The organism is Tenacibaculum crassostreae (assembly GCF_964512405.1).
Classification (GTDB): Bacteria; Bacteroidota; Bacteroidia; order Flavobacteriales; family Flavobacteriaceae; genus Polaribacter; species Polaribacter crassostreae.
Map to the genome: position 1 here is coordinate 461,372 of NZ_CAZELE010000005.1, position 57,671 is coordinate 519,042.

General features: G+C 31.5%; 57 protein-coding genes (2 of these 57 running past the window's edge). 23 read left to right on the top strand and 34 right to left on the bottom strand.

Features of this window, described 5'->3' with window-relative positions; genetic code table 11:
- Positions 1–1,186, top strand: partial view of a membrane protein insertase YidC gene (gene yidC / locus ACKTST_RS07515; RefSeq protein WP_408047133.1) — the 3' portion only. 680 nt of this gene lie to the left of the window's left edge; the window shows 1,186 of its 1,866 coding nt (coding positions 681–1,866); the start codon falls outside the window, past its left edge; the stop codon is at positions 1,184–1,186.
- Between the two features lie 125 nt (positions 1,187–1,311).
- Positions 1,312–3,777, top strand: coding sequence for a TonB-dependent receptor domain-containing protein (locus tag ACKTST_RS07520; protein ID WP_408047134.1), 2,466 nt, complete (start codon positions 1,312–1,314; stop codon positions 3,775–3,777).
- A gap of 8 nt (positions 3,778–3,785) precedes the next feature.
- Here the strand turns inward: ACKTST_RS07520 and ACKTST_RS07525 are convergent, their stop codons facing one another.
- A complete protein-coding gene (locus ACKTST_RS07525; RefSeq protein ID WP_408047135.1) occupies positions 3,786–5,459 on the bottom strand; it encodes a T9SS type A sorting domain-containing protein in 1,674 nt (557 codons plus the stop codon).
- Between the two features lie 124 nt (positions 5,460–5,583).
- Positions 5,584–5,760: a hypothetical protein gene (locus tag ACKTST_RS07530; protein WP_028891109.1), complete on the bottom strand. Its 177-nt coding sequence runs from the start codon at positions 5,758–5,760 to the stop codon at positions 5,584–5,586.
- 145 nt (positions 5,761–5,905) lie between these two features.
- Here ACKTST_RS07530 and fumC point away from each other — a divergent pair, with 145 nt between their 5' ends.
- Both fumC and ACKTST_RS07540 read left to right on the top strand, forming a co-directional pair.
- A complete protein-coding gene (gene fumC, locus ACKTST_RS07535) occupies positions 5,906–7,306 on the top strand; it encodes a class II fumarate hydratase (RefSeq protein ID WP_408047136.1) in 1,401 nt (466 codons plus the stop codon).
- Positions 7,307–7,390: 84 nt separating this feature from the next.
- On the top strand, positions 7,391–7,864 hold the full coding sequence (locus tag ACKTST_RS07540; protein WP_408047231.1) for a nucleoside deaminase: 474 nt from the start codon (positions 7,391–7,393) through the stop codon (positions 7,862–7,864).
- A 228-nt stretch (positions 7,865–8,092) separates the two neighbouring features.
- Here ACKTST_RS07540 and ACKTST_RS07545 read toward each other — a convergent pair whose 3' ends face one another.
- Entirely contained in the window at positions 8,093–8,521 is a 429-nt protein-coding gene (locus tag ACKTST_RS07545; protein WP_408047137.1) for a DUF3995 domain-containing protein, read from the bottom strand.
- A 49-nt stretch (positions 8,522–8,570) separates the two neighbouring features.
- On the opposite strand from ACKTST_RS07545, the gene hutI reads away from it, so the two are divergent.
- Together hutI and ACKTST_RS07555 are read left to right on the top strand one after the other, a co-directional pair.
- On the top strand, positions 8,571–9,803 hold the full coding sequence (gene hutI / locus ACKTST_RS07550) for an imidazolonepropionase (protein ID WP_408047138.1): 1,233 nt from the start codon (positions 8,571–8,573) through the stop codon (positions 9,801–9,803).
- Between the two features lies 1 nt (position 9,804).
- A complete protein-coding gene (locus ACKTST_RS07555) occupies positions 9,805–10,803 on the top strand; it encodes a formimidoylglutamase (protein WP_408047139.1) in 999 nt (332 codons plus the stop codon).
- Positions 10,804–10,910: 107 nt separating this feature from the next.
- Here the strand turns inward: ACKTST_RS07555 and ACKTST_RS07560 are convergent, their stop codons facing one another.
- From ACKTST_RS07560 to ACKTST_RS07575, 4 genes are all read right to left on the bottom strand, one after another.
- Entirely contained in the window at positions 10,911–11,849 is a 939-nt protein-coding gene (locus ACKTST_RS07560; protein ID WP_408047140.1) for an NAD(P)H-dependent flavin oxidoreductase, read from the bottom strand.
- Positions 11,849–12,646 carry an energy transducer TonB gene (locus ACKTST_RS07565; RefSeq protein WP_408047141.1) on the bottom strand — a complete coding sequence of 266 codons (798 nt, stop codon included), beginning with the start codon at positions 12,644–12,646 and terminating at the stop codon, positions 11,849–11,851. Before ACKTST_RS07565 ends, ACKTST_RS07560 begins: the two co-directional genes overlap by 1 nt.
- Before the next feature lie 26 nt (positions 12,647–12,672).
- Positions 12,673–13,860: a tRNA 2-thiouridine(34) synthase MnmA gene (gene mnmA / locus ACKTST_RS07570; RefSeq protein WP_408047142.1), complete on the bottom strand. Its 1,188-nt coding sequence runs from the start codon at positions 13,858–13,860 to the stop codon at positions 12,673–12,675.
- A 62-nt stretch (positions 13,861–13,922) separates the two neighbouring features.
- Entirely contained in the window at positions 13,923–14,591 is a 669-nt protein-coding gene (locus ACKTST_RS07575) for a toxin-antitoxin system YwqK family antitoxin (protein WP_408047143.1), read from the bottom strand.
- A gap of 84 nt (positions 14,592–14,675) precedes the next feature.
- Between ACKTST_RS07575 and ACKTST_RS07580 the strand changes: the two genes are divergently transcribed.
- Positions 14,676–15,260 (top strand): adenylosuccinate lyase, encoded by a 585-nt coding sequence (locus tag ACKTST_RS07580; protein ID WP_408047144.1) that lies wholly within the window; start codon positions 14,676–14,678, stop codon positions 15,258–15,260.
- A 33-nt stretch (positions 15,261–15,293) separates the two neighbouring features.
- Positions 15,294–16,160, top strand: coding sequence for a hypothetical protein (locus ACKTST_RS07585; protein WP_408047145.1), 867 nt, complete (start codon positions 15,294–15,296; stop codon positions 16,158–16,160).
- A 22-nt stretch (positions 16,161–16,182) separates the two neighbouring features.
- Here ACKTST_RS07585 and ACKTST_RS07590 read toward each other — a convergent pair whose 3' ends face one another.
- On the bottom strand, positions 16,183–17,013 hold the full coding sequence (locus ACKTST_RS07590; protein ID WP_408047146.1) for a sterol desaturase family protein: 831 nt from the start codon (positions 17,011–17,013) through the stop codon (positions 16,183–16,185).
- A gap of 180 nt (positions 17,014–17,193) precedes the next feature.
- Between ACKTST_RS07590 and ACKTST_RS07595 the strand changes: the two genes are divergently transcribed.
- Entirely contained in the window at positions 17,194–17,895 is a 702-nt protein-coding gene (locus ACKTST_RS07595; protein WP_408047147.1) for a DUF3667 domain-containing protein, read from the top strand.
- Between the two features lie 3 nt (positions 17,896–17,898).
- Here ACKTST_RS07595 and ACKTST_RS07600 read toward each other — a convergent pair whose 3' ends face one another.
- The gene (locus tag ACKTST_RS07600) at positions 17,899–18,393 is read right to left on the bottom strand and encodes a YkgJ family cysteine cluster protein (RefSeq protein WP_408047148.1); all 495 of its coding nucleotides are present in this window, start codon (positions 18,391–18,393) and stop codon (positions 17,899–17,901) included.
- Between the two features lie 122 nt (positions 18,394–18,515).
- Here ACKTST_RS07600 and argS point away from each other — a divergent pair, with 122 nt between their 5' ends.
- Together argS and lpdA are read left to right on the top strand one after the other, a co-directional pair.
- Complete coding sequence (argS, locus tag ACKTST_RS07605; protein ID WP_408047149.1) at positions 18,516–20,288, top strand: arginine--tRNA ligase; 1,773 nt, start codon at positions 18,516–18,518, stop codon at positions 20,286–20,288.
- 121 nt (positions 20,289–20,409) lie between these two features.
- On the top strand, positions 20,410–21,798 hold the full coding sequence (gene lpdA, locus ACKTST_RS07610) for a dihydrolipoyl dehydrogenase (RefSeq protein ID WP_408047150.1): 1,389 nt from the start codon (positions 20,410–20,412) through the stop codon (positions 21,796–21,798).
- Positions 21,799–21,895: 97 nt separating this feature from the next.
- Here lpdA and ACKTST_RS07615 read toward each other — a convergent pair whose 3' ends face one another.
- Together ACKTST_RS07615 and ACKTST_RS07620 are read right to left on the bottom strand one after the other, a co-directional pair.
- Positions 21,896–22,750, bottom strand: a complete 855-nt coding sequence (locus tag ACKTST_RS07615) for a DUF5694 domain-containing protein (protein ID WP_408047151.1) — start codon at positions 22,748–22,750, stop codon at positions 21,896–21,898.
- Between the two features lie 17 nt (positions 22,751–22,767).
- Positions 22,768–23,637: a DUF5694 domain-containing protein gene (locus tag ACKTST_RS07620; RefSeq protein ID WP_408047152.1), complete on the bottom strand. Its 870-nt coding sequence runs from the start codon at positions 23,635–23,637 to the stop codon at positions 22,768–22,770.
- Between the two features lie 208 nt (positions 23,638–23,845).
- Here ACKTST_RS07620 and ACKTST_RS07625 point away from each other — a divergent pair, with 208 nt between their 5' ends.
- On the top strand, positions 23,846–24,889 hold the full coding sequence (locus ACKTST_RS07625; protein WP_408047153.1) for a sensor histidine kinase: 1,044 nt from the start codon (positions 23,846–23,848) through the stop codon (positions 24,887–24,889).
- A gap of 2 nt (positions 24,890–24,891) precedes the next feature.
- Positions 24,892–25,602 carry a LytR/AlgR family response regulator transcription factor gene (locus tag ACKTST_RS07630; RefSeq protein WP_408047154.1) on the top strand — a complete coding sequence of 237 codons (711 nt, stop codon included), beginning with the start codon at positions 24,892–24,894 and terminating at the stop codon, positions 25,600–25,602.
- 248 nt (positions 25,603–25,850) lie between these two features.
- Here the strand turns inward: ACKTST_RS07630 and ettA are convergent, their stop codons facing one another.
- The 11 genes from ettA to ACKTST_RS07685 all read right to left on the bottom strand — a co-directional run bounded on the left by ettA (position 25,851) and on the right by ACKTST_RS07685 (position 33,817).
- Entirely contained in the window at positions 25,851–27,542 is a 1,692-nt protein-coding gene (gene ettA / locus ACKTST_RS07635; RefSeq protein ID WP_408047155.1) for an energy-dependent translational throttle protein EttA, read from the bottom strand.
- Between the two features lie 16 nt (positions 27,543–27,558).
- Positions 27,559–27,735: a CAL67264 family membrane protein gene (locus ACKTST_RS07640; RefSeq protein ID WP_231128403.1), complete on the bottom strand. Its 177-nt coding sequence runs from the start codon at positions 27,733–27,735 to the stop codon at positions 27,559–27,561.
- Between the two features lie 141 nt (positions 27,736–27,876).
- Positions 27,877–29,904: an oxidoreductase gene (locus ACKTST_RS07645; protein ID WP_408047156.1), complete on the bottom strand. Its 2,028-nt coding sequence runs from the start codon at positions 29,902–29,904 to the stop codon at positions 27,877–27,879.
- Between the two features lie 107 nt (positions 29,905–30,011).
- Positions 30,012–30,881: a pirin family protein gene (locus ACKTST_RS07650; protein WP_408047157.1), complete on the bottom strand. Its 870-nt coding sequence runs from the start codon at positions 30,879–30,881 to the stop codon at positions 30,012–30,014.
- An 80-nt stretch (positions 30,882–30,961) separates the two neighbouring features.
- On the bottom strand, positions 30,962–31,399 hold the full coding sequence (locus tag ACKTST_RS07655; protein ID WP_408047158.1) for a MarR family winged helix-turn-helix transcriptional regulator: 438 nt from the start codon (positions 31,397–31,399) through the stop codon (positions 30,962–30,964).
- Positions 31,400–31,446: 47 nt separating this feature from the next.
- Positions 31,447–31,695: a glutaredoxin family protein gene (locus ACKTST_RS07660; protein ID WP_408047159.1), complete on the bottom strand. Its 249-nt coding sequence runs from the start codon at positions 31,693–31,695 to the stop codon at positions 31,447–31,449.
- 73 nt (positions 31,696–31,768) lie between these two features.
- Positions 31,769–32,050 carry a GNAT family N-acetyltransferase gene (locus ACKTST_RS07665; RefSeq protein ID WP_408047160.1) on the bottom strand — a complete coding sequence of 94 codons (282 nt, stop codon included), beginning with the start codon at positions 32,048–32,050 and terminating at the stop codon, positions 31,769–31,771.
- Complete coding sequence (locus ACKTST_RS07670) at positions 32,050–32,478, bottom strand: (4Fe-4S)-binding protein (RefSeq protein WP_408047161.1); 429 nt, start codon at positions 32,476–32,478, stop codon at positions 32,050–32,052. Before ACKTST_RS07670 ends, ACKTST_RS07665 begins: the two co-directional genes overlap by 1 nt.
- Positions 32,479–32,520: 42 nt before the next feature.
- Positions 32,521–33,051 carry an NADPH-dependent FMN reductase gene (locus ACKTST_RS07675; RefSeq protein ID WP_408047162.1) on the bottom strand — a complete coding sequence of 177 codons (531 nt, stop codon included), beginning with the start codon at positions 33,049–33,051 and terminating at the stop codon, positions 32,521–32,523.
- A 9-nt stretch (positions 33,052–33,060) separates the two neighbouring features.
- The gene (locus tag ACKTST_RS07680; RefSeq protein WP_408047163.1) at positions 33,061–33,468 is read right to left on the bottom strand and encodes an OsmC family protein; all 408 of its coding nucleotides are present in this window, start codon (positions 33,466–33,468) and stop codon (positions 33,061–33,063) included.
- Complete coding sequence (locus tag ACKTST_RS07685; RefSeq protein ID WP_408047164.1) at positions 33,461–33,817, bottom strand: DoxX family protein; 357 nt, start codon at positions 33,815–33,817, stop codon at positions 33,461–33,463. The genes ACKTST_RS07680 and ACKTST_RS07685 overlap by 8 nt, the downstream gene beginning before the upstream one ends.
- A 160-nt stretch (positions 33,818–33,977) precedes the next feature.
- On the opposite strand from ACKTST_RS07685, the gene ACKTST_RS07690 reads away from it, so the two are divergent.
- Both ACKTST_RS07690 and ACKTST_RS07695 read left to right on the top strand, forming a co-directional pair.
- Positions 33,978–34,934 (top strand): GNAT family N-acetyltransferase, encoded by a 957-nt coding sequence (locus ACKTST_RS07690; protein ID WP_408047165.1) that lies wholly within the window; start codon positions 33,978–33,980, stop codon positions 34,932–34,934.
- A 6-nt stretch (positions 34,935–34,940) separates the two neighbouring features.
- On the top strand, positions 34,941–35,318 hold the full coding sequence (locus tag ACKTST_RS07695; protein WP_408047166.1) for a cupin domain-containing protein: 378 nt from the start codon (positions 34,941–34,943) through the stop codon (positions 35,316–35,318).
- A gap of 96 nt (positions 35,319–35,414) precedes the next feature.
- Here ACKTST_RS07695 and ACKTST_RS07700 read toward each other — a convergent pair whose 3' ends face one another.
- Both ACKTST_RS07700 and aceB read right to left on the bottom strand, forming a co-directional pair.
- Positions 35,415–37,037 carry an isocitrate lyase gene (locus ACKTST_RS07700; protein WP_408047167.1) on the bottom strand — a complete coding sequence of 541 codons (1,623 nt, stop codon included), beginning with the start codon at positions 37,035–37,037 and terminating at the stop codon, positions 35,415–35,417.
- Between the two features lie 82 nt (positions 37,038–37,119).
- Positions 37,120–38,715 (bottom strand): malate synthase A, encoded by a 1,596-nt coding sequence (gene aceB / locus ACKTST_RS07705; RefSeq protein ID WP_408047168.1) that lies wholly within the window; start codon positions 38,713–38,715, stop codon positions 37,120–37,122.
- A 150-nt stretch (positions 38,716–38,865) separates the two neighbouring features.
- Here aceB and ACKTST_RS07710 point away from each other — a divergent pair, with 150 nt between their 5' ends.
- The 7 genes from ACKTST_RS07710 to ACKTST_RS07740 all read left to right on the top strand — a co-directional run bounded on the left by ACKTST_RS07710 (position 38,866) and on the right by ACKTST_RS07740 (position 47,940).
- Positions 38,866–40,344 carry a helix-turn-helix domain-containing protein gene (locus ACKTST_RS07710; protein WP_408047169.1) on the top strand — a complete coding sequence of 493 codons (1,479 nt, stop codon included), beginning with the start codon at positions 38,866–38,868 and terminating at the stop codon, positions 40,342–40,344.
- A 59-nt stretch (positions 40,345–40,403) separates the two neighbouring features.
- Positions 40,404–42,047 carry an acyl-CoA carboxylase subunit beta gene (locus ACKTST_RS07715; RefSeq protein WP_408047170.1) on the top strand — a complete coding sequence of 548 codons (1,644 nt, stop codon included), beginning with the start codon at positions 40,404–40,406 and terminating at the stop codon, positions 42,045–42,047.
- A gap of 21 nt (positions 42,048–42,068) precedes the next feature.
- Complete coding sequence (locus ACKTST_RS07720; protein ID WP_408047171.1) at positions 42,069–44,066, top strand: DUF3352 domain-containing protein; 1,998 nt, start codon at positions 42,069–42,071, stop codon at positions 44,064–44,066.
- 56 nt (positions 44,067–44,122) lie between these two features.
- Complete coding sequence (locus ACKTST_RS07725) at positions 44,123–44,845, top strand: YebC/PmpR family DNA-binding transcriptional regulator (RefSeq protein ID WP_408047172.1); 723 nt, start codon at positions 44,123–44,125, stop codon at positions 44,843–44,845.
- 97 nt (positions 44,846–44,942) lie between these two features.
- Positions 44,943–45,662, top strand: a complete 720-nt coding sequence (locus ACKTST_RS07730; RefSeq protein WP_408047173.1) for a glycosyltransferase family 2 protein — start codon at positions 44,943–44,945, stop codon at positions 45,660–45,662.
- Positions 45,662–46,303, top strand: a complete 642-nt coding sequence (locus ACKTST_RS07735; RefSeq protein WP_408047174.1) for a lipid-A-disaccharide synthase N-terminal domain-containing protein — start codon at positions 45,662–45,664, stop codon at positions 46,301–46,303. Before ACKTST_RS07730 ends, ACKTST_RS07735 begins: the two co-directional genes overlap by 1 nt.
- A gap of 17 nt (positions 46,304–46,320) precedes the next feature.
- Positions 46,321–47,940, top strand: coding sequence for an ArnT family glycosyltransferase (locus ACKTST_RS07740; protein WP_408047175.1), 1,620 nt, complete (start codon positions 46,321–46,323; stop codon positions 47,938–47,940).
- 17 nt (positions 47,941–47,957) lie between these two features.
- Here the strand turns inward: ACKTST_RS07740 and ACKTST_RS07745 are convergent, their stop codons facing one another.
- The 7 genes from ACKTST_RS07745 to ACKTST_RS07775 all read right to left on the bottom strand — a co-directional run bounded on the left by ACKTST_RS07745 (position 47,958) and on the right by ACKTST_RS07775 (position 54,109).
- A complete protein-coding gene (locus tag ACKTST_RS07745; RefSeq protein WP_408047176.1) occupies positions 47,958–49,028 on the bottom strand; it encodes an AMP-binding protein in 1,071 nt (356 codons plus the stop codon).
- 7 nt (positions 49,029–49,035) lie between these two features.
- Positions 49,036–49,980, bottom strand: a complete 945-nt coding sequence (locus tag ACKTST_RS07750; RefSeq protein WP_408047177.1) for a CPBP family intramembrane glutamic endopeptidase — start codon at positions 49,978–49,980, stop codon at positions 49,036–49,038.
- Positions 49,981–49,983: 3 nt separating this feature from the next.
- Positions 49,984–51,021, bottom strand: coding sequence for an o-succinylbenzoate synthase (locus tag ACKTST_RS07755; RefSeq protein ID WP_408047178.1), 1,038 nt, complete (start codon positions 51,019–51,021; stop codon positions 49,984–49,986).
- A gap of 14 nt (positions 51,022–51,035) precedes the next feature.
- Positions 51,036–51,554: an SRPBCC family protein gene (locus tag ACKTST_RS07760; RefSeq protein WP_408047179.1), complete on the bottom strand. Its 519-nt coding sequence runs from the start codon at positions 51,552–51,554 to the stop codon at positions 51,036–51,038.
- 16 nt (positions 51,555–51,570) lie between these two features.
- A complete protein-coding gene (locus ACKTST_RS07765) occupies positions 51,571–52,248 on the bottom strand; it encodes a metal-dependent hydrolase (protein WP_408047180.1) in 678 nt (225 codons plus the stop codon).
- A gap of 31 nt (positions 52,249–52,279) precedes the next feature.
- Positions 52,280–53,215 carry a 1,4-dihydroxy-2-naphthoate octaprenyltransferase gene (gene menA / locus ACKTST_RS07770; RefSeq protein WP_408047181.1) on the bottom strand — a complete coding sequence of 312 codons (936 nt, stop codon included), beginning with the start codon at positions 53,213–53,215 and terminating at the stop codon, positions 52,280–52,282.
- Between the two features lie 114 nt (positions 53,216–53,329).
- A complete protein-coding gene (locus tag ACKTST_RS07775; RefSeq protein ID WP_408047182.1) occupies positions 53,330–54,109 on the bottom strand; it encodes a (Fe-S)-binding protein in 780 nt (259 codons plus the stop codon).
- On the opposite strand from ACKTST_RS07775, the gene ACKTST_RS07780 reads away from it, so the two are divergent.
- Positions 54,065–54,163, top strand: coding sequence for a hypothetical protein (locus tag ACKTST_RS07780; RefSeq protein WP_408047183.1), 99 nt, complete (start codon positions 54,065–54,067; stop codon positions 54,161–54,163). The two genes, ACKTST_RS07775 and ACKTST_RS07780, sit on opposite strands and share 45 nt — an antisense overlap.
- Positions 54,164–54,194: 31 nt before the next feature.
- Here ACKTST_RS07780 and ACKTST_RS07785 read toward each other — a convergent pair whose 3' ends face one another.
- From ACKTST_RS07785 to ACKTST_RS07795, 3 genes are all read right to left on the bottom strand, one after another.
- Positions 54,195–55,514, bottom strand: a complete 1,320-nt coding sequence (locus ACKTST_RS07785; RefSeq protein ID WP_408047184.1) for a 4Fe-4S dicluster domain-containing protein — start codon at positions 55,512–55,514, stop codon at positions 54,195–54,197.
- A gap of 38 nt (positions 55,515–55,552) precedes the next feature.
- Positions 55,553–56,518 (bottom strand): MlaD family protein, encoded by a 966-nt coding sequence (locus tag ACKTST_RS07790; protein ID WP_408047185.1) that lies wholly within the window; start codon positions 56,516–56,518, stop codon positions 55,553–55,555.
- A 65-nt stretch (positions 56,519–56,583) separates the two neighbouring features.
- Positions 56,584–57,671 carry the 3' portion of an N-acetylmuramoyl-L-alanine amidase family protein gene (locus ACKTST_RS07795; RefSeq protein WP_408047186.1) on the bottom strand. Its footprint extends 139 nt past the window's final position, so the window shows 1,088 of its 1,227 coding nt (coding positions 140–1,227); the start codon falls outside the window, past its right edge — the gene reads right to left on this strand; the stop codon is at positions 56,584–56,586.

Here is a 57,671-nt window from a genome sequence, read left to right on the forward strand (position 1 = left end):
GTATTCTTATTATTATTACAAAGCTGATGATGAAGTAGAATACTTACAAATGAATGATGATGAAGTAGCAAGTGATATCGATTGGGTTGCTTTTAAACAACACTTCTTCTCTTCTATTTTAACTTCAGAAACTCCTTTAAATAACGCTACTTTAAAATCTGTTGATTTTGCTGGGGAAGATGTTGACAGCGTATACACAAAAACCTATGGTGTAAAAGCTCCTTTAGCATTAACCAACGGAGAGTTAAATTATAATATGCAGTGGTTTTACGGACCAACTGATTATAATTTATTAAAATCTTATGAAGGTACTAGTTTAGACGAAATAGCTGACTTAGGTTGGGGAATTTTTGGTTTCTTAAACCGTACTGTGTTCTATCCTGTATTTAATCTTTTAAAAGGATTTATTGGCAACTACGGATTAATTATCATTTTAATGACAATTGTTGTTCGTATTATCATGTCGCCAGTATTATACAAGTCGTATTTATCGAGTGCTAAAATGAAGGTGATTCGTCCAGAAATGGAAGAAATCAATAAAAAGTATCCAGGAAAAGAAAACGCTATGAAGCGCCAACAAGAAATTATGGCGGTGCAACGAAAAGCTGGGGTAAATATGATGTCAGGATGTATTCCTGCATTAATGCAAATGCCTGTATTCTTTGCTTTATTTAAGTTTTTCCCTACCAATATCGATTTTAGACAAAAAGGGTTTTTATGGGCAAATGATTTATCGTCTTATGATACAATCTTCAAATTACCATTTAAGATTCCTTTTTATGGAGACCACGTAAGTTTATTTCCAATTTTAGCATCTATCGCTATTTTCTTTTACATGAAGATGAACCAAAGTCAACAAGCAAATATGCAAGCACCTCCACAAGAAGGTATGCCAGATATGAGTAAGATGATGAAATGGATGATTTACTTCTCTCCTATTATGATGCTATTCTTCTTTAATAATTATGCAAGTGGATTAAGTTTGTACTACTTTATTTCAAATTTATTAACTATTATCATCATGTTTGTTATTAAAAACTATGTTATTGATGAAGACAAAATCCATGCTTTAATTGAAGAAAACAAAAAGAAACCTGTTAAAAAGAGTAAGTTTAGAGAGCGTTTAGATGCTGCTATGAAACAAGCTCAAGAACAACAAGAAGCACAAAGAAGAGGAAAAAAATAATCTTCTTTTTAAATACCAATTCAAACCGCAGTTTAGCTGCGGTTTTTTATTTAACATTCTTTTAACTAAAGCTCGTTAAACCATTCGTCAACTTTGCAGTCAAACAAGTTTTACAAACCAATATAATGAAGAAACTCACCTTACTTTTATTACTCATTAGCTTTACAGCATTTGCTCAAAAAGGCAATCAAAAAATCAATCTAACGGGTAAAGTTTTAGAAATCAAATCTAAACAACCTTTAGAATATGCAACTCTTGTATTAACAAATACAAACACACAAAAAATAATTGGAGGTGTAACCGATGCTTCTGGAACTTTTTCTATCGATGCTTCTTCTGGCACCTACAATATCAAAGTAGAATTTATTGGTTTTAAAACAAAAGACTTAGGTAATCAAACACTTACGGAGAATAAAAATTTAGGAACTATTTTACTTTCTGAAGATGCTGAAACATTAGATGAAGTTGAAGTAATTGCTGAAAAATCTACTGTTGAAATTCGTTTAGACAAAAAGATTTACAACGTTGGTAAAGACATGACTGTAAAAGGCGGTAACGCTTCAGATGTGTTAGATAATGTTCCTTCTGTAAATGTTGATGCTGAAGGAGCAGTAAGCTTACGTGGTAACGAAAATGTTCGTATTTTAATTGATGGAAAACCTTCTGCATTGGTAGGACTTAGCGGAACGGATGCTTTAAGAAATCTTCCTGCTGAAGCTATTGAAAAAGTAGAAGTTATTACTTCTCCATCAGCAAGATATGACGCTGAAGGTACTGCAGGTATCTTAAACATCATTCTTAGAAAAGGAAAAATTACTGGTTTTAATGGTTCGGTAAACCTAACCGTTGGTAATCCAGATCAATTTTCAATTGCTCCAAACTTAAATTATCGAACTAAGAAGTTAAACTTGTTTTCAAATATTGGATATTCCTACAGAAAAGGTCCAGGAAATTCATTTTCAAAATTTTCTTATATCAACACTAATACGAGTGCTATTGATAGTACTCAAACTGAAGATCGTGTGTTTGATCGTGAAAACAAAAACTTCAATGCTTCTTTAGGTTTAGAATATTATTTGACTAAAAATAGTTCAATTACAGGTTCGTTTTTTTATCGTAATTCAAAAGGAGACGATATTGCTACCAACATTACTAAAAGATATGAATTCGAAAATCCTACTTCTGAATTATTTAATGAAACTAGGATTGAAACTGAAAAAGAAGATGGTAGCGATAAGCAATACTCTATAAACTATACTAATAACTTTGATGGTAAAGGACAAAAATTAGTTGTTGATTTACAATACAGCAATAGTGAGGAGTTTGAAGATTCACCAGTTTCTGTAAACGGGGTTTTAAAAGAATTAAATTCTCAGTTAACAAACTCTAATGACTACTTAATTCAATTAGATTATGTATTACCTATTGGGAAAAATAGTCAAATTGAATTAGGTCATAAATCTACATTACAAGATTTATCTTCTGATTTTAAAGTGAGAGACAAAGATGGAAATCCTTTTGAGTACGATCCGTCGAATGCTATCAACTTCAAACAGAACATTTACGCTTTTTATGCGCAATACGGTAACAAAATAAATAAGTTTTCATACTTATTAGGTTTACGTTCCGAAATTACCGATATCGATTTAAAAGTAATTACCGATAATACTTTATCAGATAAAAATTATACGGAGTGGTTTCCAACAGTAAATCTTGGGTATGAATTAAATGATACTGATAATTTAACTTTAGGTTATAGTAGAAGATTACGCAGACCACGTCACTGGTTTATCAATCCTTTTGAATCTCGTAGTTCTGCTACTAATATTTTTAAAGGAAACCCAGATATCAATCCAACTTTCACTAGTTCTTTCGATTTAGGATATACTACAAGGATTAAAAAACTTACACTGAATTCTTCTATTTACTATCAACTTTCTACTGATGTAATGCAAGGAGTTTCTTACCGAGAAAACAGAACGCAAGACAATGAAGAAGTAACTGTTTTTGTGAGAACTCCAATAAATATAGGAGAAGAAAATCGTTATGGTTTTGAACTAACTAGTAATTATTCTCCTACTAAATGGGCTCGTTTATCGGCAACGTTTAATTACTTTAAATTTAAAACAGATGCTTTTACCTATAATTTTGTAGATAGAAATGGCGTAAACAAAACTGTACCTTTAAAAGAAGTAAATAACAGTAGTTGGTTTGCTCGTTTTAATGCTCGAATAACATTACCAGCAAAAATTCAATGGCAAACACGCTTAATGTATAGAGGACCACAATCAAACGCACAATCTGATAGAGATAATATGTTTATTACTAACTTGTCTTTTAGTAAAGATGTGTTAAAGGATAAAGCCTCTTTAGTTTTAAATGTTAGTGATCTTTTTAACTCTCGTAAAAGAGAAAGCACGACATATTTATACAATGATGCTGGACAACTTGAAACAATTAACCGAGGAACATTCCAATGGAGAGAACGTCAAATATCATTAAGTTTTACTTATAGATTCAATCAAAAGAAAAAACGCGAGCGTCCACAACGCGAATTTGATGGCGGAGGAGGAGAAGACTTTGGTGGATAATTTTAATTTTATTCTTTAAATATTTTGAATATTTTTTTATCTCCCAAAAAATCAACTTCAACTATATAAAATCCTTTTGACAAATCTTTTAAAGAAAATTGATTGTTAATTAATTTCGATATATACTTTATTCTTTTTCCATATAGAGTATATATCGAAATTTCTTTTACTTCCAAATTACTTTTAATAATTAACTCATTGTTTGTAGGGTTAGGATATACTATTACTCTTGTTTTATTATTACCTTGATTATTATTTAGTGTATACTCAAAAGCTCCAACGTCAAATAATTTATTTTGAGGTCTTTTGTTTCCATTAAAATCAAATGAAACTCCAAACTTACTCAAGTTTTCACCAACATCAACCAATAATGATTCTTCATTTTTTGCTTCATAAACTCCATTTAAAAAATCTTTAAATCCTACCTCTTCTATATTTTTAGTTTGTAAATTAAATCTTTTAAACTCTTCAAAGGCTATTTTTTCTTGTTGTGAATTAAAATCTATATAGTTTTCATCAACTCCTTTCCAAGTCCCTTGAAGTTCATATGTATTTCCCGGATTTGCTATAACATTATTTATAAAATAAGACGGTTTGTCAAGCTGTAATTTCCCAACATCTTCTTCATTAATACTTTCTGTAATGCTAGTAATTAACTTTATTCCTGATTTTTCAGGGTTTATAATTGTATTATTCATTACGTAATACCCTGTATCACCTTCTAGCAAATGCCTACTATGCATAAAAATTGCATCAGATTTTGGAGAAACTAGTACATTATTAAAGATTTTCGTACCACTTTGTGCACTAATAAATTGTAATCCTTTTCCCGAACCATCATTATTTATAAAGTTATTATAAATACTATAAATACCACCACCTATGCTCATTCCAAATTTTTGATAGCCGTTATCTGTTGTCATACCATAACCATACACTGTGTTATTATATACCTTCCCTTCTTTTCTTACAAGGTTTACTTGTATAGCATCCCAACCTGCATTTTCAATCTTATTATTATATATCTCAACATTTTCTAACCAATGAGCAAAAACATACTCATTATTACACTTTAATCTTGTTTTTATTTTGTAACCATCAGTACTTCCTATATAAAATCCCTCTCCTTCTGTATTCTTAATATAATTATGATGCAACTTTAAGTTTTTCATAATGTACCCATTTCTTCTCCATGTATTTTCATCACTACATTCAGGGTTCGTTTTAGCCATTATTCCTGCAAATCCAGATTTTAAAACCTCTATATGGTCTATTTCAATATCTGAACTAAATTCTGAAATACTTACCGCAGTTGTACCAGACTCTACATTAAATCCATAAAAAGAATCATCACAACCATCACCTGCAAATCTTACATACTTACTTCTCTTTAACTCTATAGCAGGATAAGAAGGTTCATTAATTAGTACTATCCCATTTATATTTTTAAATATTAAAGGTTTGTTCTTTTCTCCTACAAACCCTATTAATCTAACCCCTCTATAGGTTCCAGATTCAAAGCAGAAAGTATCTCCAGGTGAGTATTCGAATTCAGAAGCATTAATAATATTAATATTTTCAGTACTTAATCCATTAATAATATGATTACAATCACAATTATTTTGACTGAATATTTCATTAATTAATAATAAACAAATTAAAAAAGTAGTTAGTAATTTCATTTTTATTCCTTTTTAATAAAAGTAATGTAACAAAACATAATTCCCCTCACCCTTTTGGGGTGATTTTAAAAACAAAAAAACCACGCAATCTGCGTGGTTTTGTCTATATATTATTTTAAAAAGCTTACTTCCCTTCTTCGGCAGCTCTTTTAGCTTCTCTTTTTAATTTCATGTTTTCCCAAATAGTTCCACCAATCCAGTAAGGAACTACAAATGTTAATAAGAAAATTAACAACCAAAATCCAGCTGTAAAAATAAACATGAATAATACCAATCCTGAGAATTCTGAAAAATCTAACATTTGTTTCTTATTAATAATTGTTATGCCACAAAATTATAACTATTTTTCTTTTCCTCCAATAAAATCTGATAAAAATCAACAATTAAAACTATGAGAATTTGTAATTTTGAACTTCGTTAATTTTAAGCATTTTAAACAATTCAACATGACTAAATTTAGAATTGAAAAAGATACAATGGGACAGGTAGAAGTACCTGCAGATAAATATTGGGGAGCACAAACTGAGCGTTCTCGCAACAACTTTAAAATTGGAGCACCTGCTTCTATGCCATTAGAAGTTGTTTACGGATTTGCCTATTTAAAAAAGGCTGCTGCATATACCAACTGTGAATTAGGTGTGTTAGCAGAAGAGAAACGTAATTTAATCGGTCAAGTTTGTGATGAAATTTTAGCAGGAAAACACGACGATCAATTTCCGTTAGTAATTTGGCAAACAGGTTCAGGTACACAAAGTAACATGAACGTAAACGAAGTAATTGCCAATAGAGCGCATGAAATTGCTGGAAAAGTAATTGGTGAAGGTGAAAAAACGATTCAACCAAATGATGATGTAAACAAATCGCAATCATCAAACGATACTTTCCCTACCGGAATGCATATTGCTGCTTATAAAAAGATTGTACAAGTTACCATTCCTGGTGTTGAGCAATTACGTGATACATTACAAGCAAAAGCTGAAGCTTTTAAAGATGTTGTAAAAATCGGACGTACACACTTAATGGATGCTACTCCCCTAACCTTAGGTCAAGAATTTTCAGGATATGTAGCACAATTAAACTTCGGATTAAAAGCCTTAAAAAATACTTTAGCACATTTAGCTCAATTAGCGTTAGGTGGTACAGCTGTAGGAACAGGATTAAACACTCCAGCTGGTTACGACGTATTGGTAGCTAAGTATATCGCTGAGTTTACAGGATTGCCATTTGTAACTGCTGAAAACAAATTTGAAGCTTTAGCGGCTCACGATGCGTTAGTTGAAACGCACGGAGCCTTAAAACAATTAGCCGTTTCATTAAATAAAATAGCCAACGATATCCGTTTAATGGCATCTGGACCTCGTTCTGGAATTGGAGAATTAATTATTCCTGCAAACGAACCAGGATCTTCTATTATGCCTGGGAAAGTAAATCCAACACAAGCAGAAGCAATGACTATGGTGTGTGCACAAGTAATGGGTAACGATGTTGCTGTTACAGTTGGTGGAACACAAGGACATTATGAGTTAAACGTATTTAAACCAATGATGGCTGCTAACGTGTTACAGTCTGCACAATTAATTGGAGATGCTTGTGTATCATTTGACGTAAACTGTGCTGTTGGTATTGAACCAAATCAAACAAGAATTACTGAGTTATTAAACAACTCGTTAATGTTAGTTACAGCATTAAATACTAAAATAGGATATTACAAAGCAGCAGAAATTGCAAATACAGCACACGCAAACGGAACTACTTTAAAAGAAGAAGCTGTGCGTTTAGGTTATGTAACTCCTGAACAGTATGACGAATGGGTTAGACCAGAAGACATGACGGGTAGTTTAAAATAAAATGGTACTTTTGTACTCAACTAAAAAGCTGCAATTTTTTGCGGCTTTTTTTAGCTAATAAATTAACTTATAATGATAATGAAGATGAACAAACACGAAGAATATATGAGTGAAGCTGTAAAAGCAGCTTTACGTGGAATGCAAAACAACGAAGGTGGTCCTTTTGGATGTATTATTGTAAAAGATGGAGAAATAATTGGACGTGGAAATAACAAAGTTACCTCTACCAATGATCCTACAGCACACGCAGAAGTTACTGCAATTAGAGATGCTTGTAAAAATATAGGCTCTTTTCAATTAGATGGATGTATAGTCTATACTTCTTGCGAACCATGTCCTATGTGTTTAGGTGCTATTTATTGGGCAAGACCAGACAAAGTTTTTTATGGAAGTAATCAAATAGATGCTGCGAATATTGGTTTTGATGATGAATTTATTTACAAGGAAATTCCATTACCATACGAAAAGAGAAGTATTCCGTTTGAACAAGTAGGACGTGAAATAGCTTTAGAACCTTTTCAAAAATGGACAGAAAAAGACGATAAAATTGAATACTAAGGTTTTATAAACCTACAATACTTATAAATCGTCATTACGAACAAAGTGAAGTAATCTTTTTTTAATTTACATATATAAAGTTAGATTACTTTAAAATGAATGTTTTTCGTAATGACGTTTTTTTTATGCAAAAATTTAGTTTGATTCTTAAATTTTAAAACGATAACTTCGCTATCGTACGATATCTCATCATTAAAACGACGGATATCTTAACCAATAGCGAAACTTTTACAACACCATCCCTATAAGCAATCCTACAACTCCTAAAAACAAACACAATGGAGAAAAATAGTTGGTATCATTTTTAGCAAATTGAGTTGTTCTAATCTTCTTAAAAAAACCTACATAATTAAACTCTCCTATCGCTCTTAGTATAAAAATACTCGCTACAAAGTGTATTCCACAATCTTTAATCCAATCAGAAAAATAACTTAACCTAAAAAGTTCTATTTTTTCAGCATAAATCAAGGCAAAACATCCTAATAATAAAGCAACTAAAAAAGTTAAAAACTTAGGTGGACTCATTGCTTTTTCGTCTGCTTTTTTTGTTGGTATTACAGCATCAACCCAAAGAGTGCCTCCAAAAGCCCAATAGATATGAATTAATGAGATAAAAAAGAGTAGTATAACGCAAATCACTCCTAAAAAATAAACCATAATTTGTAGTTTTTACCGTAAGTTTGTCTAACAAATTTAAACATTCAGCATGACAACTTTATTGATAAATATCAAGGAATTAATACAAGTAAGAGAAATAACTACCAAAAAAGTATCAGGTAGTGATATGAATATATTACCTACTATAAAGAATGCTTTTTTATTAATTGAAAACGATGTTATTGCTGCTTATGGAAGCATGAAAAACGTTCCTACTTCTGCTGATAAAACAATAGATTGTGTTGGTAAAATGATACTTCCAACTTGGTGCGATTCTCATACGCATATTGTATATGCTGGTAATCGCGAACAAGAATTTGTAGACAGAATTAACGGACTTACCTACGAAGAAATTGCTAATCGTGGTGGCGGAATTCTAAACTCAGCTAAAAAACTACAAGAAACATCCGAAGAAGAATTGTACCAACAATCAGCTAAACGTTTAGAAGAGGTGATGCAATTAGGTACCGGAGCGGTTGAAATTAAATCGGGTTACGGACTTACCGTTAATGCCGAATTAAAAATGCTTCGTGTGATTAAAAAATTACGTGAGAATTATAATATTCCTATCAAAGCTACATTTTTAGGAGCACATGCATTTCCAACAGAATATAAAAACAACAAAGAAGGATACATCAATTTAATTATTGATGAAATGCTACCTAAAGTTGCCGAAGAAAAGTTAGCCGATTTTGTAGATGCTTTCTGTGAAACAGGATATTTTTCAGTTGAAGATACCGATAGAATTTTAACTGCTTCACAACAATACGGATTAACTCCTAAAGTGCACGTAAATCAGTTTACTACAATCGGTGGAGTTCAAGTTAGTGTAAAACATAATGCGTTATCAGTTGATCATTTAGAAGTGATGAATACTGAAGATATTGAAGCTTTAAAAGGAAGTGAAACCATGCCCGTTGCATTGCCTTCATGCTCTTACTTTTTGAGTATTCCATACACTCCTGCTCGTGAAATCATGGATGCTGGTTTACCATTAGCTTTGGCAACCGATTACAACCCAGGTTCTACTCCATCAGGTAATATGAATTTTGTAGTCGCTACCGCTTGTATTAAAATGAAAATGACACCAGAAGAAGCCATTAATGCAGCAACTATTAACGGAGCCTATGCCATGAATTTATCGGATGAAGTAGGTAGCATTACCATAGGAAAAAAGGCGAATTTAATCGTAACTAAAGAAATTCCTTCGTATGGATTTTTACCTTATTCCTTCGGAAGTAATTTAATAGATACGGTATTTATCAACGGTAAAGAGATTTAAAATGCTAAGAATATTCAACGAAGAAGACATCCAAAAATTTGTAAATCCTCGTGAAGGAGAAACAAAACTAGGTGAGGTTATTCAAACTACAACAAGTTTAGACGCTTTATCTGAAACAACTGCAAACTATGTTATCATTGGTCTTCCTGAAGATATTGGTGTAAAAATGAATTATGGAAACGGTGGCGCACACACTGCTTTTATACCAGCTTTAAAATCATTTTTAAACACGCAACAAAATCAGTTTATCAATGGAAAAGATATTCTTGTTCTTGGATATTTAGATTATACAGAAGAAGTCGAAAAATTTGACGGCTCTGATCGTGAAAAAGGTGATTATTTGGTAAAAGCTATTGATAAAAAACTATCTGAAATTGTAAAAACAATAGTTAACTCAGGTAAAATTCCAATTGTTATTGGAGGTGGACATAACAATGCTTACGGAAATTTAAAAGGGCTTTCAGAAGGAAAAAATCAACCGATAAACGTAATTAATTTAGACGCACATACCGATTTACGTCGTTTAGAAGAACGTCATAGCGGTAACGGTTTTTCGTACGCTATAGCACATGAGTACGTAAACAAATATTTTATGTTTGGATTGCACGAAAATTATACTCCGCAATATATTTTTGATGAGATTCATAGCAATGTTAACTTAGATTACAATTTATATGAAGAACTAGAAGTGTATCAATCAACTTCTTTTGAAAGTGAGTTACAACGTGCTGAAAATTTTATACAAGACCAACCTTTTGGTATAGAAATAGATTTAGATTGTATTCAAAATTTTCCAAGTAGTGCGATGACTCCGAGTGGATTTACACCACAACAAGCTAGAAGATTTATTCATTTCTTCGGGAAAAACAAGCATGCTTCTTATCTGCATATTTGTGAAGGTGCTCCAGCTGTAATGAAAGATGATATCGCCAACGGACAAGTAGGAAAATACATCAGTTATTTAATTTCTGATTTTATAAAAACTAAAAATTCAAATTAAATCGTCATTGCGAGTGTAGCGAAGCAATCTTATTAAAATATTTTTACGAGATAACCACGTCGTTACAACTCCTCGTTATGACGAAAAACTTAACAATCGTTCTATTATTAAAATAACTGTTCTTTTTTCACTTGTTCATATTCCGCAACAATAGCTTCAACAACCTCCTTAGCAGATTTAATCTCGTGAATTAATCCTGCAACTTGACCAATTTCTAACTCTCCTTCTTCTAAATCACCTTCAAACATTCCTCTTTTAGCACGAGCACGTCCTAACAATTCTTTTAACTGCTCTATAGTTGGTTTTTGTTGATATAACTCTTGTACTTCTTGATAAAACTTGTTTTTAACCAAACGAACAGGAGCCAATTCTTTTAACGTTAAATGGGTATCACCATCTTTAACATCAACAATTGTTTGCTTAAAATTTTCATGCGCAGAGGATTCAATAGTAGCAGCAAAACGACTTCCTATCTGTACTCCATCGGCTCCCAATACCATCGCTGCTAGCATACCTCTACCCGATCCTATTCCTCCTGCGGCAATTACAGGAATTTTAACTTTCTCTTTTACCATCGGAATTAAGGTGAACGTTGTTGTTTCTTCACGTCCATTATGTCCGCCAGCTTCAAAACCTTCACAAACTACTGCATCTACTCCTGCTTCCTCTGCTTTTAAAGCAAACTTTACCGAACTAACCACATGTACAACTGTGATTCCTTTTTCTTTTAAAAAGTTAGTCCATGTTTTAGGATTTCCTGCAGAAGTAAAGACGATTTTTACACCTTCTTCAACGATAATATCCATAATTTTTTCAATATCTGGATACAACATTGGTACATTTACACCAAAAGGTTTGTCAGTTGCTTTTTTACACTTTTGAATGTGCTCACGCAATACCTCTGGATACATGGAACCAGCACCGATTAAACCTAATCCGCCAGCATTTGAAACAGCAGACGCAAGCTCCCATCCTGAAACCCAAATCATTCCTCCTTGAATAATTGGGTATTGTATATTAAATAGTTTGGTTATTTTTTTTTGCATTACTCTCTAAAATTTAATGCTATTGAGAAATTCACTGGTATTTTTCTGTTCATATGAAGAGCAGGTTCCCAACCTTCAATTTTTTCAAAAAAAGATATTATTCTAGCTTCTAATTTTTTTGGTAATTTTTCATCAATCCTCACATTTGTAATTCTACCATTAATATCAACATTAAAACTTACAAAGACCTTACCTTTTAATTTATAGCCTAAATTATCTACAATGTTTTGAACTTTACTATTGAACTTCTTTTCACCTCCTTTAAATTTAGCTTTAACTCCACAAAAATTTTCATCATAGTCTATCATCATGCCCTTCTCATTATAGAAATATTTTTTTACTACTGAATCTTTTTTATAAAAAACTCTTGAAGCTATACTTCCATTAAAACGATAATACTTCCATACTCCTTCTTTAGATCCGTTCAAAAAAAGACCTTCTGTATTTCTTTTAGAATTATCAAACCAACTTATATACCTACCATGCTTTTTTCCCTTATTGTTATAAAAATACATAGTAGACACCTTTCCTAAATTATTAAGTAATATAGACTCTCCAATTTTGTTTTCTCTTCCTCTATCACTTGTGTGCCAATAAGCAAACATTTTACCATTTCTCCTAAATCTTCTTGTTAACCATAAAGTATCATTCTTCTTTGTGATAATTTCAAAAGCTGTAGCCTTTGATTTATCCTTTATCACCACCCCTTTTCTTCCTAAATAATTTACAATTGAATCTTTTTGAGAATAACCTTGAAAGGTTATAAAATAAATAAATAATAGCAATACTTTTTTCATAATAATTTTCTTTCTCTTTTATTTTATTAAGAAATCACTCCAGAACCTAATAATTCTTCATTTTTATACCAAGCTACAAATTGCCCTTCTTGAATTGCCGATTGCGGAGTTGAAAATTCTACATATAATCCGTTTTCAACTTTATATAAAACAGCTTTTTCTAATGGTTGGCGATAACGAATACGAGCTTCAACTTCCATGGTTTCACCAGTATCTAAAGCTAAATCTTCTCGAACCCAATGCAACTCTTCATTCGACACAAATAACACATTACGATACAATCCTTGGTGATCTTTACCTTCTCCTGTATAAATAATGTTAGTATCTACATCGGTTTCTATTACAAACAACGGTTCTTTTGTTCCGCCTACTGCTAATCCTTTTCGTTGCCCTTTGGTAAAATAATGTGCTCCTTGGTGTTTTCCTACTACTTTCCCATCTTCTTTAAGATAAGAATATTTAGTTGAGAAATATTCAAGCTCTGCCTCCTTGTTTTCAAACCTTGGGGTTGATTTTGTATACTGTTCAAAATCAGCAGGAATTTGAACAATTTTTCCTTCTTTAGGTTGTAGTTTTTGCTGTAAGAAATCTGGAAGTCTTACTTTACCAATAAAACACAATCCTTGGCTATCTTTTTTATCTGCAGTTATTAAATCAGCTTCTTTTGCGATTTCACGAACTTCTGGTTTGGTTAATTCTCCTATTGGAAATAACGCTTTAGAAAGTTGTTCTTGTGATAATTGACATAAAAAGTACGATTGATCTTTATTTCCATCTTTTCCTGCTAATAATTTATAAACAGGCTTTCCCTCAATAATTTCTTCAGCTTTTCTACAATAATGCCCCGTAGCTACATAATCGGCTCCTAAACTTAATGCGATATGCATAAACACATCAAATTTAATTTCACGGTTACATAACACATCAGGATTTGGTGTACGACCTTTTTCGTATTCGTTAAACATATAGTCTACGATACGTTCTTTGTATTGTTCGCTTAAATCAACTGTTTGAAAAGGAATTCCTAATTTTTCGGCAACAATCATAGCGTCGTTGCTATCTTCTAACCACGGGCATTCATCAGAAATGGTTACCGAATCATCATGCCAGTTTTTCATAAACAACCCAATAACTTCGTAACCCTGCTCTTTTAATAAATAAGCGGTTACACTACTATCTACACCTCCAGAAAGTCCTACTACTACTCTTTGCATTTTATACTTTTGAAGCTGCAAATTTACGAAATAATAAACGTTTTAGTTTCTTAGGTTGTATTTTAGTTTTTTGGAATGGAATGTACGGTTCTTTTTCGTTTATCAGTAACTACTTCACCGTCCATATAAAACTGCCATTTACCGTCTCTTTTACCATTTTTATACATTCCTTTTTCTTTCAAATTTCCTTTTAAATCATAGTATTTTCCTTCTCCATCTAACTTTCCATCAACATATAATACTTCCTCTATTAAGATACCTGCTTCAGTAAAAATTTTAGACAATCCGTTTTTCTTACCGTTCTTGTAATTAGTTTCTTCGGTAAGATTTCCGTTTCTATAATAATTCTTAACAACACCATGTAATTCTCCATCAACATATTCTTCTTCTGAAAAAAGTTTTCCATCGGTAAAAAAATACGTCCATTTACCTACTCTTTTCTTCCCTATACTCCAACCCTTAGTTTTCACTTTTCCTTTAGGCGTAAGAAACTGAACAAAAGCACTATCAGATTTTGTTGAGAAATTTTTAGTTATTGATGGAACTCCGTAAGAATTTCGTTCATAAAATTTAAACATTCCTACTTCTTTTCCATTCTTAAATTCACCTGAATATCGAATATCATTTTTATTCTCATCATAATACTTTTTCCAAACTCCATCTCTCTTTCCGTTAGCATCAAACTGATTTATTTTTTGTGCTTGAGTTGTAGTAATAAAAAATGTTGACAATAGAACTGTTGTTGAAAATATCCTTTTTATATTTATCATGCTATTATTTCTTTTACCATTCAAATTTACATAAACCATACCAATATGAATGCTGATTTTTTAATTTCTGTATTGAATGATGTTGACAATGCTGCTAGAGTAAACAGAGAAAAGGCATCAAATATTGTATTAGAAAACCCAAAACTTATTAAAAACTTGGTTGAATTGACTTTTAATATTGACAATAAACTATCAATTAAAGCTGCTTGGGTGTTGGAATGGATTTGCACACATCACGGTATTGAAAATATATTACCGTATTTAAATGTTTTTACTGAAAATTTAGCTCAAGTACATTACGATAGTGCTATAAGACCTTGCGCAAAAATATGTGAGCAATTAGCTACTGCGTATACTTCTAAAACAGATAACAAAGTAAAACTAAAACTTACTGAACAACATATTGATTTGATAGTTGAAACTGGGTTTGATTGGCTTATTACCAAACAAAAAATTGCTGTAAAAGCTTATACCATGAGCACTTTATACTACTTTGGATTAGAAAAAAAATGGGTTCATCCAGAATTAGAACACATTATCCGAACAAAAGTGATACACGAAAGTAAAGGTTGTGCTGCGAGAGGTAAGCATGTTTTAGAGATGGTCGAAAAAAATAAAAAGAGTTACTAAATTTATCTTTTTATATTTGCTCTCAAAAACAATATGAAAAATAAATTCCCTCTTTCTCTAATATTACTATCATTCTTATTAAATCTTAGTTGCACTAGTCAATTAGATGACTCGACAGATAATAAAGTTGATTTTATCCTTCCTAATATTGAAACTAAATATGCGCAAAGAGTTTCTTTAAACCAAGCAAGAATCAATGTTCTTGCAGAAGAAGCGATACTTACAGCTGGAGATATTGCTGACGGAAAAGAAACCGCATATTCTGATTTAGGTTTTATTTGGGGTACAGATGAAAGGTTAGAAAGCAATATTAACACAATTTATTTAGATCCTAGTTTCGGTATTTCTTACACAACTTTAACTAACTTAACTAGCAATACAGAATATTTCTATAAGGCTTTTGCCCAAAATGCTAATGGTGAAATTGTTTTTGGAAGTACTAAATCTTTCACTACACAAAAGGAAGCTCCTTGTACACATTCACTTGATAACCATATTGATCCAATATATAGTTCTTACCAAGCTTTAAATTTTGACAACATTGAAATGAATGACCCTAGCAGTTTTAATGATGGTAATATTGAATTTATAGCTTCTTCTTCAAATTCAATTATTCGTTTTATTATACTACTAAATGAGCTAGACAAAGAATTACCATTATCAGGAACATATAAAGGCGTATATGAGTTTGATCAATATTCCATTCCTTCTTCAAATCAAGTAAAAATTAAAATACAAGATTACAATGGCTTCTACAACTACTTTCCTCAAGGAGCTGTAAGTACAACGGATACCAAAATTTATATTAAAAACGATCCAGAAAAAATAGTATTTATTTTTTGTGAAGTTAATATTGGCGATTATACTGTAAATGGACAATATAGTTTTATAAAACCATAACTAGCTATCTCTATCTATTAAGTTAATCTAAATTAGTCGGTCTTCTATAACCTTGAAACGGTTGCTTTAGCAATTCTTTCAAACTAGAATTCTTTTCTTCATCAGGAAAAGTGTCAACTCCGTACACAATTTTTTCACGATCTAATTCCATGTAGGTACCTAATAAGCGATCCCAAATAGAAAATATATTTCCGTAGTTAGAATCGGTATATGGTAACAAATTATGATGATGCACTTTGTGCATATCTGGTGAACAAATAATGTAACTCAATGCTCTATCTAATTTTTTAGGTAATTTAATGTTTGCATGATTAAATTGTGTTAATAGTAAAGAACACGACTGATACAACATTACAATTGCAATTGGAGTTCCTACTAAAAAAACCCCTATTAAAGTAAACACAAAACGAATAACACTTTCAATAGGATGATGCCTATTTGCTGTGGTTGTATCTACCTTATGATCAGAATGGTGTACTAAATGTACCATCCACAAAGGCTTTACCTTATGCTCAACTAAATGTGCTAGATATGCTCCGAAAAAATCTAAAAATAACACACCTAAAATTACATACAACCACAAAGGCATTTCTGGTAGCCAGTTAATCAACCCAAAATTATTTGCAACTACCCAATCCGATGTTTTAAGTAGCAAAAAAGCTAACATAAAATTTATGATTACTGTTGTACCAGTAAAAAACAAGTTAGGGAAAGCATGTTTCCACTTATTATATTTAAAACTAAAAAGCGGAACCGCAATTTCTATCAACCAAAAAAAAGTAATTCCTCCAGTTAAAATAAGTGCTCTATGCGTTGATGGGATCGTTTCGAAGTAATTTACAAGGGTTTCCAATGTGTTATATTTTTTTTCTAAAAATAGAGAAATTATTAATTATAACCCAAACTAGTTTAATGATATGCTCTTGTTTTAAATAAGAAACCAAGAAAAAAACAAAAAGCTACTTTCAACTAAATAATTCTCTTAGTTTTGTTACAAAACATTGTATAAATTCAGCTAATAAACTTGTATTTTATGACTTGTATTTCTTGTGGAAAAGAACATAATGAAAATTACTGTTCAAATTGTGGTGAAAAAGGCAATAATGCTCCTATAAACTTTACAAGTTTTATAAAAGATTCTTTTTCAATAATAACCAATATGGACAAAGGTTTTTTATTTAATATAAAAGCCTTATTTAATAACCCTAAAATATTTATAACAGAATACTTAAACGGAAAAAGAAAAGGTATATTTAATCCTATTTCATTCCTGTTTATATCAATAACTATATACCTGATTGCAGCAAATTTTTTAAATGTTCAAAAAGCTTCTAGTCATATTGAATCTTCTAGTAATCCTTTAAGATCTATTAGTTATCAAATAGGTGTTTTTATAAGAACTTATTTAAAATATTTTTGGATTTTTTCTATTGTTCCTTTAGCAATATCCTTAAAATTATTTTTAAAAAGATATAATTTTACAGAACTATTAGCTGTAAGTTGTTTTTTTATTGGGCAAGCTACTCTTTTAGCTACAGTTAGTCACTTTTGTTTTAGAGCTCCCTTAATTTTTGACCCAGTAATATATCTATTTATAATGCTTCAAATATACAGGGTTATTAAAACTCAAAACAAAGCCGAATCATTATTAATGGCTTTTGCTAATACTATTATATTTATCCTTTTACTTATCGTTGTTGTAGTTCTTATCGGAATTGTTAAATCACTTTATTAATTTTTAGGGCAATCTTTTTTTCAATTCTTCAACAATTCGATACGTTGCAGGACAAACCTCTGTATTTTTAATTGTTAAATCAGCTAACTGGATAAACTTTTTACGGTTTGTATGTGGATATTCTGAACAAGCCTTAGGACGTACATCATAAATAAAACACGTATTATCAGACTCATCTAAAAAAGTACACGGAGCCGATTGTAATACCATAAAATTATCTTCATCTCTTCGTAGATACTGATTTGTAAAATCAATCACTTTCATTCGCAGATGTTTTGCTATACGTTCAATATCTTTTTCAGTAAAAATTGGCGAGGTTGTTTTACAACAATTCGCACATGCTAAACAATCGGTACGTTTAAACTCTTCTTCGTGCAATTCTTGCATTAGTAAATCTAATCGCTTTGGCGTACGCTTTTTTAGCTTTTGAAAATATTTTTTGTTTTCTTGTAGAGCGTCTTTCGATAATTTCGATAAGTTTTCAAGGTCTTTATCCATATCGCAAAGGTACAAAAGCAACCTAGAAGTAAATCATTTCTTTCGTTCAAAAAATCATCAGTGAAATCGTGGGAAGAAAAAATTAAAAACACTAATTTTGCCTGATAATCTAAAAAGAACCAATGAATATTCAATCGTTAATTGAAGCGAAAGTAAAAGAAGGATTTTTAGCCTTGTATGATGTAGAAATTCCTGAAGTTGAATTTCAAGCAACCCGTAAAGATTTTGAAGGCGATATTACCGTTGTTGTTTTCCCTTTATTACGGTACAAAAAAGGAAATCCTGTTCAAATTGGTGAAGATTTAGGTAAATATTTGGTTGAAAACATCAACGAAATAACCAGCTACAACGTTGTAAAAGGTTTTTTAAATTTGGTTGTTGATGATTCTTTTTATGTAAACTTTTTTAACCAAATAGTAACTGATGAAACGTATGGTTTTGTAAAAGAGGACGAAAACGATGCTCGTATGGTTGAGTACTCGTCTCCAAACACTAACAAACCTCTACACTTAGGGCACGTTCGTAATGTGTTATTGGGTTATTCTGTTGCTGAAATTTTAAAAGCTGCGGGACATAAAGTTTACAAAACACAAATTATCAACGACCGTGGTATCCACATTTGTAAGTCGATGTTAGCTTGGGAAAAATTTGGAAATGGCGAAACTCCTGAATCAACGGGATTGAAAGGTGACAAATTGGTTGGTAATTACTATGTAAAATTCGATCAAGAATATAAAAAAGAAATTTCAGAATTAGTTTCTAAAGGAATTTCTGAAGATGATGCTAAAAAACAAGCTCCACTTTTTGTTGAAGCACAAGAAATGTTGCGTAAATGGGAAGCTGGAGATGAAAAAGTGGTTGCCCTTTGGGAAATGATGAACGGATGGGTGTATAAAGGATTCGACGTTACTTATGAAAACATTGGTGTTAACTTTGATAAATTATACTACGAAAGCAATACCTATTTATTAGGAAAAGATATTATTGAAGAAGGATTGCAAAACGGGGTTTTCTACAAAAAAGAAGACGGATCTGTTTGGTGTGATTTAACTGAAGAAGGATTAGATGAAAAACTAGTGTTGCGTTCAGACGGAACTGCCGTGTATATGACGCAAGATATTGGTACTGCCATTCAACGTTCTAAAGATTTCACTGATGTAAACGGAATGGTTTATACCGTAGGTAACGAGCAAGATTACCACTTTAAAGTGTTATTCTTAATCTTACAAAAATTAGGTTATTCTTGGGCGAAACAATTATTCCATTTAAGTTATGGAATGGTTGATTTACCTTCTGGAAAAATGAAATCTCGTGAAGGAACTGTAGTTGATGCCGATGATTTAATGGATGAAATGACCAACACAGCTCGTGAAATTTCACAAGAGTTAGGGAAGTTAGAAGGATACTCAACTGAAGAAAAAGAGGAATTATATAAAATTATCGGATTAGGCGCTTTAAAATACTTCATTTTAAAGGTAGATCCTAAAAAGAGAATTTTGTTTGACCCACAAGCATCCGTAGATTTCCAAGGAAACACAGGTCCTTTTGTACAATATACCTATGCAAGAATTCAATCTATCTTACGTAAGACTGATTTTGACTATTCAGCAAAAGTAAGTGTTGAGTTACACGAGAAAGAAAAAGAGTTAATCAAACAATTAGAATTATACCCTGAAGTAATTCAGCAAGCTGCAAGTAATTATTCACCTGCGGTAATTGCGAATTACACGTACGATTTGGTTAAAGAGTTTAACTCGTTCTATCAAAACGTATCTATTTTAGGGGAAGAAAATCAAGATAAAAAAGTATTTAGAGTTCAGTTATCTAAAAAAGTAGCTGATACTATAAAATCTGCATTCACTTTATTAGGAATTCAGGTTCCTGAGAGAATGTAATATTTAATAAAACAATGAATTAATTTGAAAATGTAACAATAAATTAGACTGTAAACTATGTAACTTTGAACCTTTGTTACTTTCAAACTAAAATAAACAAACAACAAGAAAAATAAACATCATGAAATACGACGTACTAATAATTGGAAGTGGTCCTGGAGGTTATGTAACAGCCATTAGAGCATCACAATTAGGTTTTAAAACTGCTGTAGTTGAAAAGGAAAACTTAGGTGGAATTTGCTTAAACTGGGGATGTATTCCTACCAAAGCATTATTGAAATCTGCTCAAGTATATGATTATTTAAAACATGTTGATGAGTACGGATTAAAAGCAGAAGCAATCGATAAAGATTTTGAAGCTGTTATTAAACGTAGTCGTGGTGTTGCTGAAGGAATGAGCAAAGGTGTTCAGTTCTTAATGAAGAAAAATAAAATTGATATCATCGACGGATTTGGAAAGGTAAAACCTGGAAAAAAAGTTGATGTTACAGATACAAATGGAAAAGTAACAGAATACAGTGCTGACCATATTATTATTGCAACAGGAGCACGCTCTCGTGAGTTACCAAACTTACCACAGGATGGTAAAAAAGTAATCGGTTACCGTGAGGCTATGAGTTTGCCAACGCAACCAAAATCGATGATTGTAGTAGGTTCTGGTGCTATTGGAGTTGAGTTTGCTCATTTCTACAACTCAATGGGAACTGATGTAACTGTAGTTGAGTTTATGCCAAACATCGTTCCTGTAGAAGATGTAGATGTTTCGAAACAAATGGAACGTTCTTTCAAAAAAGCTGGAATTAAAGTAATGACTAGTTCTTCTGTAGAATCAGTTGATACTTCTGGTGATGGAGTAAAAGCTACTGTTAAAACTAAAAAAGGAGAAGAAATTTTAGAAGCGGATGTTGTTTTATCTGCCGTTGGAATTAAAACAAATATTGAAAACATCGGATTGGAAGATGTCGGAATTATTACCGATAGAGATAAAATCTTAGTAAACGATTGGTATCAAACAAACATTCCTGGGTATTACGCTATTGGTGATGTTACTCCTGGTCCTGCATTAGCGCACGTTGCTTCTGCTGAAGGAATTACTTGTGTTGAAAAAATTGCGGGTGTTCATACAGAAGCTATCGATTACGGAAACATTCCTGGATGTACTTATGCAACTCCAGAAATTGCTTCTGTTGGTTTAACTGAAGCGAAAGCTAAAGAAGCAGGATACGAATTAAAAGTTGGTAAATTCCCATTCTCTGCTTCAGGTAAAGCTAAAGCTGCTGGAACTCCTGATGGGTTTGTAAAAGTAATTTTTGATGCTAAATATGGTGAATGGTTAGGATGTCATATGATTGGTGCTGGTGTTACGGATATGATTGCTGAAGCTGTTGTTGCTCGTAAATTAGAAACTACTGGTCATGAAGTGTTAAAAGCTATCCACCCTCACCCAACAATGAGTGAAGCTGTTATGGAAGCAGTTGCTGATGCTTATGATGAAGTTATTCACTTATAAGAATTATATATTTGAATTTTTAGAAACAAAAGTCAAAAAAATAGATATAAGAAAACCTCGCAAATTGCGAGGTTTTTTTTGATATAGATTTATCTACCTATTTTAAATAATCAAAAGTATTCACCATTGTATACTTTGGACTTCTACTTATAAAGTCTCTAAAAAAAGCCGTATGACTTGCTCCCATCAATATAAATACACGATCGTCTTTATTAAGAGAAATTCTGTTTAAATTTGAATACATTCTTAAATTTCTTTGATAATATTTTGCAGCTTCATCTGCTCCTTCAAAATTATCTTTTGTTCCAACATGTGTTAACATATCAGCATTTACAGTAATTAAGAAATCAAGATATTGGTCGTGATTCATCATTTTTAGTTTACTTAACAAGCTTTTTTCATCTCTATCATCCTCAATCTTATCATAAAAAGCAAATGGATTTTTATAATATGCATCATGCATTACAGAATCAATTTCATTTTTTATCTGGGTTCCTATATTATAGTTATAACTCATCTTATAATCAATACCATAAACTCTTTTAGTGTTTGATAAACTTCCTAATTCATATGCCAAAAGTTCTACTTCATCTGGTCTTTTAAATTTCATTTCTGGATTATCAATATATTGTTTATACAACGACTGTAACTTTTCATTATATGAAGGTGGAGTTTCAACTATAATTACTGTGGGTTTAAATTCTGCTAATAGTTTAGCTATTTTATGTACTTCTTCTTGATTTTTTTTATCATGTTCATCAAATTCAGTTTTATTTTCATCATTGGTAAATCCCATATGAAAAGTACCAAAATTTAAAACTGGAATTTTCTTTGCATCTTTTAATATTTCTTGCTTACTAATTTTTCCCTTAATAGATTCCTTAGTCTTTTGTTTTGTACAAGAGGTAGCTAATAACACTAAAACTGACAGTATTAAATATTTTGTTCTCATTATATTTTATTTTATTGTTACTTAATAATATCTTCTAAAGTTTTAAAATTAAAATCTACCGAAGATTTTGCTAAAAAATTTAAGATTGACAAATGTCCTGCTCCCATTAGCACAAAAACTTTATCTTCTCCTGGATTATTCATATTTAGAATATTTTGAAAAATTCGTAAGTTTCTGCTATACCACCAGATTGAATTATCCGCTCCAAAATAATCTCCTTTTTCTGCCTCTCCCATTTTAAATTCCCCTATTAAATAATGACCGTGATTATGACTTATCTCATCAGGATTGTTCATTATTTTAAAATACTCTAACAAAGACAATTCAGTTTTTAACTTATCTCCTTTTTCATATAAACTAAAATAGGTGTCGTTGATTTCCATTTCTCTTTTCACCTTCTCTAAACCTGCTTTTTGGACATAATAGTTCTTTTTTTCTTCGTACTCTTTTTCTGTTACATCACTTTTAAAACTTCTTGATTCTGCATCAATAGCATATATTTTTTTATGTCCTAATTCTTTCCCTAACCTAAAAGCTACTTGATAAATCTCGTTAGCCTTTAATTTAAAATCTCCTTTTAAATAGGCATTGTATATAGAATCTAATTTTTGTTGTTTATCTGCTTTCCATTCTACCCCAATTTTAGTAGGGTTGTATTTTTTTACAACATCAAGTAATTCTCTTAATTCTTTTTGCCTTTTTTCTGAAAAAATATCAACTGTATATTTTGGTTTATAGGAGTCTAATCTCGGATTAGCAAAATGGAAAGATCCTAGAATTAACAAATCTGACGATTTAATATTTTTAAAATGCTCATCTATCTGTTGTTTTTGAGCAAATAATGAAGCAGTAATAAATAAAATGATTATTAAAATTCTTGATTTCATGATTATATGTTTTGAGTTTTATACTTCAAAAGTATTTACAAGATTCAACTCAAAACTTTAGATTCAATTAACACCATAATATATTATATCAATCCTACAAAAAATTACACCATTGATTTCGTTGTATAGTTTTACCTTTTCGTCCTAAAAAAAGAGAAGTATATCTTAAAAAGAAAAAGAAAGTTACCTTTATACCTACTTTTGAACTATGGAATTAAAAAACACATTTAAATACCATCTTGCTTTAGGTATTATTATTATTAGTATGGATTTGTTTAGAGGTTATGTTACTGGAGGACATGACCGCTTCTTTTCAAACATTCAACTTGGTTTATTGTATAAAACTACATTCTACATTACTTTTTTTAGTGTTTATGCAATTAACGTAGGTATTATTTGTCCTAAAACTTTAGCAAAAAAGAATTTAGTTTATTTTATTTTGGGCCAACTTTTATTATTCTTCCTGTTTGCTGGAATTCGATTTCTTTTAGAAGAAGTAATTGTTTTTTCTATTGGTGGATTTCATAACTACTCAGATAGTTCACGTACCTTTTGGTATTATATTTTTGATAATTCGTATTACAGCTTAAAAGTAATTCTATTTAGCACCTTTATTTATTTGTTATTTCGTTTTCTAGAAAACAAGAATAAAATTCACCAATTACAATTAGAGCACAAAAAGGCTGAATTAGATGCTTTGAAAACTCAATTAGAACCTCATTTTTTATTTAATACACTTAATGTATTTTATTCTGAATTAGCTGAAACACAACCAGAAACTGCGAAAGGAATTCATAAATTATCAGAATTACTGCGTTATCTTACCTATGAAGCACATAAAGATTTTATGCCTTTATCAAAAGAACTCAAATTTATTAAGGATTATATTTATTTTTATAAAAAGCGATTTGAAAACAACTTGTTTTTAAACTTAACTATTAAAGGAGAGATTAAAAATCAACAAATACCTTCCTTAGTTTTTATACATTTTATTGAAAATATTTGCAAACATGGTATTATTAATGATGAAAATAATCCTGTTGAAATTTCAATTATAATAAATTCATATTTTCTAGAACTTAATACTAAAAATACAGTTTCAAATGTAAAAAACTATAGTAGTACTGGCATAGGAAAAGAAAACTTAAGAAAACGATTAGAACTCTTATTTGAGAATGAATTTACTTTTAATACTAATGAAATCAACAATATTTATACTACATATTTAAAAATTCCTATTAAAAACAACTAACTATGAAAACTATAAAATGTCTAATTGTTGATGATGAAGCTCCAGCAATACGATTGTTAGAATCGTATGTTAAAAAAGTACCTTTTTTAGAATTGATAAGTTCAACTACAAATCCTATAGAAGCAATAAGTAGTATTGAAAAAGAAGATTTAGATTTGGTCTTTTTAGATATACAAATGCCTAATATTACTGGTATACAACTTTCAAAAATTGTAAAAAATAAAGTTCATGTTATTTTTACCACTGCATACCCTCAATTTGCACTTGAAAGTTATGAATTAAACGCTGTAGATTATCTTTTAAAACCTTTTGAATTTGAACGCTTTTACAGTGCTATTTTAAAAATTAAATCTACAGAAAAAGAAAATACTACAATTAATTCTTTTGCTGAATTTATTTTTATAAAAACAGATGGTAAAAACAATTTTGAAAAAGTATACACCAAAGATATTTTATACATAGAAAGCTTAAAAAATTACGTTTCTGTTCATTTAAAAGATAAACAAATAATCACTTACAGTACTTTAAAACATTTTGAAAGAGAATTGTCTTCTAAAAATTTTATTAAGATTCATAAATCTTTCATTGTATCAATTCAAAACATAAATAAAACAGATTCTTTGACGGTTTATTTATCCAATGGAAAAAACCTACCTATTGGAGAAACCTATAAAAAAGATTTTTTTGAAGCAATAAACAAACTTCAACTATAACCAATTAAAAATCAACACTTTTTAATTATAATTATTTTAAATTAAGTATTTATTAAAATAATTTGATGTTTTTTATTCTTTCGGAATGATAGTTGTTAAATTATTACAATTAACACAATTCACTATACTATGAAAAACTATCTACTAAGCAGTTTAACATTGAGGGGATAATTGTTAATGAAAAAGAAAGAAAAAACTCGAAGCTGCTAACTTCGAGTTTTATTTTTTATACTTAATGTACTAATCAATTATCTGATTAATTTCTTGTATTTAATACGTTTTGGCATTAAATCACCTCCTAAACGTTTTTTCTTGTTTTCTTCATAATCAGAGAAAGAACCTTCAAAGAAATACACTTGACTATCACCTTCAAAAGCTAAAATATGCGTACAAATACGGTCTAAAAACCAACGGTCGTGACTAATTACTACCGCGCATCCTGCAAAGTTTTCTAAACCTTCTTCTAAAGCTCGTAAAGTATTTACATCTAAATCGTTTGTTGGCTCATCTAATAATAGTACATTACCTTCCTCTTTTAGAGTCATTGCTAAATGTAAACGGTTACGTTCTCCTCCCGATAAAGTTGCTACTTTCTTATTCTGTTCGTTTCCTGAAAAATTAAAACGACTTAAATAAGCTCTAGAATTTACTTGTTTACCTCCCATCATTACTAAATCTTGACCTTCAGAGAAGTTTTCCCAAATTGTTTTTTCAGGATCAATATTTGAATGAGACTGATCTACATAAGCAATTTTAGCCGTTTCACCGACTGAAAAACTTCCTGCATCTGGTGTTTCTTCACCCATAATCATTCTGAAAATAGTTGTCTTACCTGCTCCGTTCGGACCAATGATTCCAACTATACCAGCCTGTGGAAGATTGAATTCTAAATTCTCATATAATAATTTATCTCCGTAGGCTTTAGAAACTCTTGTGGCTTCAATTACATTCGTTCCTAAACGCGGACCATTTGGAATATAGATTTCTAATTTTTCTTCCGTTTGTTTTTGATCTTGACTCATCAATTTTTCATAGTTCTTCAAACGTGCTTTTTGCTTTGTTTGACGACCTTTTGCTCCTTGACGAACCCATTCTAACTCTCGTTCTAACGTTTTTTGACGTTTAGAAGCTGTTTTACTTTCTTGTGCTAAACGCTTCGATTTTTGATCTAACCAAGATGAGTAATTTCCTTTCCATGGAATACCTTCTCCTCTATCCAGTTCTAAAATCCAACCTGCAACATTATCTAAGAAATAACGGTCGTGCGTTACCGCAATTACCGTTCCTTTATATTGTGCTAAATGATGCTCTAACCAATGTACAGATTCTGCATCTAAGTGGTTAGTTGGCTCATCTAATAATAAAATCTCTGGTTCTTGTAATAATAAACGACATAACGCTACACGACGACGCTCTCCTCCTGATAATACTCCAATTTTCTTATCACCTTCAGGAGTACGTAAAGCATCCATAGCAATTTCTAACTTGGTATCAAGTTCCCAAGCATTAGAAGCATCAATTTTATCTTGCAACTCTGCTTGACGCGCCATTAACTTGTCCATTTTATCTGGATCAGAATACACTTCTTCTAACCCAAACATATCGTTTATCTTGTTGTATTCATCTAAAATAGCCACTGTTTCTGCTACTCCTTCTTTTACAACTTCTAAAACTGTTTTATCTTCATCTAATTGAGGTTCTTGTTCTAAGTACCCAACTTTATATCCAGGAGAAAAAGTTACATCTCCTTGATAATTTTTCTCTACACCTGCTATAATTTTTAATAAAGTAGATTTACCCGAACCGTTTAAACCTAAAATACCAATTTTAGCACCGTAAAAGAAGCTTAAGTAGATATCTTTTAAAACTTGTTTTCCTGTACTTTGATAGGTCTTAGAGACCTTGTTCATTGAAAAAATGACTTTTTTATCGTCGCTCATTTTTATAATTTCTTAATTAAACTCGTCCTTTTAAGGCATTAAATACCCATGCATTTGCAAAAAAACCTAAACCAACAGCACCAAATCCGTATCCTGCTATTTCATCGTACTTAAATACTGCCAATCCAATAAGTAAAATCCCCATTAAAACCATTATAAGCGTTGCCCATCCTAGTACCGTATTTTTATTCATTGCCATAATTTACTTTTTTCAAAAAATGTGAGCTACAAATATCGGTAATTATTTAGAATTTTTCACTATCAAGCTTTTGATTACAAACAAAAAAGTCTTGCTTAAGCAAGACTTTTTAAGTGATTTTAAATTTATATAAAACTAAATTTCTGCAGCTAATCTGCTACCTTGATTTATGGCTCTTTTAGCGTCTAACTCAGCAGCAACATCAGCTCCTCCAATTACATGTGTAGTAATTCCTTTTGCTTGCAAAGGTTCTAACAGCTCTTTAAATGGTAGTTGTCCTGCACAAATAATAATGTTATCTACTGGTAATACTTTTTGCTCTTCATTTTGCATATAATGTAATCCTGCATCATCTATTTTTGTGTATTCTACTTCATTAATAAACTGTACTTTTTTCTTTTTTAGTACTGCTCTATGAATCCAACCTGTTGTTTTTCCTAATTTTCCACCAAACTTACCTTTACTACGTTTAAACATAAAGATTTCTCTTGGTGATGGATGGAATTCTGGTGTAACACCTTCGATGCCTGCTCTCGCTTCTAAGGTTTTGTCAATTCCCCACTCTTGTAACCAAGCATCAATGTTTTGAGAAGTACTTTCTCCTTCATGTGCTAAATATTCAGAAACGTCAAAACCAATACCTCCTGCACCAATAACCGCTACTCGTTTACCTACTGGTTTCTTATGTTTTACAACATCAATATATGTCAATACTTTTTCGTGTTCAATTCCTTCTATTCTTGGTGTTCTTGGTGTAATTCCTGTAGCTAAAATAACCTCATCAAAATTACCTCTAGCCAAATCATCTGCATTTACTCTGGTATTTAGCTGTAAATTAACCTTATGTAGTTCTATTTGTTTATTAAAATATCTAATAGTTTCATAAAACTCTTCTTTTCCTGGAATTTGTTTTGCAATATTAAATTGCCCTCCAGTTTCTGAATCAGCATCAAATAACGTTATATTATGTCCTCTTTGAGCAGCTACTGTAGCAGCAGCTAAACCTGCAGGACCAGCACCAACCACTGCAATTTTCTTTTTCTTTTCTGTTGGATTGTAATTTAATTCTGTTTCATGACATGCTCTCGGATTTACCAAACAACTAGCCACTTTCTTTTGAAAAGCATGGTCTAAACACGCCTGATTGCAAGCAATACACGTATTGATTTCATCATCGCGTTCTTCTTTAGCTTTATTTACCCATTCTGGATCTGCTAAAAATGGACGTGCCATCGAAATCATATCTGCATCACCTTCTGCTAAAACTTTCTCAGCAGTTTCTGGCATATTTATTCTATTAGAAGTTACTAGAGGAATTGATAATTCTTCTTTCATTTTTTTAGTTACCCATGTAAACGCTGCTCTAGGAACCGAAGTTGCTATGGTAGGAATTCTTGCTTCATGCCAACCAATTCCTGTATTTATAATGGTAGCTCCTGCTTTTTCAATTTCTTTTCCTAGTTGCACCACTTCTTCCCAAGAACTTCCCTGTTCTACCAAATCTAACATTGATAAACGGTAAATAATAATAAAATTCTCACCTACAGCTTCACGAGTTTTACGAACAATCTCTACTGCTAAACGAATTCTATTTTCATAATTTCCTCCGTAATTATCCTTCCTTTGATTGGTTCTCGTAACAATGAATTGATTTATTAAATATCCCTCCGACCCCATGATTTCAACCCCATCATACCCTGCTTCTTGAGATAATTTTGCACAGTTAACAAAATCTTTCAAAGTTCTTTTGATACCCGATTGCTTTAAGGCAAATGGTTTGAAAGGATTAATAGGCGCTTGAATTTTAGAAGGTGCTACACTAAACGGATGGTATCCATAACGACCAGAATGCAATATTTGCATACAAATCTTACCTCCTTCTTTATGTACCGCTTCGGTAATTTTCTTATGTTCTCTTGCATGCTTTTTTGTGCTCATTCGAGCAGAAAATGGTGCCGTCCATCCTTGAATATTTGGAGCTATACCACCAGTAACGATCAACCCTACTCCTCCTTTTGCACGTTCTGCATAGTAAGTTGCTATCTTCTCAATACCATTTTTCTCTTCTTCTAAACCTGTGTGCATTGACCCCATTAAAATTCTGTTTTTTAACGTGGTAAAACCTAAATCTAAAGGTTCGAAAATGTGTTTGTATTTTGCCATCTGGTTGATTGTTTTAATATTTTATTATGCATGCATAATATTTTGCAAGATACAATTTTTTAGAAAATAAAAAACCTCATAATAAAATTATGAGGTTCAGTTTATAGTTAATATAAATATCCCATCTTACCTTTTTGATAATCACGTAAGGCTTCCATTATTTCGGTTTGTGTATTCATTACATACGGTCCCCAAGAAGCCACTTTTTCTTTAATTGGCTCACCTGATAGTATTAACAAAGTACTTTCTTTTTTCGCTTCAAGCTCTATAACAGTACCATATTGATGAAAAGTTAGCATTTGCGTAGCTCCTTTTTTTAGTGTTGCATCATTATTTACCATTACTTCTCCCTCTAACAGGTATATTAATGATTCATGATTTAAAGGAATATCAACTAGCATTTTTCCAGAATCTTGGGTTTTTACAGTAAACACATTTACTTCTGTTTGAGTTTTTATGTGTCCAAAAACTCCTTTTTGATTCCCTGCTACTACTTTTAATTGTATAGTTTTTCCTTCATTTTCAACAACTGGAATTTCCTCACTTTTTAGATGTTGGTAATTTGCTGGCATCATTTTCTTTTCTGCTGGAAGATTTAACCATAACTGAATTCCTTCTAACTCTCCTCCTCTTTTTACAAATTCTTTTGAAGGTCCTTCAGCATGAATAATTCCCCTTCCTGCTGTTGTCCATTGTACATCACCTGCTTTTACCAACATTTCATTCCCTAATGAATCTCTATGCAATTGTTCTCCTTTGAAAAGTAAGGTAATGGGTTCGAATCCTCTATGCGGATGCGGACCTAAATCGAACGGATTGTTAAACACACTTATAGCATAAGGTCCATAATGATGTAGGAGTAAAAATGGATCTACCATTTCTATTCCTTCTGTTGGTAAAGGTTGACGTAATCTTACGGGTCCCATACTTACTAATGGACTTCCTACTTTATGTTGTATAGTTTTTAAATTTTTCATTATTTACTTTCGTTTACTTTATTTTCCATGGAAAATATTTATTTAAATTTTTGCTCTTCCCATTCTAGTAAGAATAGCTTTTACCTAATCTTATCTAACAAATTACTTAATTGAATTGCTTCTTCTTCGGAAAGATTATTAATAAAATCAAAATCGATATTCTCATCTATCGTTTTTAATAACTCTAATCCTTGATTGGATATACTAATATAAACCACTCGTCTGTCGTGATCGCAACGAACGCGCTCAATCAATTTTTTATCGCATAATTTATCCATTAAACGAGTTGCATTAGGAGCTCGTTCTATCATGCGATCTTTTATAACTTGGACTTTAGTAGGTTCTTTTGCTCCTCTTAAAATTCTAAGAATATTGTATTGTTGTGGTGATATTCCGTAAGGTTTAAAAAATTCATTTTCCTTACTATTAATCCAATTGGCTGTATATTTAATATTGATAAAAGCTTTCACTTTGTTATTTGGAAATGTTGAATTAATATCTTTTGAAATATCTCCCATTTACTATATTCTTTGTTTTTCTTAAAACTACTAAGGTGTTTTAAAACTTAGCCTCTTAATTTTAAATCGTGCATTATTTTATTGAAGGTTTCTGACGTTGGCGTTAAATACACTTCATCATTCACAAATAGTGTTGGATATTTAACTACTCCGTCATATAACTCTTTAGAATGCTCTCTTGCGTCTTTGTCTTCTGAAACATCTTTATATTCAAATGGTACTTCTGCAGATTTTAAAAAATTCTTGTAAGCTACCGTATATGCATGCCCCTTTCTTCCGTATAATATAATCTTCATATTTACCTCCTTTCAAGTACAAAATTACAAAAAACAAACTTATTTACCAAGGAATATACTACAAGTGAATATACTAAAACAATACATCTGAGTATTCTTTCTTTTTATCAAAAACAGCTTTAGCAAATGGACATAATGGAATAGCTTTAATACCTTGTTTTCTCATAAAATTAACAGACGCTTCTACCAATTTATATCCTACTCCTTTACCTCGGAGGTTATCTCCTACTTCAGTATGATCTATAATTATCTTATTATCTCCAGCCCAAGAGTAGGTCATAATAGCATCTTTACTTCCGTTTACTTCAATAAAAAATGCTCCTTTTTTACCGTTATCTTCTTGTAATACTTCCATTAACCTACAAAATTTACATCGCTATGCTTGCCGTCACAAAAAGGTTTGTTAGTAGAGGCTCCACATCTACAAAATGCCGTTACCTTGGTTCTCTTTTCTATAGAACCATCTGAGTTTGTAATATGAACATCTCCCATAACCATTAATGGTCCATTTTCCATACACTTCACTTCAGTTTCTTTACTAGCTTCATCAACAACCTCATTCTTCATTTTATAAGACAATGCACCTGATGGACATTCATCTATTTGTTTCATAATACGTTTGGTGGTTGCTCCTTCCATATTAATCCATGGTCTATTTTGTGGATTAAAAACTTGTAACAACCCTTTCCAACATTTTTTTGCATGAATACAAGTATTCGGTTTCCAATACACTGTTAAACCTGCATTGCTATACTCTTTTGTAATTTCTCTGTTATCCGCCATAAGTGTATTGTTTTTTGTTAGTTATTATTACTTGTAATTGAATTACAAAGCCTGTTCAAAAGTTGCAACCGCTTCTTTTAACTCATTCTTTTTGTCTTCAGCTACAATTTCTCCTTCTTTAAAGTTATCATAAAAAACTGGAAGAGAGAAATTTGAAACTATTTTCGCTCCCATATGCGGAAAAGTCCCATTTGCAGTACTTAAAACTCCTGCTCCACCTCTACCTCCTGGTGACGTAGCCATTAGCAATACTGGTTTATTTCTAAAAACCTCTCTATTTTTACGTGAAGTCCAATCAAATAAATTCTTAAATGCTGCAGCATATGAACCGTTATGTTCTGCTAAAGAGACAATAAATCCATCGTACTTATCTAAATCATCATTAAATAACTGTGCTCCTTCTGGATAATCATTTTCTCTTTCTACATCTTCACTAAAAATAGGCACTTTATATGCATTTAAATCTAACACATCAAAAGCTACATTTTCTAACTGTTGAGCTGCATAGGTTGCTAATTGTTTATTAATTGATGTTGAACTTGTACTACCTGCAAATGCGGCTATTTTTTTCATACTCATGTTTTATTTTATAGTAGTTGCTATTGGAGTAGCTTCTTTTACCATTTTTGCTATAGGGCATTTCCCAGCGATCTCCAATAATTTATCTCTTTGCTCTTGGTTTACTTCTTTTTCAAAAGAAACCTCCTCTATTAAAGATTTCTTTATTCCTTCGGAAGTTAACTCTTCTTTCTGACGAACATTAACCGTAATTTCACCTAAATCCCATCCTTTTCGTTCAGCATACATGCGAAGCGTAATAGAAACACATCCACCAATTGCTGTTAATAAATACTCAACAGGAGTTGGTGCATTATCGTCTCCCCCAGCTTCTATTGGCTCATCGATAACTGCAAAATGACTCCTCATTTTAGCTTCCGCCACATAATTTTTATTGGTTAACCTTACTGTAGATTCTTGCTGCTTACCCATCTATCTTCTTACTAAAAATATACGATATAATTAACAAAACCATTGCTATTAAAGCTCCCATTTGCTCTCCATCTCCTATCATTACATGAGCAAAAAATGCTAAAATAAAAGCAAAGAAAAAACCTGCATACGCCCATTCATTTAAAAACTTACCTCTAAAAAACCACAGTGCTACCAAACCTAAAATTTTAGCAATTCCATAAGGATAAATAATATACGTTGGATACCCGAATGCTTCAAACATTTTAGAAATTTCTGCATTATTAAAAAAGTACATTCCTGCAGACATAAGCATCATTAAGGTTAACAACCCTGTTGATACATAAAAGATAATTTTGTTTTTTTTCATGATTAATTGATTTAAAATTCTGTACAAAGATAGAAAAAATATTTTTATTTACCATGGAATATAATTTCTAGGGTAATTTTTGCATATATTTAACTTTCAATATATAGTATTTTTCAATACTTTTACATAAGCACTTATATAAATACTTAATATAATTAAAATGGATGCTCTACAAGGTATAGGAGAAATAGGAATGGGATCGCGATTAAAAAGGGTGAGCGAATACATGATGAGAGAAACGCAAATAGTGTATGATACTTTTCAAATCGATTTTGACCCTTACCTCTTTCCTACTTTTAAAATCATAAAAAATAAAGACGGAGTTACAAATACTGAGATTAATGCAGGTCTACGAACAACGCAACCAGCAACAACTCAAGCAATAAACAAACTAATTAAGAAAGAATTAATTGAATTAAAAGAAGATAAAAAAGACAAACGTAAAAAAATTATTTACTTATCCGAAAAAGGAAAAAAACTTGTACAAAAAATCACTCCTATTTGGAACAGCATAGAGCATATTATTAAAGAATACACTCAAATTCAGTCTAGTTCTTTAATTGAACATTTAAATATTTTAGAAACAAAATTTCACAACAAGAGTTTTAGCGATGCTATTATAGAACATATACACATGAATACAGTAATAAATCCAGTAGAAATCGTTAGTTACGAAGACAATTATGCTTCGTACTTTTATAACTTAAACATAGAATGGTTACAATCATTCTTTTATGTTGAACCATATGATGAAGAGGTTTTAAGCAACCCGAAGAAATACATCATCAACAAAGGCGGACATATTTTCTTTGCAAAATTGAACAATGAAATTGCTGGAACGGTTGCATTAATGCCTATGAAAAAACCTAATGTTTTTGAATTGACTAAAATGGCGGTTTCACCAAACCATCGCGGACATAAAATCGGGCAAAACCTCATGCAAAACTGTATTGATTTTGCTAAAAATCATAATTTTGACAAGTTGGTTTTATACTCAAATACGAAACTTGAAAACGCTATTTATATCTACAGAAAATATGGTTTCATTGAAATTCCTGTTGAAGCAAACTCACCTTATGTTAGAAGCGATATAAAAATGGAACTAAAACTTAAATAAAAGACTATGAAAAAAGCTCAATTACTTAATTTACTTGAAGAATCACAAAAAGTAAAAAACTACTTTTCTCCAAGAATTCTTTCAGAAGTTAACGACCAATATGTAAAAATAGCTAAGATCAAAGGTGAAGATATTCCTTGGCATAATCATAAAAATGAGGATGAATTATTTTATATAATTGATGGAGAACTTCTAATGGAAATTGAAAACAAACCAAGTTTCACCATGACTCAAGGAGACTTATACGTCGTTCCAAAAGGAATAAACCATAGAGTAAGCGCTACAGAAGAATGCTCTGTAATGCTCATTGAAACCAAATCAACCAAACATACTGGAGATATTGTGAGTTCAATTACAAAATCGATTGAAAACCAGAAATATTAAAAGCTCCCTAATGGGAGCTTCTACTTCAAAATAATATTCCTTATCTGTTTAACATACAACATTACAAACCAAAAAAAGACAGGAAATTTGTGTTAACTATACTACTTCAGCTAAAACCTCAGCTTCTTTTTTAGCAGCTTCAAATTGATTAGATGTATTTTTCTCTCCTCCAGCTTTTAGGGCATTGTCTCCAGAGAAAAACGTTTTATGATCATCTCCCAAATCAGAACCTGCCATTCGTTGGTGCTTTACACAAGACACTCCTTTTCTTATCTCTTGTCGTTGCACACCTTTTACATAGGCTAACATTCCTTCTTTACCATAATACCCTTCTGTTAAATCGTTCATGTGCAACGCAGTGGTATGATAAGTTGGTAAGGTTATTAAATGATGGAAAATACCAGCTTCTTTAGCTCCATCCATCTGAAAAGTTCTAATCTTTTCATCAGCTCGTATGCATAGTTCTGAACCGTCATAAAAAACATCCATCAGGTTATTTCTATCATACATAGAAACATTTTCACCAGCTGTAACCATAGCGTCGTAGACTTGATCTCTAAAATTTAAAGTCCAATTGAAAGATGGAGAATTGTTATATACTAATTTCGCATTTGGAACAACCGCTTTTACACGATTTACCATAGCTGCAATTTGCCCAACATGTGGTGTTGGTGTTTCTATCCACAATAAATCTGCACCGTTTTGTAAACTTGTAATACAATCTAACACTACACGATCAATATTAGTTCCTTCTCTAAACTTATACAACCCGTTTGCTAAACGAACTGGACGCACCAATTTTCCATCTCTTTTTAATAACACATCATCTTCTTTGGCTTCTTCTATTGAAATTTCTTCAGCTTCAACAAAAGCTAAGTATTGAGAGGCTAAATCTCCTGGTTCTTGACTTACGGGTAACTTTTGCGTTAATCCAGCTCCTTCAGAATCGGTTCGAGCAACAATGATTCCCTCTTCAACTCCTAGTTCTAAAAAAGCATAGCGGATAGCATTTAATTTAGCTATAAAATCTTCATGCGGTACTGTTACCTTTCCGTCTTGATGCCCACATTGTTTTGCATCGGAAACTTGATTTTCTATTTGAATAGCACAAGCTCCAGCTTCAATCATCTTTTTAGCTAATAAATAGGTAGCTTCTTCGTTTCCAAATCCAGCATCAATATCAGCAATAATAGGTACCACATACGTTTCAAAATTATCAATCTGCTCTTGCACATCTTCTCCTTGCTCTAATCGTCTAAACAAATCGTTTAACTCAACTGCGTCTGCTTGTTTTAAAAAATCATAAATTTCAGCAATTAAAGCAGGAACTGCTGTTTTTTCGTGCATTGATTGATCTGGTAATGGTCCTAACTCTGAACGCAAAGCCGCTACCATCCAACCTGAAAGATATAAATATCTCTTGCTTGTAGTTTTATGATGTTTTTTTACTGAAATCATTTTTTGTTGTGCTACAAACCCATGCCAACAACCTAACGATTGTGTATATTTAGAATTATCAGCATCGTACTCTGCCATATCTTTTCTCATAATAGCAGCTGTATATTTAGCAATATCAAGCCCTGTTTTAAAACGATTTTGAGTCATCATTCTTGCTGCACTTTCGGTAGTTATAGAATTCCAAGTACTTCCGTACTTCTGTTTTAAACTTTTTACAGTTTCTAATGCAGAACTATAACTGCTCTGAGCTAAATTTTTCATAATTTTGTGTTGTTAATAAGTTATCGATTTATTAATTATTTGGGTTCCGAAAAATGTTGCCGCATTTAGGAACCTTTTTATTTTAGATGTGTTTATATGCTGATAAGGTTAAAAATTCTTCAAACTCTTCTGATAAAACAAGCGCATCAAACAATTCAATTGCCAATGTAAATTTTCCTTTGGTGTATTGTTCATCACCAACTAAACTCTGCATCTTTTTTAATTCTTCTTTTTTAAGCTGTTCGTACATTCCTTTGCTAAACGTTCTTCCGTCTTCTAGCATGGCATTAGTATGTAACCACAACCACAACTGTGTTCTTGAAATTTCGGCTGTTGCAGCATCTTCCATTAAATTATATAAGGCAGCTGCTCCGTATCCTCGTAACCAAGACTCGATGTATAAAATTCCTACATTAATATTTTCTCTGATACCTTTTTCGGTAATAGTTCCTGTTGGAGGTTCTACTAAATTTCCCTCAGAAATTGTTACATCTTCTCGTAACACATGAATCTGATTTCTAGCAGGCATATTTTCATTAAAAACGTTGGTTGCTAACGAAACCATTCCTGGATGTGCTACCCAAGTACCATCATGTCCGTTTTTTACTTCTCGTACTTTTCCTGCTTTTACTTTAGCAAAAGCTGATGCATTTGCTTCTTCATTATCTTTAACAGGAATTTGTGCTGCCATTCCTCCCATAGCATGAACACCTCTTTTATGACAAGCTTGAATAACTCTTAACGAATATGCTTGCATAAACGGAGTTTCCATAGTTACTTGAGCCCTATCTGGTACAAAGAACTTTTTATGATTTCTAAACTTTTTAATGTACGAGAAAATATAATCCCAACGTCCGCAGTTTAAACCTGCCATGTGATTTCTTAGTTCATAAATAATCTCATCTAATTGAAAGCTTGCAGTAATGGTTTCTATTAAAACTGTTGCTTTAATAGTTCCTTTTGGAATTTCAAGATATTCTTGCGCAAACTCAAATACTTCATTCCACCAACGAGCTTCTAAATAATGCTCTAATTTTGGTAAGTAAAAATAAGTAGCACTTCCTCTTTTTAGCAGTTCTTTAATATTATGAAAAAAGAACAATCCGAAATCAACTAAAGAACCAGATAATTCAACTCCATCAATCAATAAATGTTTTTCATTTAAGTGTAATCCTCTTGGGCGCACCAATAAAGTAGCTACTTCATTTGTTAATTTGTATGTTTTTCCGTTAGATTCGTTAAAAAAAGAAATGGTTCTGTTTACAGCATCTCTTAAATTCATTTGACCCTCTAACATATTTTGGATAGAAGGCGAGCTACTATCTTCAAAATCTGCCATGAACATTTTAGCTCCAGAATTCAATGCATTAATCACCATTTTTCGATCAACAGGACCCGTTATTTCAACTCTTCTATCTAATAAATCTTTTGGTAAAGGTGAACAAACCCAATCTCCTTCTCTAATAGCTTTCGTTTCTTCTGGAAAATTAGGATAGTTACCCGCATCAAAATAAGCTTGCTCAATTTTTCTTTCTTCTAATAATTGTAATCTTTGACTATTAAAATTCTCATGTAAAGCTATTAAAAACTCTTTGGATTCTCTTGTCAAAATACTTTGATAAAGAGATTCTTGAAAATGTACTGCTTGTATTTCTTTTGTTAAAACATCTTGACTCATAATCACTTATATTCTTTTTTTGATGTAACAATATTAAAAAAAAGGATTCAAAACAAAAAGCGAACGTTCGCTAAATGTTTAAAAATTACTAATTTTTATTAATTCGCTAATTTTTATACCTTTGAATTACGAATCTTTTAATAAAATACTTTGGAAGAAGAATATATCAGACTCATTTTTGGATTGAAACTAAAACAAATCAGAACCAATAAAGATTTGTCTCTCTTTGGATTAGCCAAACTCACTGGTTTGTCAAAATCTTATTTAAATGAAATAGAAAAAGGAAAAAAATATCCAAAAACAGATAAAATTGTAATTCTATCTGAAAAACTAGAAGTTCCTTATGATCATTTAGTTTCTTTAAAGCTTGATAAAAACTTAGCTCCTATTGGAGAAATTTTGCAATCAAAAGTTTTAAAAGAACTTCCTTTGGAGTTGTTTGGCATTAAAAAAAATAATTTGATTGATATTATTGCCGGCGCTCCTGCAAAAGTGAATGCTTTTATAAGTACCTTAATTAAAATTTCTCAAAACTATAATCTTACTCGAGAAAGTTTTTTCTTAGCCTCTTTACGATCATATCAAGAAGCTCATAACAATTACTTTGCTGATATTGAACAAGAAGTACTCAATTTTGCTAAGGCTTATCATATTAACCTTAATAAACCCATAACTTCAAAAGACTTAGAAGAAATACTCATTGAAGAATACGGATATACTATTGATTTTGAAGAACTACAAAATCATCAAAATCTCTCAGAATTAAGAAATATCTTTATTCCAAATAAAAAGGTTTTATTGATTTACAACACTATTTCTGAAGCTCAAAAAACCTTTATTTATGCGAAAGAAATAGCCTACAATTACATGAATATTCAAGACAGACTTTATACATTTCCTTGGATTAAGTTTGAGTCTTTCGATCAAGTATTAAATAACATGATTGCTTCCTATTTTGCAGGTGCTTTGATTATTCCGAAGGATAATTTAATCGAAAAACTAACACATTTCTTTAATTTACCTACTTGGCAACCTTTACAACTGCATAAAATTATTATGAGTTTTAATTGCTCAGATGAAACCTTCTATCAACGATTAACCAATATTTTACCAGAGCATTTCAACATTAAAAACCTATTCTTTTTACGTTTTACACACAAAGAAAACACTCCAAATTTTAGACTTACAAAAGAGTTACATATTACGCAACAACAAACTCCACACGCCAATAGAAATAACGAGCATTATTGTAGAAGATGGATTTCTATAAACACCATTCAAGAATTAGAACAATCTTCAACAAAAAATTCTGCTTACGGAATTCAAATATCTTCATATCAAAATTCCAAGAATGAATATTTAGTGTTATCGGCAGCTACTTCCGATCCTTTTAAAGAAAATATCAACAGAAGTGTGAGTCTTGGAATGCTACTTTCACCTCATTTAAAAAATAAACTTCGTTTTTTTAAAGAAGATACATTTGAAAGAAAAATTGTTGGAGTTACCTGCGAAACTTGCGCTGTTACAAATTGCAAAGAACGTGTAGCTGAGCCTAAAGTTTTAATTAAGCAAGAACGCAATGAAACAATTGAAAAAACCGTTGAAAACATCTTAAAATCGTATCAATAAACCCCTTGAATTCTCTCATGATTTTATTATTTTAGCACACCGAAACAAACAACATACACATGGATCTTAACTTCAATAAAAACGAAGACCACAATAAACTTTTAGCATCAGAATTACGTCAACGCCTAGTTAAAGTAAAATTAGGAGGCGGACAAAAACGTATTGACAAACATCATGCGAAAGGAAAATTAACTGCAAGAGAACGTATTGATTATTTACTAGACAAAAACTCAAAGTCTATTGAAATCGGTGCTTTTGCTGGAGAAGGAATGTATAAAGAACATGGAGGATGTCCATCAGGTGGTGTAGTTGTTAAAATTGGGTATGTAAGCGGAAAACAATGTATCGTAGTTGCAAATGATGCAACGGTAAAAGCTGGAGCTTGGTTTCCAATCACAGGAAAAAAGAACCTACGTGCCCAAGAAATAGCAATTGAAAACAAATTACCTATTATTTACTTGGTAGATTCTGCAGGGGTGTATTTACCAATGCAAGATGAAATTTTCCCTGATAAAGAACACTTCGGGCGCATTTTTAGAAACAATGCGGTAATGAGCAGTATGGGAATCACCCAAATTTCTGCAGTTATGGGAAGTTGTGTTGCTGGTGGTGCTTACCTACCTATTATGAGTGATGAAGCTTTAATTGTTGACAAAACAGGAAGTATTTTCTTAGCGGGAAGCTATCTTGTAAAAGCAGCTATTGGTGAAGATATTGATAACGAAACTTTAGGAGGAGCAACAACGCACTGCGAAGTTTCTGGAGTTACCGATTACAAAGCCAAAGACGATAAAGATGCTTTAGATACCATTAAAAAATTGATGGATAAAATTGGGGATTATGACAAAGCTGGCTTTAACCGTAAAGAAGCATTTCCTCCAAAAGAAAATGAAGAAGAAATCTTCGGAATTTTACCAAAAGCTCGTAACGAACAATACGATATGATGGAAATCATCAATCGCTTGGTAGATAATTCTGAATTTGAAGAATACAAAGCAGGGTACGGACAAACAATTATTACAGGTTACGCTCGTATTGACGGATGGGCTGTAGGAATTGTAGCAAACCAGCGTAAAATTGTAAAATCAAAAGGTGCTAAAACAAAACCAAGCGAAATGCAATTTGGTGGTGTAATTTATAACGATTCTGCTGATAAAGCTACTCGTTTTATTGCCAACTGTAATCAAAAGAAAATTCCGTTAGTATTCTTACAGGATGTTACCGGATTTATGGTAGGAAGTAAATCTGAACACAGCGGAATTATTAAAGATGGTGCTAAAATGGTAAATGCAGTAAGTAATTCTGTTGTGCCTAAATTTACCATTGTTATTGGTAATTCGTATGGTGCAGGTAATTATGCCATGTGTGGTAAAGCATACGATCCTCGTTTAATAGCCGCGTGGCCAAGTGCAGAGTTAGCAGTTATGAGTGGAGCTTCTGCCGCTAAAGTGTTATTACAAATTGAAATGGCTTCTTTAAAAGCTCGTGGTGAAGAAATTACACCAGAAAAAGAAACTGAGTTATTCAATAAAATTAAGTCTCGTTACGACGAACAAATTTCTCCATACTACGCAGCTGCAAGATTATGGACAGACGGTATCATCAACCCTTTAGACACCAGAACTTGGATTTCTTTAGGAATTGAAGCTGCAAACCACGCTCCTATTGAAAAGCCATTTAACTTAGGAGTTTTACAGGTTTAATAATTCACAACATTTTTAGGTATGAAACGTAAAATTATATGGTCGTTACTAATAGTAATTATAGGATTTATTTTATACCAAACATATATTTTTACTTTAGCTGATGAGGATAATATAAATCCGATTTATCTAGTACCTAAAGATGCAGTTTTTATTATTGAAACTGAACGACCAATTGATACTTGGGATGAAGTAAGTGCTAGTCCAATTTGGCAGCATTTTCAAACCAATGATTATTTCAAAGAAGTTACTCAAAACCTTAACAGCTTCGATGAAACTTTTCAAGACCAAAAAGAGGTTATTGATTTTATTGGCGAAAGAGATTTATTAATCTCTGTACATGTATACAAACCTAAAAAACATGGGTTACTATATGTTGCCGACCTTCAGAAATTTTCAAAACTTCGCTTTTTAAAGAGTGCTATTCAAAAGTTAGCTGGTGATAATTTTAAGGTAACCCAACGTCTTCACAAAGAACATGAAATAATTGAGTTATACAATGTAAAAACAAGAAAAACACTTTACATTACCTTTATTAAAAATCAATTAGTAGCCTCTTATACACATGTTTTAGTGGAACAATCTATTGAACAGTATACAGAACCTATAATTGGTAGAGATGTTAATTTTACCGAAATTAAAACAGAAACTGATAACGACGGTTTTTTTAATGTATATATTCAATATGAATATTTTGATAAATATTTAGGTTGTTTTACCAATAGCTCAAACCTTAAGAGTTTTGAAAATATAAAATCTACCCTCTACTATTCTGGTTTAGATATTTCAATTATTGAAGGAAGCATTATTCAGGCTGTAGGATACACGAATGTAAACCCTTCTTCTGAAACCTTTTTAAGAGCTATTCAAAAATCAGGAAAAGGAAAAAGAAGTATTGCAAAAATAGCCCCCAGAAACACTTCTTTATACTTAAGTTTTGCTTTTGAAAGTTTTGAAGAATTCCATACAAATTTTGAAGAGCTACAAAAAGAGAATCCGGAAACCTTCACAAGCTATACTACACAGCTTAAAAACATAGAAAAGGAATTAAATATTAAAGTTGAAGAACATTTATACAGTTGGATCGGTGATGAAATTGGTTTATTACATTTTAATTCCGATTTATCTAAAAACAAAAAAGACATTGTCGCAGTAATCAAAACAAATGATATTGATGATGCTAAAGAAAACTTAGAATTTGTTCTCTCTAAAATTAAAGAAAATACGCCGTTAAAATACAAGCAATTAAATTACCAAGGATACCCAATTTACTATTTCGATTTAAAAGGATTTTTTAAAATGTTAGCAGGTAACACCTTTGCTAAAATGGAAAAACCTTATTTTACGATTATTGATGATTTTGTGGTGTTTAGCACCAGTCCAAATTCATTAAAAGAAATCATCAATAGTCACTTGGTTGGATATACTTTAAGTTCTTCTTCACAATACGAAGAATTTAACTACCAGTTTGAAAACAAATCTAGTGTATTTGCTTATGCTGAAACAGTAAATTCCTATAACGATATTTTAAGTTTGTTAGACAATAAAACCAAACAACAACTTATCAAAAACAAGAAATACTTTACCTCTTTTTCACAAATAGGATTACAATTAATTTCTAAAGGAAATCAATTTAAAAGCAATATTACGCTTTCCTATCAATCTCCTGAAGCAATTACACTTCAAACAGAAAAAGAGCAAGCTTTAAAAACAGAATTATATCGAAAAATCACACCAGAAAAAGATTCAATAGTTGTTGAAACTACAGAAACTATCTTTAAAGTACCTGCTATTCATCCTTCAGACTTAAGCGCAAAAGAATACAAAGAGTATTATGAAGACAAAAAGTTAAAATTTGAAGTCGAATTAGACAACGGAATTCCAGATGGTGACTATAAATACTACTATCCTAATGGAAAACTAAAACTAAAAGGTCAGTTTAAAAACGGAAAACAATCTGGTACATGGAGAGCCTACTATGAAAAAGAAGGTGATCAGATCTTCAAAAAAAGATTTTAATTGTAAATAATTATTGCATTGGTTACATTTGCCCCTGCAAAACAAAATATTAAGAAATGGGAAGAGCATTCGAATTTAGGAAAGCAAGAAAGATGAAACGTTGGTCAGCAATGGCAAAAACTTTTACACGTATTGGTAAAGATATCGTTATGGCAGTAAAAGAAGGTGGTCCTAACCCAGAAACCAACTCTCGTTTACGTGTAGTTATTCAAAATGCTAAAGCTGCCAACATGCCTAAAGACAATGTTGAGCGCGCTATTAAAAAAGCCTCTGATAAAAACACCGAAAACTATAAAGAAGTATTATTTGAAGGATATGCAGCTCATGGTGTTGCTGTTTTGGTAGAAACTGCTACTAACAACAACAACCGTACTGTTGCTAACGTTCGCGCTGCTTTTAACAAGTGTAACGGAAACTTAGGAACTTCTGGTTCAGTAGCTTTTATGTTTGATCATGTAGTAAACTTTAAGGTAAAAGAAGATTCTTTAGGAATGGACTTAGAGGATTTTGAAATGGAAATGATAGATTTTGAAGTGGAAGAGGTTTTTGCTGACGAAGAAGACAACAGTGTAATGTTATATGCTCCATTTAACCAGTTTGGTACTATTCAAAAATATTTAGAAGAAAACAATATCGAAATTATTTCTTCTGAATTTGAAAGAATCCCAACTACTACCACTGCTTTATCAGAAGAACAAAAAGAGGAAGTAAACAAACTTTTAGAAAAATTAGAAGAGGATGACGACGTAAACAACGTGTATCACTCTATGGAAGAATAAGACATTCTCACAGAAATACAAATCCAATGACCTCAAATCATTGGATTTTTTTTTATTATTTGTACTTTCGCACAGTTATAACAAAACAAAGAAGTCTATGGATTATAGAATGACCATCATCATTCCCGTTTTCAATGAAATTGATAATTTAGATAGAATACACAGTACATTTACCGATTATTTTTCTAAAAGCAACACAAAAAGTAAAGTCTTGTTTGTTGATGATGGTTCTACTGATGGAAGTTTTGATAAAATCACTGAAATTTGCAACGATAATCCAGATTTCGAGTACTTAAAATTTAAAAATAATTGCGGATTAAGTGCAGCTATTAAAGCAGGTATCGATAATACATCAACCGAATTAATCGGATATATTGACGCTGATTTACAAACCACTCCGTACGACTTTGACCTTTTATTAGAAGACATCGATAATTACCAAGCTGTAATTGGATTTAGAGGAAAAAGAAAAGACACCTTAAGCAAAAAAATTCAATCCTTAATTGCTAATAATATTCGACGCAGTTTAATAAACGACGGAATTATAGATACTGGGTGTCCGTTAAAAGTACTACGTACAGATGTTGCCAAAAAAATTCCTTTCTTCAAAGGAATGCACCGTTTTATCCCTGCGTTAATTTTATTACAAGACGGAAAAGTAAAACAACTAAAAGTACAGCATTTCGAGCGTATTGCTGGTACTTCAAAATTCAATATTTTCAATAGATCTTTAAAAGCCCTTCGAGACACATTTGCTTACAGATGGATGCGTAAAAGCTATATAAATTACACTATAGAAAAGTCTAAAATCAACTAATGAGCGAGTGGCTTTCATATAAATCGTTCGTTTACATAGTTGGGTTTGCTGCTCAAATTTTATTTTCAGCAAGACTCTTATTGCAATGGATTCAATCTGAAAAAGTAAAAAAAGTATTAACTCCTGAGTTATTTTGGCAATTGAGCTTAATTGCCTCTTTTTTACTATTTGTTTACGGCTGGTTACGCGATGATTTCGCAATAATGTTAGGGCAATCGTTAACCTATTTTATTTACATCCGTAATATGCAATTGCAAGGTTCTTGGCAAAAATTACCCAAAATCTTAAGAGGATTTTTATATATTTTTCCGCTGCTAATTGCAATATATTCTTTTAAAAACAATCAAATTGATGTTGAGCGTTTGTTTCGTAACGAAGACATTCCTTTAAGTTTATTAATCTGGGGAAGTGTTGGTCAAGTAATTTTCACACTCCGTTTTGTATATCAATGGATTTATTCTGAACGCAAAAAAGAATCTTCTTTACCTTTAGGCTTTTGGTTGTTAAGTCTTGTAGGATCTTTAATGATTTTAAGCTACGCAGTCATAAGAAAAGATCCTGTTTTATTTATTGGTCAACTTTTTGGCTTTGTAATTTACATAAGAAACGTGTACATTTTATTAAAACACGATAAAGCCTAAAACAAATTATATTAAAAATGAAAAGTAAACTTACATTCAATTTATTTTTAGTAATCGCTGCTTTTAGCTTGTTTATTAATGTTGGATCTTATGGCGTAATTGAAAGTAGTGATGCTAGATATGCCGAAATTGGTAGAGCAATGCATGTTTCTGGTGATTATTTACACCCAAATTTATTAGATGTACACCATTATCATAAACCACCTTTCACCTATCAAATTACTGCTTTAGGATATAAAATATTCGGAATAAACGCTTTCGGAGCCCGTTTTTTCTTGCAATTAGCTGTTTTACTACAACTTATTTTAGTGTACCATTTAAGCATTTCGCTTTTCAATAATAAAAAAACAGCGCTTTGGTCAGCTATAATTTATTTTAGCTTTCCTTTGGTATTAATGTCGTCACGTAATTTAACTACCGATGCATTTTTAGCCACTTTTGCACTATTAAGTATTTATACTTGGGTACAATATCGAAAATCAGGAATCATCAAATGGCTATATGCTTTTACTATAAGTTTAGCTTTAGGCTTTTTAACCAAAGGACCTGTAATATTTATTGTTCCAGTAATTTTTATCCTTTTTTACAATCGTACTGAGGAATCTAAAAGAAAATTTTCTTTTCATCATATTGCTGCATGGACTTTATTTTTAGGTATCACAGCTTCATGGTTTGTATATTTAGGATATAGCAATCCTGCTTTTCTTGATTATTTCTTAGGAAAACAAACAGCTGATAGATTTTCTAAAAACGCCTTCGGAAGAACTGAACCTTTTTGGTATTTCTTAGCTTTTGCTCCACTTGTTGGATTGCCTTGGTTTTTAGCTTTTGTATACTTAGTAAAAGATCAAAAAGAATTATTCAAAAGAAAGTCGCTTCACTTTGCTATGCTCATGGCTTTTGTAATTCCGTTAATTTTCTTTTCAATATCATCATCTAAACGTATTTTATACATTTTACCTTTGTATGGTTTACTATCGATACTAATTTCTGATTTATTTTCAAGAATAAACACAGAAAAAATAAAATTGATTAACGGTTTCATACTTGGTTTTGCTGGATTGATAATAGCTACTTTTTTAATTGCTCCATTTATAAACACAGAAATGAACTTCCCTTATTACTTAGCTGTTTTTAGCTTTGTAACAGCTATTTTAGTGTTTATAGTTTATAAAAAATCAGCTGAAGAAGTAAAGTTTAAACCAGTTTTAACTTCTTTTATAGTTACCGTATTTTTATTGATTGGAGCTTCAACAGTTTTAGCTAAAAATGAATTAAAGGTAAATTCGTCAAAACCAGTTACCGATTTTATCATTAGCAAAAATCTAGATTCTAGAGATGTTTTGATTTATAATATTAGAAAATCATCAATTGCTTTTGGGTTGAATAAATCTATTATTTCTTTATACGACGGACACGAATCTTTAAACAGAGAAACTCAGTTTGAAACTGACACAAACTGGAAAAATCATTTGATAAATCTTAAAGATACTACTGAGCTAGAAAGTCTGCATGATATTATTGAAAAGCCAACTGTTTTGTTGTTATATAAAAAACAATTACCTGAAAGATTAGATTGGTTAGTTAAAAAATATACTAACAAAGGAACAATGGGTAAGTGGACAATTTTATATTAAAAAAGATCCATTTCATATTATAAACTCAATAAATCCAGAGTTTTATTTCGCTGGATTTTTTTTGTTTCTGTTTCTATAAACTGATCGAGAAAGTAAATTTCTTTAGGAATTTCATATTTCGTAAGATTTTCTATGGAAGTGAAATTGATTTTACATTCTTTTCCTTCAACAATCAACACCAACTTCTCTCCTAACCTTTCGTCAGAAAAACCTGCAACAAAAAATCGATTTGAGATTACTTTAGAAAGTTTTTCTTCAATTTTTTCAGGATACAGTTTAACACCTCCAGAATTTATCACATTATCATAACGCCCCAACCACTCAAATTCTGTTTCAGAAATAAGTTGAACAATATCATTCGTTACAATTCTTTCTGACGATACTTTTGGAGCATCTATAACCAAACAACTTCGATCATCTAACTGAATTGAGATATTAGGAAGCGTTTTATAAAACGCATCATTTACAGATTGCTTTGTTGTTCCTCCTTTCAATAATGAAAAATTATTTAGCCTTTTAACAGCAATATGCGTAATGGTTTCTGTCATACCATACGTAGCAAAAACTTTGGTTGAAATATGTTGAATTTCTTTTAGTATATTATTTGAAACAACCCCTCCACCAACAATTAACTTTTTAACTTTACGCAACTCTTTTAACGAGTTTTGCAATTGCAATGGTACCATTGCAGAAAAATCATAACTCGTTTCAATTCCTTTTAACGGATTGGATGCTCCTTCTACAATATCGAGTTTCCAACCAAGAGTTAATGCACGAACTAACATCATTTTTCCCGCAATATAATCGGTAGAAAGACATAATAATGCGGTAGTATTTTCAGCGAGTTCAAAAAAACTTCCTGTTGCTTTTGCAGAGTTTTTCATAAACTCTTTTTTTAACCGAATTGGTTTAGGTTTACCAGTAGAACCCGAAGTTTGTACAATTACATAATCCTCAGAATTAAACCAATCTGACAAAAATGAATACACAGAAGTATTAATTGTTTCTGCAAAACACAACAACTCTTCTTCCGAAGAAAAAGAGACTCCATTTAACTGAAAACTTTTATGAAAACTACATTGATTCACTTTACAATTAGGCTTCTATAACTTCTGGTTTTTCTATTCTACCAAAAAGTTTTTCTTTCCAGTTTTTCCAACCGTATTTTTTTGAAAACAATAATAACATTAATGGATACAACACAAAAACTGGTAAAAACATTTCTGCTCCTACTGAAGGCTCTGAAGTATCTATAAACAGCGCATCTGTTTGAAAAACTGTCCAATCTGTAGTTACCAAAAAGGCAGCTACGATATTATTTATTGCATGAAGTCCTAAAGCTAATTCTGTCCCTTCATCCAAAAGTGTGGTAATCCCAAAGAAAAATCCTGTTCCAATATAAAACACCATAGAAATATATCCTAGTTTTTCTACCTCAGGATTTGCTCCGTGCAACAGACCAAAAGCTACAGATGTTATAATTAAAGGTACCCAACGATTTTTAAACCAAGTTCCTAACCCTTGCATAAAATAGCCTCTAAATAACAGTTCTTCAAAACTTGTTTGAATTGGTAAAAATAAAAAAGACACTACAAGAAGTGTAAAAAATGGGATAGGTTTAAAATTCCACGTATAATTTTCAGATGAAATAAAAATATCCGCTGCAACAACAGATATACATAACAAACCCCATACTAAAAACCCGAACCAAAAACGATTCCAATCAATCTTATCTCTACTTGTAATAACAGTTTTTATCGCTCTTTTATGAATATATTTTACCCCAATAAACAACGATAACAATCCAAAAGCAAACATAACTACCATCATAAACAAAAACAAGTTTTTGTCTATTCCTAAACTCATAAAACTGTCATCAGCAGCTCTTAAAAACTCACTTGTATTTTCTGAATGTAAAATTGCAGTAACAGCCAAAGGAATTACTCCTATAAATTGCCAACCTAATAAAACTAAAAAAATAACCAACAGGTATAAATACCATTGATTTCCTCCTTTATATGCTTGTTGTATAAAATTCATTCTTTAAATATTAAAATGCCAATTTTTACTGCTGTTGTATGCTAAACTTCCGTTTGTAACTTCTAACGGACTCTCAAAATTATTGGTAAATAAACTTCCTGTTCCCAGTCCTTGTGGCAAAGGGTTATTCAAAGTAAACGTCCATTGTGCAATAGCACTGAGCCCAATATTACTTTCTAACGCTGAGGTAATCCAATTACCAGCTTTATGGTTAGACGCTATTTGTATCCATTCGTTACTTCCCTTAAAACCACCCACTAAACTAGGTTTTAAAATAATGTATTGTGGTTTTATTGTATCAATACATTTTTCTTTTTCTTCGGAAGAAAATACGCCTATCAACTCTTCATCTAGCGCAATGGGTAATGGTGTATTTTCACACAACTTAGCCATTTCTTGCCACTTCCCTTGTTTTATTGGTTGTTCAATAGAGTGTAAATCTAACTCTGATAAACGCTTCAATTTATCTAGAGCGTTATCAGGAGAAAATGCTCCGTTAGCATCAACACGCAACTCGATTTCTTTTGCTGAAAATTCTTTTCGGATAGATTGCAGTAATTCAATTTCTGTATCAAAATCTATAGCACCAATTTTCATTTTTATTGTGGTAAAACCTTGTTGCAACTTGTCTTTGATTTGTTGTTGCATAAAAGCTTTGTCACCCATCCAAATTAGTCCGTTTATTGGAATTTGTTGTATTCCTTTTGTAAAACCTGACGGAAATAATTCAAACGGATTCTTACTTCCTAACGATAAAAAAGCTTGTTCTAAACCAAACTGTATTGATGGATACTCAATAAGTTCAATCAACAATTTTTCTAAACCTAGATTGATGTTTTTACATACCCATTGTAATTTTTCTTCATAGTTAGAACAGTCATCTGCACTTAATCCACGAAATAAACCACATTCTCCATATCCATACTTACCTTCTCTTTCTAAAATTAAAAACCACGTTTCTTTAGTTCTTAAAATTCCGCGAGAAGTGCCGCTTGCTTGTTTAAAATTTAAAAAATACTGTTGGTATGTAGCTTTTATCAATGTTTTAGGTTGTTTTAGTTATGAGCTTCTGAAACTGATTTGAATTGCTCTAAATATTGTTGACTCATTTTTCGCAATGCGCTTTTAAAATACGGGAATAAACAACTCATTACATACGATTCACTTGTGCAAGTAGAAGTTTGAATGAGTTTTGTGGTATTTCCTTCAGAAGTAAAAACATAATCATCGGTTTTTAACATATTTTCTGCATCAAAATAAAAAGTAAGTCTTTTATTAGGCTCGTATGCTAAAACTTTCTCGGTCATGGTTATCAACTTCCCTTGATTTTCAACAACAACTTTATATGTGCTTCCAACCTTTTCTGGTGTTTCTTCTAAAACATCTATCGATTTTAATTCTGGCATCCATTGTTTCATTAATTCAACATTTTGAAAATCAGTAAAAACCTCATTTACTGGCTTATTAATTGTTACTTCATTTGTATACACAACTTCTTGAACAAATAAACCTGTAAGGAAAAATGCTAGAATTAAAGCTGATATAATTCCTAAAATAATTTTGATTTTTTTCATTTTATATTTTTAAAACTTATATAGATATTGTCTCACCAATTTCTAAAATTCGCAACTCTTTTTTTGCTTGCTTAAATTTTTCTTTTGCTGATTCCACGTTGATTTCTATCGGTGGAAACGTATTAAAATGACATCCTATTACTTTATTGCATTTAACTAAATCGCTCGCTATAATAGCATCATCAATCCCCATGGTAAAATTATCTCCGATTGGAAAAATAGAAGCTGTTAAGTTTGTAGTCATCGGAATTAATTGCATATCCATAGTTACAGCAGTATCTCCGGCAATGTACAATGATTTATCTCCAGCAGTTAGTACAAATCCTCCTGGTTGTCCGCCGTAGCTTCCATCTGCAAAAGAGGAAGTATGCACAGCATTTACATATTTAACTGAAAAAGCTTTTGCTTTATAGGTTCCTCCGTGGTTTAGCGGATGTGCTTTTAAATCTTTAGCTGTATAATGCAAATAAATTTCATAATTAGAGATTATTTTTGCGCTCGTTCTTTTACCTATACGTTCAACATCTAACACATGATCTTGGTGTGCATGTGTAACTAAAATAAAATCGGCTTTAATATCTTCAATATTGATATGTGAGGCTAAAGGATTTCCTGTGATAAACGGATCAACAACAATATGAGTTCCGTTAATTTCTATACCAAAACATGCATGACCGTAAAATGTAATATCCATTATAATTAATCTAAAATTCGTGTATTGCAATTTACAAAACTTGCCCAAGTCCAAAAAGAATCGCAAATAAAAAGGTGCTTAATGCTACTTTTTTTAATTCTCCATCTAATAGTGCTTCTTCTTTGTTTTTATACACAAAAACTAAGTGCTTTATCAATGGAATATACGCTAATACAAATAAAAACTGAAATGGTGATTGGTATTTTATAACCGTATACAACATTGCAAACACAAAAGAAGCTATAATTAAGAAATAATGATAGATTTTTGCCGATTGTGCTCCCATTTTTACTACTAAAGTGTTTTTACCAGATTTAGCGTCATTTACTCTATCTCGCATATTATTTAAATTCAACACAGCTGTACTTAATAATCCGATTGTAAAAGCTGGTAAGAAAATAGTAAAATTGAGTTGTTTTGTATACAAGAAATAAGTCCCAACTACTGCTAACAAACCAAAGAAAAGAAAGACAAACACATCACCAAATCCGCTGTAGCCATAAGCTGATTTACCAACAGTGTATTTAATCGCTGCAATAATTGAAGCTACTCCAAGTCCAAAGAAAATTACAGAAAAGATAAAATTATCTTTTCCGAAAGCTGTATAAATAAGTAGCAATGCTACATATAAAGTAATACAAGCTGTAATTACCATGGCTAGCTTCATTTGCTTTGGTGCAATTGCTCCAGAAGAAACCATACGTGCTTCTCCTTCACGATTATCATCGGTTCCTTTTATACCATCACCATAATCGTTTGCAAAATTAGAGAGTACTTGAAAACCTATGGTCGTTAGAATTGCTAGAATAAAAATCCAATAATTTTTTTCTGAGTTAACAAAAGGAGTATATAATCCTTGAATATTTACATAACTAGAAAATTTAGCTAAAAAACTTCCTACAATAATTCCAGATACAGAAAGTGGTAAGGTTCGTAAGCGAGCTGCTTTTATGTAGTTTTTTATCATTCTTAAAAAAATGTCATTGCGAACAAAGTGAAGCAATCTAATTAAAGATTACTTCGTCTTTCTGTTCTCGACTACGCTCGAACTGACATTCCTCGTAATGACGTAACTTAGTTATTATAAATTGTTTGCTTCAGCAATAAGCTCAGCAATATCTTTCACTTCTATTTGCGCTTCTTTTTCTTTGAATTTTACACCGTCAGTCATCATAGTGTTACAGTATGGGCAACCCGTTGCAATAATCTGCGGATTGGTTTCTAAAGCATCTTCAGTTCTTAATACATTAATGTCTTTATCGCCCTTTTCTGGTTCTTTAAACATTTGCGCTCCTCCAGCTCCACAACATAATGCAGTTGACTTATGACGCTTCATCTCAGTCATTTTAACTCCTAAACGACGAATTAAATCTCGTGGACTCTCATACACATCATTTGCACGTCCTAAGTAACAAGGATCGTGATAAGTTAAACGCTTTCCTTTTAAGTTTTCATCTTCAACAGTTAAACGTCCGTCTTTGATTAATTTACTAATAAACTGCGTGTGATGATATACTTTGTACTTTCCTCCTAATCCTGGGTATTCATTTTTTAAAGTATTAAATGAATGTGGATCACAAGTAACAATTGTTTTTACTTCATAAGCGTTCAACACTTCAATATTCGTCATTGCTTGCATTTGAAACAAAAACTCGTTTCCTGCACGTTTAGCAGCATCACCTGTAGAACTTTCTTCGGTACCTAATACAGCAAAATCAACATTAGCTTGTTGTAAAATTTTTACAAATGCTTTGGTAATTTTCTTTGCTCTATCGTCATAACTTCCTGCAGCTCCTACCCAAAACAACACTTCTGGTTGTTTTCCTTGAGCCATCATATCTGCCATTGTTGGTACGTTCATAATCTTTATCGTTTAATTGTTGAACTGTTTTTTTGTTTAAAATCTTTGAGTTGATTTTTGTTTTAAGAAATAGAATAATTGAAAATTAATCTTCGTCTTTCCAATTTAATCTATCCATTTGACTGTATTGCCAAGGTGCTCCGTTGTTTTCAATATTTGTCATCATCATATTCAACTCTTGTGGAGCTGCTGATTCTTCCATAACCAAATAACGACGCATATCCATAATAATAGATAAAGGATCAATATTTACAGGACATTCTTGCACACAAGCATTACAACTTGTACACGCCCATAATTCTTCTGGAGTAATATAATCGTTTAAAAGCTGCTTACCGTCATCTTTAAACTCACCGCCGTTAGCATCAATGTTTTTTCCAACTTCCTCTAAACGGTCACGTGTTTTCATCATAATAGCACGCGGTGACAACTCTTTACCAGTTAAGTTTGCTGGACATGAAGAAGTACAACGTCCACATTCGGTACATGTATAAGCATTCATCAATTGTACCCAATTTAAATCGGTTACATCAGACGCTCCAAATTTAGAAGGTTCTTCATCTTCTGCTCCTTCTTCTGGCATAGCGTATGGATCTGCATCAGGATCCATCATCATTTTTACCTCATTGGTAACTGCTTCTAAATTATTAAACTGTCCTTTCGGATTTAAATTCGCATAGAACGTATTTGGAAACGCTAATAAAATATGTAAATGCTTAGAGTAGTATAAATAATTTAAGAACACTAAAATTCCAACAATATGTAACCACCAAGCACTTTTCTCGATCGTATGCAATGCTTCAGGAGAAAATCCGTCGAACCAAGGTGCAACGAACTGAGAAATAACATTTCCTACTCCGGCTTCTTGAAAATGAACATCAGTAGCATTCATTACTAAGAATAATGTCATTAATACCATTTCAAAGTATAAAATGATATTTCCATCGTTCTTTGGCCACCCTTGCATTTCTTTATTCCAAAAACGTTTAACCTTTTCAATATTTCTTCGGAACCAAAAAATGGTTACCGCTACTAACACTAAAAATGCTAATATTTCAAAACTACCTATTAAAAATCCGTATAAAGCATCTCCTATAATTGGTTGAAAAACGCGGTGTGTACCAAACAATCCATCAATAACGATTTCTAACATTTCGATATTGATTAAAATAAACCCGACATACACTACAATGTGTAAAATACCTGAAACTGGACGACGCACCATTTTGTACTGACCTAAGGCAATTTTTGCCATGTTCTTCCAACGTTCTGGTTTACGGTCATTCCTATCAATATCTTTTCCTAATTTAATGTTTCGTATTAGTTTACGAACATTCATTACAAAATACCCGATACCTGTAATTAAAATAAGTGCAAAAAAGATGTTTGGTATGTATTTCTCCATCGTCTTAAATTATTAAGTTTTGTTAGATTTTAAGTAAGTTATTGATTACTTACATTATTGGTATTATTATCTTCGTTGTATGGTTTCGCTTTTTTACCAAATAACGAAAAATGTACAAATCGTTTAGGGTTCAACTTCATTTCTCTTAACAACTCTTCTAATTCTTTAGAAGCATTTGTTAAGTTGGTGTACATTTTCTCATCAGTCATTAGCTTACCTAAAGTTCCTTTACCAGACTTCATATCTGCTAATAAACCGTTAAGATTTGTTAAGGTTGTTTCTAGTTTTTTAGCCGATTCTCCTAAATTTGCTTTGGCTAAATCTTCTGAAATTTTAGAAAAATTATCAGTAATATTTTTAGCATTTTGCAATGTAGAATCTAGATTGGTTTTATTATCTGACAATAATGAATTAGTTGTAGATAACGTATTTTTAAAGTTGGCTACTACACCTTTGAGTTCTTTAAAACTTCCTTTTAATTCATTCCTTGTTTTCTTATCCAAAACATCATTCAACCCCATCAATAAAGAATCAGCTCCAACTAACACATTTTCTAACTTTGCTTGGATAGGATTTAATTTTTCTCCTACAGAAGAAAATATATCAGATTCTACTTCACCTTTTAAATAGTCTCCTGATTTAGCTACTTCATCATCATATTTAGGAACAATGGCTAAATTTTGCCCTCCCATTAAACTTGCTGAATAAATTTTAGCAATACTATTTTTTGAGAATTCAAAATCAGTATCTAGTGAGATTTTCACTATTAAATTACCTTTTTTGTCTGAGTTTTCGTTGAAGTAAATTTGATCTACCTTACCAACTTTTAATCCGTTAATAGTAACTAAACTCGCTTCGTTAAGACCGTTTATATTGTTATACTCTACAAAAAAGTGTCTTGAATTTGCACTGAACAAATCTTGCCCTTTTAAAAAGTTATATCCCCATATAAATAAGGCAATAACTATTACAGCAACAATTCCTGTTTTTAGTTCTTTAGACATATAAAATATTTATACCAGCGAAAATAATAATAATTTTGAGAGTATAAATATAGAATTCCTCTAAATTACTGGTTTTTCATTGCTTCTTTTATAGAAATTCTTTTTCCGTTTTTAAATGCTACAACCCAAGCATCTTTATAACCTTTACCTCTCACTTCTGGAAGTGATTTCTTTATATCTGTAAGATTTGAAGAATTTCCGTAATAGTATTTATAGTAACCATCAATAAATAAAGATTCTACGTTTTGAAGTCCGTTAAACGTTTTTGTTGTTAATTCTTTTCGTGAAGCGGCTATTTGAATTCTAAATTCTACACCTGAAGAAGTTGATTTTGGAGTAGAAATTACTTCCTTCTCTTTTTTAGTAGCCTCAGGTTTTTTAGTTATTGTTTCAGCAACTCTCTTTTTTTCTATTGGTTTTGGTGTTTCTTTTTTTACTTCTACCTTTTTCTCTTCTTTAAGAACCGGAGCTTCAACAACTATTTCGGTATTATTAACCGTGTTTAATTTCACTCTTTCGAAATACTTTTTTATAGCTTTCGCTATAGCTTCAGCCATTTTTATTTGTCCGCTTCTAGTATTTAAAAACTTCCCTTCATTTTTATTGGTTAAAAAACCTAATTCTACCAAAACACTTGGCATCACAGTTTCTCTAAGCACTAAGAAATTAGCTTGTTTAACTTTTCTATTATTCCTTTTAAGAGCTACAAAGTTATTTTGAACCAATCCTGCAATCCCTAAACTATTTTCTAAATTTTCTTCTTGTAAAACAGACAAACCAATTAATGATTCAGGAGAATTTGGATCGTAATCATAATTTTGTTTGTAATTATCCTCTAACAAAATAACCGCATTCTCTTTTCTTGCGATTTCTAAATTTTCTTGATTCCCACTTAACCCTAAAACAAAAGTACTTGCTCCGTGAGGATCAGATCTTGTAAAAGCATCACAATGAATCGACACAAATAAATCTGCTTTTTTGTCATTCGCTATTTTTGCACGGTTGTGTAATTCAATAAAAACATCCGTTTTACGAGTATATACAACCTCTATGTCTTTTGCAGTAAGTAATTCTTTACCAACATCAAGCGCTACTCTTAATGCAATATTTTTTTCTTTATAACCATTACCTAAGTTTCCTGAGTCTTTTCCTC

Excerpts from the sequence above, each read along its gene's own strand:
- ACKTST_RS07670 (WP_408047161.1), bottom strand. The coding sequence starts at position 32,478 with ATGGCGGATAACAGAGAAATTACAAAAGAGTATAGCAATGCAGGTTTA.
- ACKTST_RS07560 (WP_408047140.1), bottom strand. The coding sequence starts at position 11,849 with ATGCAAAAAAAAATAACCAAACTATTTAATATACAATACCCAATTATT.
- ACKTST_RS07620 (WP_408047152.1), bottom strand. The coding sequence starts at position 23,637 with ATGAAATCAAGAATTTTAATAATCATTTTATTTATTACTGCTTCATTA.
- ACKTST_RS07740 (WP_408047175.1), top strand. The coding sequence starts at position 46,321 with ATGAAAAGTAAACTTACATTCAATTTATTTTTAGTAATCGCTGCTTTT.
- ACKTST_RS07760 (WP_408047179.1), bottom strand. The coding sequence starts at position 51,554 with ATGAAAAAAATCAAAATTATTTTAGGAATTATATCAGCTTTAATTCTA.
- mnmA (WP_408047142.1), bottom strand. The coding sequence starts at position 13,860 with ATGCAAAGAGTAGTAGTAGGACTTTCTGGAGGTGTAGATAGTAGTGTA.
- ACKTST_RS07585 (WP_408047145.1), top strand. The coding sequence starts at position 15,294 with ATGAAAAATAAATTCCCTCTTTCTCTAATATTACTATCATTCTTATTA.
- ACKTST_RS07655 (WP_408047158.1), bottom strand. The coding sequence starts at position 31,399 with ATGGGAGATATTTCAAAAGATATTAATTCAACATTTCCAAATAACAAA.
- ACKTST_RS07715 (WP_408047170.1), top strand. The coding sequence starts at position 40,404 with ATGGATCTTAACTTCAATAAAAACGAAGACCACAATAAACTTTTAGCA.
- ACKTST_RS07775 (WP_408047182.1), bottom strand. The coding sequence starts at position 54,109 with ATGAACGTACCAACAATGGCAGATATGATGGCTCAAGGAAAACAACCA.
- ACKTST_RS07650 (WP_408047157.1), bottom strand. The coding sequence starts at position 30,881 with ATGAAAAATTTAAAAACTATACAACATAAAGTAGGAAGTCCATTAGTA.
- ACKTST_RS07790 (WP_408047185.1), bottom strand. The coding sequence starts at position 56,518 with ATGTCTAAAGAACTAAAAACAGGAATTGTTGCTGTAATAGTTATTGCC.
- ACKTST_RS07690 (WP_408047165.1), top strand. The coding sequence starts at position 33,978 with ATGGATGCTCTACAAGGTATAGGAGAAATAGGAATGGGATCGCGATTA.
- ACKTST_RS07720 (WP_408047171.1), top strand. The coding sequence starts at position 42,069 with ATGAAACGTAAAATTATATGGTCGTTACTAATAGTAATTATAGGATTT.
- ACKTST_RS07555 (WP_408047139.1), top strand. The coding sequence starts at position 9,805 with ATGCTAAGAATATTCAACGAAGAAGACATCCAAAAATTTGTAAATCCT.
- ACKTST_RS07675 (WP_408047162.1), bottom strand. The coding sequence starts at position 33,051 with ATGAAAAAAATAGCCGCATTTGCAGGTAGTACAAGTTCAACATCAATT.
- menA (WP_408047181.1), bottom strand. The coding sequence starts at position 53,215 with ATGATAAAAAACTACATAAAAGCAGCTCGCTTACGAACCTTACCACTT.
- ACKTST_RS07750 (WP_408047177.1), bottom strand. The coding sequence starts at position 49,980 with ATGAATTTTATACAACAAGCATATAAAGGAGGAAATCAATGGTATTTA.
- ACKTST_RS07630 (WP_408047154.1), top strand. The coding sequence starts at position 24,892 with ATGAAAACTATAAAATGTCTAATTGTTGATGATGAAGCTCCAGCAATA.
- aceB (WP_408047168.1), bottom strand. The coding sequence starts at position 38,715 with ATGAGTCAAGATGTTTTAACAAAAGAAATACAAGCAGTACATTTTCAA.
- ACKTST_RS07735 (WP_408047174.1), top strand. The coding sequence starts at position 45,662 with ATGAGCGAGTGGCTTTCATATAAATCGTTCGTTTACATAGTTGGGTTT.
- ACKTST_RS07725 (WP_408047172.1), top strand. The coding sequence starts at position 44,123 with ATGGGAAGAGCATTCGAATTTAGGAAAGCAAGAAAGATGAAACGTTGG.
- ACKTST_RS07565 (WP_408047141.1), bottom strand. The coding sequence starts at position 12,646 with ATGAAAAAAGTATTGCTATTATTTATTTATTTTATAACCTTTCAAGGT.
- ACKTST_RS07730 (WP_408047173.1), top strand. The coding sequence starts at position 44,943 with ATGGATTATAGAATGACCATCATCATTCCCGTTTTCAATGAAATTGAT.
- ACKTST_RS07540 (WP_408047231.1), top strand. The coding sequence starts at position 7,391 with ATGAACAAACACGAAGAATATATGAGTGAAGCTGTAAAAGCAGCTTTA.
- ACKTST_RS07530 (WP_028891109.1), bottom strand. The coding sequence starts at position 5,760 with ATGTTAGATTTTTCAGAATTCTCAGGATTGGTATTATTCATGTTTATT.
- ACKTST_RS07700 (WP_408047167.1), bottom strand. The coding sequence starts at position 37,037 with ATGAAAAATTTAGCTCAGAGCAGTTATAGTTCTGCATTAGAAACTGTA.
- hutI (WP_408047138.1), top strand. The coding sequence starts at position 8,571 with ATGACAACTTTATTGATAAATATCAAGGAATTAATACAAGTAAGAGAA.
- ACKTST_RS07660 (WP_408047159.1), bottom strand. The coding sequence starts at position 31,695 with ATGAAGATTATATTATACGGAAGAAAGGGGCATGCATATACGGTAGCT.
- ACKTST_RS07625 (WP_408047153.1), top strand. The coding sequence starts at position 23,846 with ATGGAATTAAAAAACACATTTAAATACCATCTTGCTTTAGGTATTATT.
- ACKTST_RS07680 (WP_408047163.1), bottom strand. The coding sequence starts at position 33,468 with ATGGGTAAGCAGCAAGAATCTACAGTAAGGTTAACCAATAAAAATTAT.
- ACKTST_RS07600 (WP_408047148.1), bottom strand. The coding sequence starts at position 18,393 with ATGGATAAAGACCTTGAAAACTTATCGAAATTATCGAAAGACGCTCTA.
- ACKTST_RS07785 (WP_408047184.1), bottom strand. The coding sequence starts at position 55,514 with ATGGAGAAATACATACCAAACATCTTTTTTGCACTTATTTTAATTACA.
- ACKTST_RS07525 (WP_408047135.1), bottom strand. The coding sequence starts at position 5,459 with ATGAAATTACTAACTACTTTTTTAATTTGTTTATTATTAATTAATGAA.
- ACKTST_RS07595 (WP_408047147.1), top strand. The coding sequence starts at position 17,194 with ATGACTTGTATTTCTTGTGGAAAAGAACATAATGAAAATTACTGTTCA.
- ACKTST_RS07685 (WP_408047164.1), bottom strand. The coding sequence starts at position 33,817 with ATGAAAAAAAACAAAATTATCTTTTATGTATCAACAGGGTTGTTAACC.
- lpdA (WP_408047150.1), top strand. The coding sequence starts at position 20,410 with ATGAAATACGACGTACTAATAATTGGAAGTGGTCCTGGAGGTTATGTA.
- ACKTST_RS07665 (WP_408047160.1), bottom strand. The coding sequence starts at position 32,050 with ATGGAAGTATTACAAGAAGATAACGGTAAAAAAGGAGCATTTTTTATT.
- ACKTST_RS07545 (WP_408047137.1), bottom strand. The coding sequence starts at position 8,521 with ATGGTTTATTTTTTAGGAGTGATTTGCGTTATACTACTCTTTTTTATC.
- ACKTST_RS07640 (WP_231128403.1), bottom strand. The coding sequence starts at position 27,735 with ATGAATAAAAATACGGTACTAGGATGGGCAACGCTTATAATGGTTTTA.
- ACKTST_RS07615 (WP_408047151.1), bottom strand. The coding sequence starts at position 22,750 with ATGAGAACAAAATATTTAATACTGTCAGTTTTAGTGTTATTAGCTACC.
- ettA (WP_408047155.1), bottom strand. The coding sequence starts at position 27,542 with ATGAGCGACGATAAAAAAGTCATTTTTTCAATGAACAAGGTCTCTAAG.
- ACKTST_RS07765 (WP_408047180.1), bottom strand. The coding sequence starts at position 52,248 with ATGGATATTACATTTTACGGTCATGCATGTTTTGGTATAGAAATTAAC.
- argS (WP_408047149.1), top strand. The coding sequence starts at position 18,516 with ATGAATATTCAATCGTTAATTGAAGCGAAAGTAAAAGAAGGATTTTTA.
- ACKTST_RS07695 (WP_408047166.1), top strand. The coding sequence starts at position 34,941 with ATGAAAAAAGCTCAATTACTTAATTTACTTGAAGAATCACAAAAAGTA.
- ACKTST_RS07520 (WP_408047134.1), top strand. The coding sequence starts at position 1,312 with ATGAAGAAACTCACCTTACTTTTATTACTCATTAGCTTTACAGCATTT.
- ACKTST_RS07580 (WP_408047144.1), top strand. The coding sequence starts at position 14,676 with ATGAATGCTGATTTTTTAATTTCTGTATTGAATGATGTTGACAATGCT.
- ACKTST_RS07645 (WP_408047156.1), bottom strand. The coding sequence starts at position 29,904 with ATGGCAAAATACAAACACATTTTCGAACCTTTAGATTTAGGTTTTACC.
- fumC (WP_408047136.1), top strand. The coding sequence starts at position 5,906 with ATGACTAAATTTAGAATTGAAAAAGATACAATGGGACAGGTAGAAGTA.